Genomic DNA, 55,364 nt, shown 5'->3' with positions numbered 1-55,364 from the left:
GGGCGCCGGCCTCTCCCTCACCGCGGTCCGCGGGCCGGTGGAGCCGACCCGTAGAGTGGCCGGGTGGAAGCAGCCGACATCGCCGATGACATCACCGAGGTCCTCTTCACCGAGGCCGAGATCCATGAGCGGATCCGCGGCCTGGCCCGCGCGATCGAGCGCGACTACGCCGGAGAGAACCTCCTCATCGTCGGGGTCCTGCGCGGCGCCGTCATGGTGATGGCCGACCTCGCCCGCGAGCTCAAGCTCGACATCGTGATGGACTGGATGGCCGTCTCCTCCTACGGCAGCAGCACCAAGTCCTCCGGCGTCGTCCGCATCCTGAAGGACCTCGACACCGACATCACCGACCGAAAGGTGCTGATCGTCGAGGACATCATCGACTCCGGTCTCACGCTCTCGTGGCTGCAGGGCAACCTGCGCAGCCGCGGCGCCGAGTCGGTCGAGATCTGCGCGCTGTTCCGCAAGCCCCGCGCCGCCAAGGTCGAGGTCGACGTCGCCTACGTCGGCTTCGACATCCCCAACGACTTCGTCATCGGGTACGGACTCGACTACGCCGAGCGCTACCGCAACCTCCGCGATGTCGCGATCCTCGCTCCCCACGTCTACGAGTAGCCGCCGCGCCGACACGGCCCAGCGGAGCCTCGAGCGGCTCTTCGGCGCGCCGGTGCTCGGGTACCACAACAGCTACCCGACCTCGCTCCGAGCCGATCTCGAGTTCGACTACTGGTGGCTCGCGCACGCGATCGACGCCCAGGTCGACGCCTTCGAGCGCACCGGAGACGCCGAGCACCTCGAGCGGGCGTCGCGGCTCCACCGCGCGATCCGCCTCCGCAACGGCGGCCGGCTGGTCAACGGCTACTTCGACGACATGATGTGGCTCGGAGGCGCGCTCGCGCGGCTCGGCGAGGCGACGGACGAGCCGAGGTGGCTCGACCGCGCCGACCACCTCTGGCGCTTCGCGGTCGATCGCGGCTGGAACCTCCGGCACGGCGCGAGCCTCGCCTGGCGCCGCCGACAGCTCGACTACAAGAACGCGCCCGCCAACGGCCCGTTCGCCATCCTCGGAGCCCGGCTGGAGCGCCTCCGACCCGACGGCCGCGAGGAGCTCTCGCGCGCCGCCCTCGACTGGATGCACGTGCGCCTGCGCGACGCCGAGACCGGATTCGTCGCCGACGGCATCGGCCGCGAGGGCGGCTCGGCGCGCGACGACTGGGCGTTCAGCTACAACCACGGCGTCTACATCGGCGCGGCGCTCGCCCTGCACCGCCTGCGCCCCGACCCGCGGCTCGTGGCGCACGCCTCCCTCACCGCCGACGATCTGCTGACGCGCCTCGCTCCCGACGGCGTCTTCGTCGACCAGGGCACGGGGGACGGCGCCCTGTTCGGCGGCATCGCCTACCGCCACCTGGTCGACCTGGCCACGACCGACGGAGTCGTCCCCGCGACCGCCGAGCGCCTCCGCCGCTTCGTCACCGGCAGCGTCGAGGCCCTCTGGAGCACGAGTGAGCGCAACGGGCTGCTGCTCGCGGGTCCGCGCTGGGATGCGCCTCCCACCCTGCCGGCCACCCTCTCGGCCCAGCTCGGCGCCGTGCTCGCGACGGAGGCGGCGGCGGCCCTCGATCGCGCGCCAGACTGAGACGGTGAGAGCCGAGAGAGCACGCCCCGGGCGCAGGGTCGCCGTCGTCATCAATCCGAGCAAGTTCGACGACGTCGGTGCCGCCGAGGATCTGGTCGCCACCGTCGCCCGCCGTCTCGGTTGGGACGAGCCGCGCTGGTTCGAGACCAGCGTCGACGACTCCGGCGCCTCGGCCGCCCGCGCGGCGCTCGAGGCGGGCGCCGACGTGGTCTGCGCGATGGGGGGCGACGGCACGGTCCGCGCGGTCGCCGCCGTGCTCCGCGGCACGGGGGTGCCCTACGGACTCCTGCCCAGCGGCACCGGCAACCTGCTCGCCCGCAATCTCGGACTCCCGCTCGGGTCCCTCGCCGAGGCCGTCGAGATCGCGCTGCTCGGGCAGGACCGCGCCATCGACGTGGGCACCGCCGTGTTCGACGACGGCGAGGAGCGGGTGTTCATGGTGATGGGCGGAGTCGGGCTCGACGCCGAGATCATGGACAAGACCGACGAGGAGCTGAAGAAGAAGGTCGGCTGGGGCGCCTACGTCGCGGCGGGCGCGCCGGCGATGTTCAAGGCCGGCTTCGAGGCGACGATCACGATCGACGGCGCACCCGAGCCGCCGACCCGCTGCCTGATGGTGCTCGCCTGCAACTGCAGCTCGGTGGTCGCCAACATCGAGCTCGCCGCCGGCGCCGTGCTCGACGACGGCGATCTCGAGCTCGTTCTGCTGCGCCGCCGCTTCGGCCTGGCGCTCGACGTGGCGACCGGGAATCGCAACGGCCTCGCCTCCCTCCGGCAGTGGCCGGGCCGCGAGTTCGCGTTCGAGCTCGATCAGCCCGTGCTGGCCGAGCTCGACGGAGACCCCGTCGGGCGCACCACCGCCGGACGGTTCGGCGTCGACCCGGGCGCGCTGGTCGTCCGCCTGCCGGTGCCGACCCCCAAGAGCCCGGGGCTCACTCCGCACGACTCGCTGATCATCGACACCACCTCGATCGCGACGATCGTCCCGGACCAGGAGACCGCCTGACGATCGGCGTCGCTTGCGCGCTTTCTTTTACGGTTGTAAGTTACTTACGAACGTAAGAGACGGGGCGCTGCCTCGACTCCGGAGGAGAAGAGGGCCCCTGTGACCGATCCGCGGCTCACCCGCTCGCGCGACCTGCTGACGGCGGCGATCACCACCGCCCTCGACCGGCCCGGCGACGCGCAGCCCTCGATCACCGAGCTCTGCGCGGCCGCCGGTGTCAGCCGGCCCACCTTCTACCAGCACTTCGGAGACGTCCCCTCGCTCATCGAGGCGGCGGCCGTCGAGCGGATGCACGCGCTCTTCGCGGCGGCGACGCCCGTCTCGTCCGCCCAGGAGTGGGAGCCGGCCGTGCCGCGGGTCGTCCACGGCCTGCTCGACGGCCTCCTCGTGCACGCCGACTTCTACCGCCGGGTGCTCACCGGAGGCACGGCGCGCGCGGTGCAGGAGTCGGTCGTCGCGTTCCTCGCCCGCCGGCTGCTCACGTTCTCGCCGCTCGCCGCCCGCGAGCCCGGCGCCGGCGACCACGCCCGCGTCGAGCGCTTCGCCACCTTCCTGGCGGCGGGCACCACGTGGCTCGTCGTCGGCTGGCTGCTCGAGGGCGACTCGCGCCGCCCGGTCGCCGACGCGGCCGCCGACATCGCCGAGCTCCTCGTCACCGGAGTCGCGTCGCAGCGGCTCGCCGCTCTCCACTCCACCTCCGCGAAGTAGAAGGACCATGCCCGCCTCAGCCCTCCGTCGTGCCCTCGGGCGCGTGCAGCCCCGCCTCGTCGTCGTCTTCGCCGCGATCGCGCTCATCCCGCTGATCTACGCGGGGCTGCTGACCTCGGCGAACCTCGATCCGACGCACACCCTCGACACCGTGCCCGCGGCCGTCGTGAACGAGGACACCGGAGCCACCGCCGCCGACGGCTCGGCGCTCGCCCTCGGCGACTCGGTGACCGACGAGCTGCTCTCGAGCACCTCCTCCTCGAACTTCGCGTGGACCCGGCTCGACGCCGACGAGGCGGCGAGCGAGCTCGCCTCGGGCGCCGTCTACGCCGTGCTGACCATCCCGTCGGGCTTCTCCGCCGATGTCGCCTCGCTCGGCGGCGACGACCCGGCCGCTGCCTCCGTCGCGAAGCTCTCGATCGAGACCGACGACGGCGCCAACCTCATCGTCGGCAACATCGCCTCGACGATCGGCTCGACCGTCACCGCCACCGTCGAGAAGGAGGTCGGCGAGAGCTACCTGAAGAACGTCTACCTGGGCTTCACCGACGTCCACGACAGCCTCGCGCAGGCCGCCGACGGAGCGGCGCAGCTGGCCGACGGCTCCGCACAGGCCGCCGACGGCTCCTCCGAGCTGGTCGTGGGCCTGTCTCAGCTCGAGGACGGCACCGCTCAGCTCGCGACCGGCGCAGGGACGCTCAGCACCGGTGCCGCGTCGGCCTCCTCGGGGGCCGCGACGCTCGCCGCCGGGCTGCAGCAGCTCGCCGACGAGACCGCGCAGCTGCCCACCCAGGCGACGGCGCTGAACGACGGAGCGACCTCGGTCGCCGCGGGCGCGCAGAAGGTGGACGCCGGCGCGGCCGATCTGGCGACGGGGGCGTCGACGCTCGCGGGCTCGACTCCTGCGCTGGCGACCGGCGCGGCCGACGCCGCGACCGGGGCGCGGACGCTCCAGACCGGTGCGACCTCGGTCGCCGACGGGGCGGCTGCAGCGCTCACCGCAGGGGGATCCCTCGCTGACGGAGCGTCGACGCTCGCCGCCGGCACGCCCGCACTCGCCTCCGGTGCCGCGACCGTCGACACCGGCCTGCAGTCGCTGCTGGCCCAGTACGGCACCCTCACCGACGCCCAGCGCCTCGCTCTGATCACGCAGCTCGAGACCGGCGCGGCCGAGGTGTCGACCGGGGCGGCCGGTGTCGACCAGGGCGCTCAGGCCCTCTCCGCCGGCACGGCCGCGCTGGTCGGCGATTCGAAGACCGGTCTCACCGCGCTCTCCGCGGGCGCCGCCTCCGTCTCGACCGGCGCGGGCGACCTCGCCGCCGGCACCCAGGAGGTCGCGGCGGGAGTCGCCCAGGTCGACACCGGCGCCCAGGCGCTCTCGACCGGTGCGGGGACTCTCGCGGCCGGCGCCGCCTCCCTCGACACGGGAGCCGCGCAGCTCGCCTCCGGAGTCGGCACCCTCGCAGGGAGCGTCGGCCCGCTCACGACGGGCATCGCCGACGCCTCGACCGGGGCGGACTCCCTCGCCTCGGGAACCGCCTCCCTCGCCACCGGCGCCCGGACGCTCGCCGACGGAGCCGCCTCCGCCGCCGACGGCACCGCCACCGCCGAGACCGGCTCCGAGAGCCTGGACAGCGGCATCGACTCCCTCGCCGACGGGTCGCAGACCCTCACCGACAAGCTGACCGACGGTGCCGATGAGGTGCCGACCTACACCGCCGACCAGGCCGAGACGCTCAGCGCCGTCACAGCCGCTCCGGTCGCCCTCGACAAGCAGCGCCTGAACGAGGTGCCGCAGTACGGCTACGGCCTCGCGCCCTACTTCCTCTCCCTCGCGCTCTGGGTCGGCGCGCTCGCGTTCTACCTGATGAGCGCTCCGCTGAGCGAGCGCCTCCTCGCCGCTCGCCGTCCGGCGTGGGTGATCGCGCTGCGCAGCTACCTGCCGGGCGCGCTGATGGCCGTCGCGCAGGGCGTCCTCGCCGCGCTGGTCATCCGCTTCGGCGTCGGGATCGAGGCCGCGAACCTGCCCGGCATGATCGGGATCGCGGTGCTCACGAGCCTGACCTTCGTCGCGATCAACCAGGCCCTGATCTCGCTGCTCGACGCCCCCGGCCGGTTCGTCGCGCTGCTCCTGATGGTGCTGCAGCTCTCCTCAGCGGGCGGCACCTACCCGATCGAGACGGCGCCCGCCTTCTTCCAGGCGATCCACGGAGCGCTGCCGCTGACCTACACGGTCGAGGCGTTCCGCTCCCTGATCGCCGGCGGCAGCATCGGAGTCGCGAACGCCGTCCTCGTCCTCTCCCTGTGGCTCCTCGCCGCCCTGGGCGTCACCGTCCTGGCCGCCGCCCGCCGCCGCCGCGGCCTGACCCCCGCCCTCCGCGACCCGGAGCCCCTCCTCGAGACCGCCTGACGCTCAGGTGGTGGGGGAACCCCGGACCGGATCACCGATCCGCTGACGCCGATGGTTCTTCTGAGGTCCCCGCCCTGCTGATCGAGTAGCCCGCGCAGCGGGCGTATCGAGATCCACCTCTGTCAGGAGGCGAGGGTAGAAGCTCGGCCTGCTGACAGACGTGGGTCTCGATACGCCCCTGCGGGCTACTCGACCAGCATGGGTGGCGTCCGCGGCGGTGCGCGGTCGATCGGCCCGACCCTCCCCGCTCTGCGGATCGCAACCATCTCGGGAAGCCGACCGCGAGCTCTGATGCGGCACAGCCGCATCAGAGCCGATGAACACAGCCGGCACCGCTTTCGGCCCACGGCGAACGCGTGGCCGGCGTTCAGAGAGCGGGAGGTAGCCTGGCACTCACATTTCTCGTCAGAAAGGTGCCGGGTGTCGCACCCGCAACATTCATGAACGTCAAGCGCATCTTCCGGGGTCCCATTCTCTACGTCGTCCTCGCGATCGTGGCGGTCTGGATCGGCTCCTCGCTGATCACCATGTCCGGCTTCCGGCAGGTCAGCACGCAGGAGGGCCTCGAGCTCCTCCAGGACGGCAAGGTCGCCTCGGCGAAGATCGTCGACGGCGAGCAGCGCGTCGATCTGACCCTGAGCGAGGCCGACGGCGACAACGGCACGCAGGTGCAGTTCTACTACGTGGCCCCGCGCGGCACCGAGGTCGTCGACGCGGTCACCGCGGCAGCTCCGTCCGACGGCTACACCGACGAGGTGCCGCAGACCAACTGGTTCCTGTCGGCTCTCGGCTTCCTCCTCCCGATCCTGCTGATCGGCGCGTTCTTCTGGCTGATGCTCTCGGGCATGCAGGGCGGCGGCAACCGCGTCATGCAGTTCGGCAAGTCGAAGGCGAAGCTCGTCTCGAAGGAGTCGCCCAAGGTCACGTTCGGCGACGTCGCCGGCGCCGACGAGGCGATCGAGGAGCTGCACGAGATCAAGGAGTTCCTCAAGGAGCCCGCCAAGTTCCAGGCCGTCGGCGCGCGCATCCCGAAGGGCGTCCTGCTCTACGGCCCTCCCGGCACCGGCAAGACGCTGCTGGCCCGCGCCGTCGCCGGCGAGGCGGGCGTGCCCTTCTACTCGATCTCCGGATCCGACTTCGTCGAGATGTTCGTCGGCGTCGGCGCGAGCCGCGTCCGCGACCTGTTCCAGCAGGCCAAGGAGAACTCGCCCGCGATCATCTTCGTCGACGAGATCGACGCCGTCGGCCGCCACCGCGGCGCCGGCATGGGTGGCGGTCACGACGAGCGCGAGCAGACCCTCAACCAGCTCCTGGTCGAGATGGACGGCTTCGACGTCAAAACGAACGTCATCCTCATCGCGGCGACGAACCGCCCCGACATCCTCGACCCCGCCCTGCTGCGCCCGGGCCGCTTCGACCGCCAGATCGGCGTCGACGCCCCCGACCTCCTCGGCCGCAAGAAGATCCTCGAGGTGCACGGCCGCGGCAAGCCGCTCGCGGGAGGCGTCGACCTCGAGGTCGTCGCCCGCAAGACCCCGGGCTTCACCGGTGCCGATCTCGCCAACGTGCTCAACGAGGCCGCACTGCTGACCGCGCGCTCCAACGCGCAGCTGATCGACAACCGCGCCCTCGACGAGGCGATCGACCGCGTCATCGCCGGTCCGCAGCGCCGCACGCGCGTCATGCGCGACAAGGAGAAGCTGATCACCGCCTACCACGAGGGCGGGCACGCTCTCGCTGCGGCGGCCATGCGGCACACCGACCCCGTGACCAAGGTCACGATCCTCCCGCGCGGTCGCGCCCTCGGCTACACGATGGTGCTGCCCCTCGAGGACAAGTACTCGACCACCCGCAACGAGCTCCTCGACCAGCTCGCGTACGCCATGGGCGGCCGCGTCGCGGAGGAGATCGTCTTCCACGACCCGACCACCGGCGCCTCCAACGACATCGAGAAGGCGACCGCGATCGCCCGCAAGATGGTCACCGAGTACGGCATGTCCTCGGACATCGGCTCGGTGAAGCTCGGCTCGTCGTCCGGCGAGATGTTCCTCGGCCGCGACATGGGCCACCAGCGCGACTACTCCGAGCAGATCGCCGAGAAGGTCGACGCCGAGACCCGCCAGCTCATCGAGCAGGCGCACGACGAGGCGTGGCAGGTCATCAACGCCAACCGCGACATCCTCGACCGCCTCGCGACCGAGCTCCTCGAGAAGGAGACCCTCGACCACGACCAGCTCGCCGAGATCTTCAAGGACGTGCGCAAGATCGACGAGCGCCCGCAGTGGCTCTCGAGCGACAAGCGCCCGCTCTCCGACCTGCCGCCCATCGCAGTGCCGGTCGCGAAGGCTCCCATCGACGCGGGCGTGACCGACGGAGGCGTCACCTCCGACGCCGGCGAGATCGCCCCCCAGCGCCCGCCGCTGATCACCCCCCGCCCCGCGACGGCCTGAGTCCCGTGCCCGTCGACAAGGCGCGCATCGAGGCGGCCGTCGTCGAGCTCCTCGCGGCCATCGGGGAGGACCCGGGTCGCGAGGGGCTCGCCTCCACGCCCCGTCGCTTCGCGGAGGCGTACGAGGAGTTCTTCGGCGAGTTCGAGCTCGACCCCGCCTCGCACCTCGACGAGACCTTCGCGGTCGTCGAGGGCGGGCGGGCGGAGGAGCAGACCGTCATCGTGCGCGACCTGTCGTTCCGCTCGGTCTGCGAGCACCACCTCCTGCCGTTCGTCGGCGTCGCGCACATCGCCTACCGGGCGGGGGAGCGCGTGATCGGCCTCGGGAAGCTCCCGCGGATCGTCGAGACCGTCGCGTCGCGCCCGCAGCTGCAGGAACGGCTCACGGAGCAGGTCGCCGAGGTGATCGACTCCGGTCTGTCGCCGGAGGGCGTGCTCGTGGTCGTCGACGCCGAGCACGGCTGCGTGCGGATGCGCGGTGCCCGCCAGACGGCCAGCTCGACCGTCACCGTCGCCGCGCGCGGCTCCCTGGCCGAGCCCGCCGCCCGCGCCGAGATCATCGCGCTGATCGGCGCCGCCCGGGGGGAGTGACGTGCCCCCCTCCGCGACGGATCTCGCTCCCGGCGGCCGCGCAGCGCTCCTCGGGATCCTCAACGTCACTCCCGACTCGTTCAGCGACGGCGGTCGCTGGCTCTCGGTCGACGACGCCGTGCGGCACGGTCTCGCGATGACCGCCCCGTCGGGGACCGGCGTCGCCTCGTTCGGCGCCGATCTCGTCGACGTCGGCGGCGAGTCGACCCGACCCGGGGCGCCCCGGGTCGACGCCCGCGCCGAGCAGGCCCGCGTCCTCCCGGTGATCCGCGCCCTCGCCGCCGAGGGCGTGCGCGTCAGCGTCGACACGATGAGCGCGTCGACGGCCGCTGCGGCGCTGGACGCCGGCGCCGTCGTCGTCAACGACGTGTCCGGCGGGCTGGCCGATCCGGAGATGCTCCCGCTGGTCGCCGAGCGCGGCGCCGTCTACATCGCGATGCACTGGCGCGGCCACAGCGCCGACATGACCTCGCTCGCCACCTACTCCGACGTCGTCGCCGAGGTGCGGGGCGAGCTCGAGCGCCGGATCGACGCCGCCCGCGAGGCCGGCATCCGCGACGACCGGCTGATCCTCGACCCCGGGCTGGGCTTCGCCAAGAACGGCGAGCACGACTGGTCGCTGCTCGCACACCTCGAGGCGATCACGTCGCTCGGGTTACCGGTGCTCGTCGGGCACTCGCGCAAGCGCTTCCTCGCGCCGTTCGCGGCCCCCGGGGCGCCCGCGGTCGAGCGTGACGAGGTCACAGCGATGCTCACCCTCCTCGCCGCCGACCGCGGCGCCTGGGGGCTCCGCGTCCACGACGTCCGATCCAGCGCGCGCGCCATCGCGCTCGCCGCCCGACTCGCCCAGGAGCGCCCGTGACGATCGACCCCGCCTCCCTCGCCGTCCGCGACTCGATCACACTGACGGGCCTGCGCGTGCGGGCGCACCACGGCGTCTTCGACTTCGAGCGCGAGAACGGGCAGGACTTCGTCATCGATGCGACGGTCTGGCTCGACACCGCTCCCGCGGCGGACGGCGACGCGCTCGCCGAGACCGTGCACTACGGCGAGCTCGCGATCGCCCTCTCCGACGCCGTGACCCGCGACCCGGTCGACCTCATCGAGACGGTCGCCGAGCGCCTCGCGCAGGTCGCCCTGGGCTTCGCCGCGGCCGAGATCGTGCGGATCACGGTGCACAAGCCCGACGCCCCGATCCCGCTGCCCTTCGACGACGTCGCCGTGCAGATCACGAGGAGCCGCTCGTGAGGCCGCGACAGCAGCGGATCCGGCCGGAGCGGCACGTGGTCCTCGCGCTGGGCGGCAACCTCGGCGACCGGCTGGCCCATCTCTCCGACGCGGTGCGCGCCCTCGCGACGACGCCCGGGGTGCGGGTCCTGGCGGTGTCCAAGGTCGTCGAGTCGCCGGCGTGGAAGCTCGAGGGAGTGGACCACGACGCCCCCGCCTACTTCAACGCGGTCGTCACGGCCTCGACGACCCTCGAGCCCGACGACCTGCTCGCCGCGACCTCCGCGATCGAGCTCGCCGGCGGCCGGCTCCGCGGCGAGGGCGAGGAGCGCTGGGGCGACCGCACCCTCGACATCGACGTCATCGCGATGGGAGGCGTCACCCGCGACGACCCGCACCTCACGCTGCCCCACCCGAGGGCTTACGAGCGGGCGTTCGTGCTCGAGCCGTGGCTCGACGTCGAGCCGTCGGCGGTGCTGCCCGGCGCCGGCCCGATCGCCGACCTCCGGATCCGCGCGACCGATCGGGTCGAGGACCGGCCGGAGACGATAGCGTGGCGGAGCGGCGCCTCCTCCGGGATCGCCCCGACGAGCACCGCCCCCGGACACCCCGATCCCGAGAGCAGCACTCCGTGAAGCGCACCCGCATCAGCACCCTCCTCGGCCTCGGCCTCGCGGGCGCCGTCGCCGGCTTCCTCCTCGACCTGGCGATCGCCTCCTCCGGTCTCCCCGTCCTCATCCCGCCGCTGACGGTGCCGCTCACCCTCGTGGTCGTGGCGGCGCTCGTGCTCGGCTTCGCGATCCCCATCCACCGGGCGACGAAGGGCACGCTCCGGCGCCCCATCGACCCGTTCCGCGCGATGCGGGTCGTCGTGCTCGCCAAGGCGTCCAGCCACGTCGGCGCGCTCCTGCTCGGAGCCTCCGGCGGCATCCTCCTCTACCTGCTGAGCCGGGCCGTCATCCCTTCGCTAGGCTCCGTGTGGCAGGACGTCGCCACGATCGTGGGCTCCGTCGTCCTCCTGGTGGCCGGCCTGGTCGCCGAGCACCTGTGCACCATCCCACCGAGTGACGACGACGATCCCGTCGTCGGCGAGGTGAACCACGCCTGACGCCGACTCCTGTCGGGCGCGGGCAGGGAGGACGTCATCGTGACCGACGAGCCGGAGTCGCGACCCGCGGCCGGAGAGCGTCGCAGCCGACGCGAGGCGGTCGCTCTCGAGGGTCGACGGCTCGACGTCCCGGGGGAGTGGCGCCGCGTCTCGCCGAAGTACGTGGCCGTCGAGATCGTGTCGGCCGTGGTCTCGAGCGTCGTCCTCCTGGCGGTCCCCGTGGTGCTCTGGCTGATCGGGGTCGAGTGGGCGCCGCCGCTGCTGGTCGCGGCCGCCGCGCTCGCGGTGACCCTCCTGATCGTCGCGCCCCGCCGCGCCCGCGCCTACGGCTACCTCCTCCGCGACGACGACCTGCTGTTCCGTCGCGGCATCATGTTCCAGCGCTTCGTCTCGGTGCCCTACGGCCGCATGCAGCTCATCGACGTCAACCGCGGGCCGCTCGCGCGAGCGCTGGGCCTCGCCGACCTGCGCTTCGTCACGGCCGCCGCGGCGACGGGCGTCAGCATCCCCGGTCTCGTCGCCGGCGAGGCGGAGGAGCTGCGCGACCGACTCGTCGCGCTCGCCGAGTCGCGCCGGGCCGGCCTGTGAGCGACGCCCCCGCCGCCGCCGTCCGCGGCATCGAGACCGATCTCGCCGACGGGGAGTGGCACCGTCTGCACCCCGCCACGCCCGTGCTCAAGGGCGGGATCGGCCTGCTGGTCGTCCTCGGCATCGTCATCACCAACCTCCGCGAGCGCCTGGTCGAGCTCTTCCTCCCCGGCCCCGGCGGCTACGCGAGCGGCGACCCGGTCGACGAGCTGCTGCGCCGCGGACTCATCGGCTGGGCGCTGCTCGCCGTGGCCGTGGGGCTCGCGATCGCGGTCTTCGCGTTCTGGCTCTCGTGGCGGATGCACACCTTCCGCATCACCGACGAGGTGGTCGAGGTGCGCTCCGGCGTCCTCTTCCGCACGAACCGCCGGGCGCGGCTCGACCGCATCCAGGGCATCGCCGTGCAGCGTCCGCTCTTCGCCCGGCTCTTCGGAGCGGCGAAGCTCGAGGTGAGCGTCGCCGGTCAGGACGCGAACGTCCAGCTCTCGTACCTCGGGTCGAGGCTGGTGGACGCGCTCCGCCGCGACATCCTGCGACTGGCCTCGGGGGTCCGCGAGCGCGAGGCGGTGGCGGCCGGCGCCGCGCCCGCCGGCGGGTTCCTGTCGCGCCGGCTCGAGGAGTTCGTCGACGTCGATGACGAGGGGACGCCTCCGGAGTCGGTGGTGTCGATCCCGCCGGGACGTCTGCTGGGCTCGCTGGTCTTCAGCGGCTTCACGGTGTTCCTCGCGGTCTCGGTGGTCGCCGTGGTCCTCGTCGCCGTCTACGGATCGCCCTACATCCTGTTCGCGATCCTGCCGGGCCTCATCGGCTCGGGCAGCTACTACATCCGCCAGTTCGTCCGCTCGCTGCGCTACTCGATCGCGGGCACGCCCGACGGCGTCCGCGTCGGCTACGGCGTGCTCTCGACCAGCAGCGACACGCTGCCGCCGGGCCGGATCCACGCCGTCGAGATCACGCAGCCGCTGCTCTGGCGCCCGTTCGGCTGGTGGCAGGTCAAGATCGACCGCGCCGGCCACGCCGCCTCCCGCGGGGCCAACGGCGAGCCGAACACGACGATCCTGCCCGTGGGCGATCTCGTCGCGGTCGAGCGCGTGCTGGGCCTCCTGCTCCCCGGTCCGGCCGAGGGGGCGGAGGCGACCCCGGTCGGCGATGCGCTGCGCCTCCGCGACGCCCCCGGGTACACGCGGGCGCCCCGCGCCGCGGCCTGGCTCCGGCCGCTCTCGTTCCGGCGGACCGGCTACCGGCTCACCGAGGACGTCGTCGTGATCCGCAGCGGTGCGGTGTGGCGGCGGGTCGCCGTGGTCCCGCTCGCGCGGATGCAGAGCGTCGGAGTGCAGCAGGGACCGATCCAGCGCCTGCTCGGCCTCGCCTCGGCGCGGGTGCACACGGTCACCGGCCCGGTGACGCCGATGGTGCCGGTGATGAGCGTCGCCGACGGGCGCCGGTTCTTCGACGAGCTGGCGCGCGCCGGAGTCGCCGCCGCCGGGCGCGACGACAGCCACCTGTGGGGGAGGCGCCCCGCCCCGGCGCGCGCCGCCGCCCCCGTCTCCTGGCCGGCCCCGCTCGATCGCGCCGCCTGGCCCGCACCGGAGGGACCACCGCATGCCTGACAGCCGTCGAGACGGGCGCCTCGGAGTGGGCGTCATCGGAGCCGGCCGCGTCGGCCCCGTGCTCGGTGCGGCGCTCGCCAACGCGGGCCACGCCGTCATCGGCATCGCGACGACCAGCGAGAGCGGCCGCGAGCGCGCCGACGCGCTGCTCCCCGGTGTGCCGGTGCTCGCCGTGCCCGACCTGGTCGAGCGCAGCGAGCTCGTCGTCCTCGCCGTCCCCGGAGGCGAGATCGCGGCTCTGGTCGCGGGTCTCGCGGCGACCGGCGCTTGGCAGCCCGGGCAGCTCGTGCTGCACACGGCTCCCGAGCACGGCTACGGGGTGCTGGCGCCGGCGCTCGCCTCCGGAGTCATCCCGCTCGCGGTGCACCCGGCGATGGCGTTCAGCGGGACGAGCCTGGATCTCGCGCGCCTCTCCGAGACCTACTTCGCCGTGACGGCCCCCGGGCCGGTGCTCCCGATCGCCCAGGCGCTGGTCGTCGAGATGGGCGGCGAGCCCGTGACGGTCGCGGAGGCGGACCGCGCGGCCTACGCGGAGGCCGTCTCGACCGCGACCACCTTCTCGACCGCGATCGTCGATCAGGCCGCCGGCCTGCTCGCCGGCATCGGCATCGACAAGCCGGGCTTCTTCCTCTCGAGCCTCGTGCGCTCCTCGGTCGACGACGCCCTGCGCCGGGCGGCGGGCTGACCGCGTCCCTCCTGCCCGGAGAACCCGTACCCGTCGAGACCGCCGGTAGGACGTGGCTGCTTCGACGTGAGCTGGTTCCCTCGGCTCTCAGGAGGGTGCGGCTCGCGTCCGACGGGCGACGGCGGCCAGCAGGACGACCGCGGCGAGAGCGACGGCGGCGGCGAAGCCCCAGGCGAGCGGTGCATAGCCCGCGGACGCGACCACCGAGCCGGCGACGACGCTCGCGACTCCACCGCCCAGGTTGATGAGCAGATCGGTCGCGCCCTGCGTGAGGGTCCGTTCTCGTGGACCTATGGCTTCGGTCACGAGAGTCGAGCCGGCCACCATCCCCAGCGACCAGGCGATGCCGAGCAGAGTGAGCCCGAGGGCGAAGACCACTGCACCGCGGGAGGCGCCGACCGCCAGCACGCCGGCGGCGACGACGGCCACTCCCAGCCCGGCCGCGCCGCTGCGCAGAGCGCCCGCGCGACGCACGAGGAGGCCGAACAGCGGGCTGAGCGCATACATCGCGGCGAGGTGCGCGCTCATCAGCAGCCCGACGACGCCGGTCGGCTCGTCCTCGTGGTGCAGGTGCACCGGTGCCATGGTCATCAGCGCGATCATCGTCGCGTGCACCGCTGCGGTGACGGCGAGTCCGGCCACCGCTCGCGGGTGGGCCAGGAAGACGGCGATCACGTCCGCGGTCCGAGCGGACTCGCGGCGCTGCGGCGTCGTCGCGACCTCGGTCCGGCGGAGCCCGACGACCACGCAGGCCGCGGCAGAGCCGTAGAGGACTGCGGGGAGCAGGAACGCCGGAGCGCTCGCGAGACCGGTCGCGCCGGCGAGGTTCGGTCCGACGATCGATCCCACGGTCGATGCCCAGAGGACGAGAGCGATCGCCACTGCAGTGTCCCTCGGCGCCAGATCGGCGGCGGCGAAGCGCGCTGCGAGACCGGCGACGGTCCCGCCTCCGATCAGTGCGGCGGCAGCGAGGAACAGCACCCAGAGGTCGGCTGCGACCGCGGCTGCACCGATGACCGAGCCGAGCGCGGCCGTCCCGTAGGCGACGGCCAGAGCAGCCCGCCTCCCGAACCGCAGAGTGAGCCGCGCGATCGGAACCGTGAGCGCGCTCGCTCCGACGACCGTCGACGTCTGCACGAGTCCTGCGATCTGCTCGGACCCGGAGAGGGTGAGAGCCGTGACGCTCGCGATCGTCAGCACCAGCCCGGCGGCGGTCGACGCGGCGACCTGCGCGAGCGCGAGAGGAAGGAGTCCGGGCCAGAGCAGTGCGTCTCGTTTTCGCCGAGGCAGGCGCGGATCGGTGGTCATCTGTCGGGGGATCGGTAGAAGAACGGTGCCTCGTCGCCCACCAGGTGGAGCGCGACGCGGCGTTCGAAGTCCTGATAGGTGCGGGACTCGTGTTCGGTCAGGATCTCCTCGTTCGGTGTCGATATCGCGACTCCGCGCCAGGGGCGGATCCGGGTGGCGGTGTTCTCGATCCGCGGCGAGTACGGACCGGTCTCCGGGTGGACCGTCCCCCTGACGGCGAGGAGGGGATGCAGCCCCCAGCGCATCGCGTTCTCGAAGCAGGCCTCGACATCGGAACGGTCGAGGGTGGTGGAGGCGGGGGAGCGCCAGCGGCGGGCTGCTGCGAGCAGCTCGACGAGGTCGGACCTCCATCCGGGTTCGGTGAAGGACACGTGCTCGCAGAGCGGGCGGGTGTCGTTCAAGGGGCTCCGCATCAGAAGTGAGATCTTCTCGTCCACGAACGCTACCTCGCCGGCAGCTGCAGGCGAGGCCGTTGCGCGGACCTGTGGACAAGGGCGACTGCATCGACGGTGGGGTGTGGTCGCTGCTTCCGGCGACGAGCGGCGGACGAGGCTCAGGCAGAGCCAGCGCCAGGGAGAGGGGACGCGGCTCCGCCGGTAGGGTTCTCGGGTGATCAGCACCATCGAACGCATCGACGCCCTCCGCGAGCGGCTGCAGGAGGTGCGTCGCGCTGGTCGGAGCATCGCCCTCGTCCCCACGATGGGCGCCCTGCACGACGGTCACCTCGCGCTCGTCGAGCGGGCCCGCGAGATCGCCGACGTCGTGGTCGTCTCGGTCTTCGTCAATCCGCTGCAGTTCGGCCCCTCCGAGGACCTCGACCGCTACCCCCGGGATCTCGAGGCCGACCTGGCTCTCCTCGAGCGGAAGGGGGTCGAGTACGTCTTCGCCCCGACCGTCGCCGAGATGTACCCCGACGGCTCCACCTCGACCCGCGTCGTCGCGGGCAGGGTCGGCTCGCTCTACGAGGGCCGCTCGCGCCCCGGCCACTTCGACGGCATGCTCACCGTCGTCGCGAAGCTCCTGCACATCGTGCAGCCCGACGCCGCCCTCTTCGGGCAGAAGGACGCCCAGCAGCTCTTCCTCGTGCGCCGGATGGTGCGCGATCTCGATCTCCCCGTCGCGATCGAGGCCGTCGAGACGGTCCGCGAGGAGGACGGCCTCGCGCTCTCGAGCCGCAACCGCTACCTCGACGCCCGCGAGCGCCGCGCCGCGCGCACGGTGCCGCTGGTGCTCGAGGCGGCCGCGTCCGCCTCCGACCGGGGCGTCGACTCCGTCATCGCCGCCGCTCAGTCGGCCGCGATGGGCGAGCCGCTGGTTAAACTGGACTACCTCGTCGTCGCTGACCCGACGACGCTCCTCCCGGTCGACGACGACTACCGCGGCCCGGCCCTCGTGCTCGTCGCCGCGGTCGTCGGCTCCACCCGCCTCCTCGACAACGGCCCGATCCTGCTCGCCTGATCGCGCCCGACCGCCTCCGATCGAAAGCACCGTTCCGCCATGGCCGACACCCCCGACGCCCCCGCCGAGCTCTCCCCCGAGGAGGCCTCGGAGCAGAAGGCCGTGCGCCTGGCCAAGCGCGAGCGCCTGCTCGAGCGCGCCGGCGACGATCTCGGAGGCGGCGCCTATCCGGTCTCCGTCGGCGTCACCGACACGATCGCCGCGGTCCGCGCGCGCCACGCTGGTCTCGAGCCCGACACGAAGACGAGCGACCGCGTCGGCCTCGCCGGTCGCGTCGTCTTCCAGCGCAACACGGGCAAGCTCTGCTTCGCGACCCTGCAGTCCGGCGACGGCGCCCGCATCCAGGCGATGGTCTCGCTCGGCGACGTCGGCGACGAGTCGCTCGCGGCCTGGAAGGAGCTCGTCGACCTCGGCGACCATCTCTTCGTCGAGGGCGAGGTCATCTCGAGCAAGCGCGGCGAGCTGAGCGTCTGGGTCTCGGAGTGGATCATCGCCGCGAAGGCGATCCTGCCGCTCCCGAACCTGCACAACGAGCTCGGCGACGAGACGCGGATGCGCCAGCGCTACCTCGACCTGATCGTGCGCCCGCAGGCCCGCGACACGGTGGTCACCCGCGCGAAGGTGAACGCCTCGCTCCGCAGCACCTTCGCCGGTCACGACTTCCTCGAGGTCGAGACCCCGATGCTGCAGGTGATGCACGGCGGCGCCTCCGCCCGCCCCTTCGCCACGCACTCGAACGCGTTCGACACCGAGCTGTTCCTCCGCATCGCGCCCGAGCTCTACCTCAAGCGCGCGGTCGTCGGAGGCATCGAGCGGGTCTTCGAGATCAACCGCAACTTCCGCAACGAGGGCGCCGACTCGACGCACTCGCCCGAGTTCGCGATGCTCGAGGCCTACCAGGCCTACGGCGACTACACCTCGATCGCCGACCTCACCCAGGAGCTGATCCAGAACGCGGCGCTCGCCGTCGCCGGATCGCACGTGGTCACCTGGGCCGACGGCACCGAGTACGACCTCGGCGGCGAATGGGAGCGGATCTCGATGTACGAGAGCCTCTCGCTCGCGGCCGGCATCGAGATCACTCCGTCGACCGCGCTCGTCGAGCTCGAGACCCTCGCCGAGCGCGAGGGCGTCGAGGTGCACGTGCCCACCCACGGCAAGTACGTCGAGGAGCTCTGGGAGCACTTCGTGAAGGGCGGCCTCACCCGGCCCACCTTCGTGATGGACTTCCCGGTCGACACCTCGCCGCTGGTCCGCGCGCACCGCAGCATCCCCGGCGTCGTCGAGAAGTGGGACCTCTACGTCCGCGGGTTCGAGCTCGCGACCGGCTACTCCGAGCTGGTCGACCCGGTCGTGCAGCGCGAGCGCTTCGTCGAGCAGGCCCGGCAGGCGGCCGCGGGCGACGACGAGGCGATGCGTCTCGACGAGGACTTCCTCCGCGCCCTCGAGCACGGCATGCCGCCCACCGGCGGGATGGGGATGGGCATCGACCGCCTCCTGATGGCGATCACCGGCCTCGGGATCCGCGAGACGATCCTGTTCCCCCTGGTCAAGTAGGCGCTGCCCGACGTGGTCCGCGCATCCAGCATCGTCGCGACGGCGCTCGCCGGCGTCCTCACCCTCGCGCAGTTCGGGGTGGGCGCGGCCGTCGCCGCCTCCGTCCTGGTCGACTCCGCCGATCTCGGCACGGCGCTCGCCGACCAGCGGGCGGCCGAGGCGTTCACTCCCGACGAGACGATCAGCGGATTCGCGGACCGCACCGCGATGTCGACCCGCGGCCGCGCGCTCTACTACGCCTCCAGCCCCTCCGTCGAGCCGACCACCGGGTTCAACACGCTCTGCGGCTACGGCGCCTCCGACGAGATCGTGCTCGGCTGCTACACGGGCAGCGACATCTACATCTCGGACGTCGAGAACGCCGACCTCGACGGGATCCGCGACGTCACGGCCGCCCACGAGATGCTGCACGCCGCGTGGGTGCGCCTCGACGCCGACGAGCAGGCCGAGCTCGGCGCCGAGCTCGAGGCGGCCTACGCCGCGCTGCCCGCCGACGGACCGATCGCCGAGCGGCTCGAGCTCTACCGCACCGGCGGCCTCGGCGAGCGCGTCAACGAGCTGCACTCCATCCTGGGCACGGAGGTGGCGGATCTGCCGCCGGCGCTCGAGGCGCACTACGCCGCCTACTTCACCGACCGCTCCGTCGTCGTCGGGCTGAACGCGCGCTACGAGGCCGTCTTCACCGATCTCGAGAACCGCATCGCCGATCTGGTCGCCCGGATCGACGCGATGTACGCCGACCTGACCGCGCGGGTCGACGCGAACAACGCCGACTACGACGCGCTGAACGCCGAGATCGACGACTTCAACGCGCGCGCCGACAGCGGCGACTTCCCCTCGACGGCGGCGTTCGAGCAGGAGCGGGCCGATCTGCTCGAGCGCGGCGACGCGATCGACGCGACGCGCGACACCATCGACGCCGACATCGCGGTCTACGACGGGCTGCGCGCGGAGCTCGAGGGCCTGAACGCCGACGCCTCGGCGCTCAACCAGTCGATCGAGAGCCGATAGGCGCTCCCCACCGCGTTCCCCGGCCACTGCCGAGCCCCTCCCGGCGCCGCCCGGTAGGATCGCCCCATGGACTGGGAGATCTGGAATCAGGGGCTGTGGGCACTCGTGCCGACGGTCAGCGTCGGGCTCCTCTTCTGGTTCATCATGCGGGCCGTGATCCGCTCCGACCGCAACGAGCGCCGCGCCTACGACCGCATCGAGGCCGAGGAGCGCGCCCGCCGCGGTCTTCCGCCCCGCGACGCCTGAGCTTTTCAGAACAAGACTTCTCAGAACCAGGCTTCTCAGGACCAGTCACGTCAGAGACCGCGTCTCCAGTGACGGTTCCTCGAGAGACAGGTTCTCCGGAGACCAGCCGCCCCGGCCGGTCCGACTCGATGCACACCGACAGACCGACCGGCGAGGAGATGCGGTGACGGGTCCCGACTGGTCGCTGGTGCTCGCCGTGGGGGCGATCGTCGTCGAACTGATCGTGCGCGTCATCGCCGTGATCGTCGTCCCGCGCAACCGCCGCCCGACGACCGGACTCGCCTGGCTGATGGCGATCTTCCTCATCCCCTACGTCGGCATCCTCCTGTTCCTGTTCATCGGCAGCTACAAGCTGCCGCGCCGGCGGCGGCGCAAGCAGGAGGAGATCAACCGCTTCATCCTCGAGTCGACCGACGGCATCGATCGGGTCGCGCGCAACCACCCGTGGCCCCAGTGGCTCGAGTCGGTGGTCACGCTCAACCGCAACCTGGGGGCGATGCCGCTGGTCGGAGGCAATGACGCGAGCCTCCAGGGCGGCTACGAGGAGACCATCCGGGCGATGGCCGACGAGATCGACCGCGCCCGGCGCTACGTGCACTGCGAGTTCTACATCCTCGCGGCCGACTCGACCACGGCGCCGTTCTTCGCCGCGCTCGACCGGGCCGTGGCCCGCGGAGTGACGGTGCGGATCCTCCTCGACCACATCGCGTCCATCCGCGTGCCGGGGTACTTCAGCGGCACCCGCCGACGCCTCCGCGCACTCGAGAAGGCCGGCGCGAAGTGGTCGTACATGCTGCCCGTGCGCCCCTGGCGGCTGCAGTACCAGCGGCCCGATCTCCGCAACCACCGCAAGCTCCTGATCGTCGACGGCAACACGGCCTTCATGGGGTCGCAGAACGTCGTCGACTCGAGCTACAACAAGCGCGGCAACATCCGGCGGGGGCTGCACTGGCACGATCTGATGGTGCGCCTCGAGGGGCCGGTCGTGCAGGGCATCAACGCCATCTTCATCACCGACTGGTACAGCGAGACCGACGAGCTGCTGCTGCGCGAGTCGGAGCCGATGGAGGCGCTGCAGAGGCGCGACACCATCGACTGCCAGGTCGTGCCGAGCGGGCCCGGGTTCGACGGCGAGAACAACCTCCGGCTCTTCCTCACGCTGCTGTACTCGGCGCAGAAGTCGATCATCATCACGAGCCCGTACTTCGTCCCCGACGAGGCGATGCTCTACGCGATCACGACGGCCACCCGCCGCGGGGTGCACGTCGAGCTGTTCGTCTCCGAGATCGGCGACCAGGCCGTGGTCTACCACGCGCAGCGCTCCTACTACGAGACGCTCCTGACCTCGGGCGTGCGGATCTGGATGTACCGCAAGCCCACGATCCTGCACGCGAAGCACTTCACCATCGACGACGACGTCGCCGTCATCGGCTCGAGCAACATGGACATGCGCTCGTTCACCCTCAATCTCGAGGTGTCGCTCATGGTCCGCGGATCGGAGTTCGTCGAGGACCTGCGCGAGGTCCAGCAGAGCTACCGCGAGCACTCCCGCGAGCTGACGCTGCGCGAGTGGCGGCAGCAGCCGCTGCGCTCGACCGTCCTCGACAACCTGGCGCGCCTCACCTCCGCCCTGCAGTGACACCCCCGGACGGGGCCGAGACGAGGATGTCTCACGTCTCCTAGACTCCCGGAGGACGAACGCTCCGCGATCGTCCTCACGAACGGAGTCGCCACCGTGGTCCCTCGCCCGTCCCTGCTCAATCCGCTGAGCGTTCCCCTGAGCCCGGGCGTCCGCTCCGTCCGCCTGCGCGGCAGCGACGGAGTAGCGGCGCTGCGCCGCACCCTCGAGATCGCCGTCGACCTCCCGGCGGGCTTCCGGATGGACCTCGCCCTCGCCTCGGTCGAGAACCTCCGAGTCGTGCACGTCGTCTCCACGGCATTCGCAGCCTGCTGGCCCGGGCCGTCCGCCTCCGACGGCGCGTCGGCGTTCGTGCTGCCGATGGAGGGGACGCTCATCCTCGAGTCCGCCGAGGGCGTCGTCACCGTCACCGACGGCGGGATCGCGCTCTCGGCCGACTCCCCGGCGATCATCCGCGCGGGCCGCGTGGTGCGCTTCCTCGTGCTCTGCCTCGACGCACCCGCCTCCGAGCGCTCCCGCCGCGTCGAGCCCGCGCGCACCCTCCCCGAGTCGGCGCTGACGGCCTCCGCTCGCACCGTGCTGCGCGCCTTCCTCGCCGACCTCGACATCGGGCACCCGGTGCAGTCCGAGTACCTGCAGGGCACGGTGCTGCGGCTCGCGCGCATCCTCGGGGCCGAGCGCGAGGAGGAGGACACCGAGCGGCTCGGCCTGCACGACATGGTCGACGCGGCGATCCAGGTCATCCGCACCGACTACAGCGATCCGCTGCTCGACCCGGGCACCGTCGCACGGCGCTGCCGGGTCAGCCTCCGCACCCTCCAGCGCGCCGTCGCCGACGAGCGCGGCACCACGCTGCGCGAGCTGATCTCGACGGTCCGCACCGAGAACGCGCTCCGTCTGGTCGGCACGGCCGAGGCGGCGGGGCTGCCGCTGAGCGACATCGCGCGGCGCTCCGGGTTCTCGTCCCCCGAGCGCCTCCGCCGGGCGATCACGACCGAGACGGGACTCTCGCCCAGCGAGTACCGTCGGCGGCTCCGGCTCGAGGATCGGGTGGCCGGCTGAGCGGAGCGTCCGGCGTCGCACGCAAGGGGCTGGCTCGGTCGGGGATCGCGGCGTAGCGTCGGAGACTCCCCAGCACCGGTGCACGCGGCTCCGCTTCGGCGCGTCGCCCGGTCCGGGGTCCGAGAAGGGACACGGACATGACGGCATCCGGAACGACGCGCATCCTCATCCTGGGCGGCGGCTACGTCGGCCTCTACACCGCCTGGGGGCTCGAGAAGCGGCGCGGACTCGCTCCGATCGACGTCACCCTGGTCGAGCCCAACCCCTACATGACCTATCAGCCGCTGCTGCCCGAGGTGGCGGGCGGCCACGTCCAGCCGCGGCACGTCACCGTGCCCCTGGTCTCGGCGCTGAAGCACACCCGCGTCATCCGCGGAGCGATCACCGGAGTCAGCCTCGCCGACCGCGTCGCGACGGTCGCCGCCCTCGACGGCTCGACCCGCACGCTCGCCTTCGACCAGGTCGTCTTCGCCCTCGGCGCCGTCACCCGCACCTTCCCCACGCCCGGTCTCGCCGAGCACGGCATCGGCTTCAAGACGGTCGAGGAGGCGGCGCACCTGCGCGACCGCGTGCTCGAGAACGTCGCGCGCGCGGCCCTGACCACCGACTCCGCCGAGCGCCGCCGGCTGCTCACCTTCGTCTTCGTCGGCGGCGGCTACACGGGCGTCGAGGCGCTGAGCGAGCTGCTCGACCTCAGCCGCCGCGCCCTGGCCGCACAGCCGTCGCTCTCGATGGGCGACGTCACCTGGCACCTCGTCGAGGCCCTCGACCGCGTCGCGCCCGAGGTCGGCCCCGAGCTGTCCGGATGGACCCTCGACCACCTGCGCTCGCGCGGTGTGCACGTGCACCTGAAGACCACGATGCCCTCCTGCGAGGACGGCGTGGTCGAGCTCTCGACCGGCGAGCGGATCCCCGCGGCCACGATCGTGTGGACGGCCGGAGTGAAGCCGAACCCGATCCTCGACGCCACCGACGTCCCCCGCGGACCCCGGGGGCACGTCTCGGCCGACGCACGCCTCCGGGTGGTCACGGACGACGGCGAGCCGGTCGCCGGCGCGTGGGCGGCGGGGGACGGAGCGCAGGTTCCCGACCTGACCGCCGAGAAGCAGCCCGCCTACTACCCGCCGAACGCGCAGAACGCCGTGCGGCAGGCCAAGCTGCTCGCGCAGAACATCGTGGGCGACCTCACCGGCGGCGTCGTCGAGGAGTACCGCCACGTCTCGGTCGGCACGGTCGCCGAGTACGGGCTCGGCAAGGGCGCGGGGATCATCAAGGGCGTGAAGCTGCGGGGTCCGCTCGCCTGGCTCGCCCACCGCGCCTACCACGGCGCCGCGATGCCGAGCCTGGACCGCAAGTGGCGGATCATCTCGGGCTGGCTCGTCGACGCGGTCGCTCCGCGCGACCTCTCGCCGATGACGGCGCTGCAGGATCCGCGACGTGCCTTCCGGGAGAGTGCGGAGGCGACGGACGAGGCGGCGGCCCGGAAGGCGGCGGCCGACAAGGCGACGGCCGACGAGGTGACGAAGGAGTCCTGACGCGGATCGGGCTCAGGCCGGGCGCGGCTTGAGTCGGACCGTCGGCAGCGTCGGCGCGGGCAGCGCGCGGCCGTCGTAGCCGGTGACAGTGCCGAACGGGCCGTCGGAGTCGCCTCCTGCGATGACGTCGGCCTGCCAGCGCTCCCGGGCAGCTGCCACATCGTCGTGGCTGCGCCCGACGAAGTTCCACCACATCACGAGCTGCTCGGCGAAGGGCTCACCGCCGAGGAGCACGACGCGTCCGCCCGCCTCGCCGGCCGACAGCGTGAGGGACGAGCGGCCGGGCGCGAGGTAGGCGAGGTCGGAGCGCTCGACGTCGACGCCCTCCACCCCGATCGGTCCGGAGTCGACGAGGACGCCGTACTCCCACTCCGTCTCCACGGGCAGCTCGATCCGCGCGCCGGGCTCGAGGTCGATCTGCGCGGCGACGAGGGGCGTGAACACGCTCGCGGGCACCGAGGCGCCGAGCATCCCGCCGACGAAGACCCGCACGACCGCGCCCGGCAGCTCGACGCGCACCCCGTGATGGTGCTCGAAGAACGGATCGACGACCCGCGCCTCCTCGGGCAGCGCGACCCAGAGCTGCACCCCGTGCAGCACGGGCGCGGATCCGGTCGAGACCTCGGAGTGCGAGATGCCGCGGCCCGCCGTCATCAGGTTGAGCTCGCCCGGCCGCACCAGCTGGTGGCTGCCGACGCTGTCGCGGTGGTCGATCTCGCCCTCGAAGAGCCAGCTGACGGTCTGCAGCCCGGTGTGGGGATGCGGCGGGACGTCCATGCCGGCTTCGTCGCCGAGAGTCACCGGCCCGTAGTGGTCGGCGAAGCACCACGCGCCGATCGTCGAGCGCGAGCGCTGGGGGAGCGTGCGGCGCACCTCGATCGCGCGCGGTCCGCCGAGCGGCACCAGGCGCGCCTCCAGGATCTCGACGGGCGAGCCGTCGGTGGCACGACCGGTGGGCTCGGCGGCGACCGGGTGCTCGTCCGGGTGCCGCTCCAGGTTGCTCATCCGGGAAGTGTATGCCTGTGCATGGAGTGGCGGCAGGGTCAGGGGACGCTGCAAGCGGGCTCGACGTCGTCGTCCGCGCCGGTGGGGGCGACGACCGCGGGCGCCTCGACCGGCGCCGATGCCCCGGGGACCTCGATGCGGACGGCGTCCGAGCCGTCGTCGCCTCCGGCGATCGCCTCGGCGACGGTGCGGTGCACCAGCTCGACGTCGGGCTGCTCAGGGAGGGTGAGCGGCTCGCCGAGCTCGACACGGACGAACGGCTGGGTGCGGCTCGACACCGCGAGACGCGCCAGCGCGGGCAGCGCATCCGCGGGGAGGCTCGTCAACACGTTCTCGGTGCCCGAGCGCGCGATCGCGGTGAACCGGGCCAGGACGCTCAGGGGATCGACCTGGCGGAACAGCGCCGCCTGGAGGCAGCCCTGCCGCTCGGCGCGGTCCTGGTCGGAGGTGTTGACGCGCGACCGGGCGAACCAGAGCGCCTCGGAGCCGTCCAGGTGCTGCAGCCCCGTGGCGATCGGCGGCCCGTACTCGACCGGCTTCCCGCTGCCGTCGTCGGGGACGCCGGCCTGCAGGACGGGGCGGGTCACGATCACCGAGACGCCGCCGAGCGCGTCGACGAGATCGGCGAAGCCGGTCATCCGGATCGACACCGTCGCCGAGACGGGCAGGCCGGTGTAGCCCTCGACCGCGTCGCGCATCGCGTCGGCGCCCGGGTCCTCGCTCCCGGGGTAGAGCTCGGGATGCGTCGCGCCGTACTGGTACGTGTGGTTGATGCCGCAGCCGGCGAGGCAGCGAGTGCCGTCGGGCAGGGCCGCAGCGAGCGCCGAGCCCTCTGGGTAGAGGAAGTTCGCGGCGGTGCGCGGGATGCCGAACAGCACGCTCCGGCCGGTGACGGCGTCGACGCTGACCAGGGTGAGGGAGTCGGGCAACAGCACCTGATCGCGCAGCGGATCGTCGTCGAGCCCCATCAGCAGGATGTTGTACCGGCCGTCGACGGGCACCGGGCCGCGGCCCGAGGCGAAGACGGAGGAGAGCAGCGAGTACTGCGCTGCGGTGGTCGACACCCACCAGGCCGTCGCTCCGAGCGGGAGCGCGACGGCGACCGCGGTGGCGAGCGCGAGGACCGTGCGGCTCGTGCGGCTCGTGCGGCTCGTGCGGCGGAGGAGCAGGCGGGCGACGGCGATCGGACCCGAGATCCAGAAGAGGCCGAGGGCGGCGCCAGCGACGCCGGCGATCAGCACGGCGCGCGCGTCCGTCGCGAGGGCGACCAGCCGCGATGGGTCGGAGGAGACGGCCGCAACGAGCAGCGCGACCGCGAGGACGGCGAGGGCGGCGACCGCGAATCGGATCGCGGCGGAGCGGTGGTGCCGGAGCAGGCCGTGCCCGAGCCCGGGAACGAGCGCCGAGCTCGTCACCGCGATGACCGCGCGGATCGCCGGGACTGCGCCGGCCGTGGAGACGGGCGGGCCGCCGTGCGTCTGCACGTCGGACCCGCCCGTCTCCGCCGTCACGCGTCAGGCGGTCGCGCGGCGGCGACGCGCCACGACGAGTCCGCCGGCACCGGCGGCGACGAGCAGCGTCGCGACGAGGGCGGCAGCGCCCGTCTCGACACCGGTCTCGGCGAGGTGCGCGCCGGTCTTCGTGCCGGTCTTGGTGCCCGTGTTCACGACGGGGGCGACGGCGACGGGCGTCGGGGCGGGCGTGACCTCGGGAGCCGCGGCGGCCCCTCCGTCGAGGGTCGCGCTCGTGAGGATGCGTCCGTAGGAGTCCATCAGCGCGACCGTGTGCGGGTCGGTGGTGTACTCGGCGCCGATCGTCGTCGTGACAGATCCGCCCACGATCGGCGCGGAGCCGATGGTGGTCGGCTCGGAGTAGATCACCGTGGACGTGGTCTGGCCGTCGAGGTCGCCCCCGGTCGCCCAGTACAGGTCGGAGAACGTGAGGTCGAAGGCCTCGCCGACGTAGTAGCTCGAGGGCGAGAGGGACGCGACGGTCAACGGCACGATCGAGGTCTCGAGGGCGTCGAGGGTCGGCGCGCTGACGGTCGGCACCGTACCGTCGACGGCCGAAGTACCGGCCGCCGGGTCGACGTCGAACTCGATGGCTCCGCCGCGGTAGATGGCGGCGGTGACCTGCGGGTCCGGGAGCTCGAGCCCGGTGTGCGGTGCGCTCGGGCTGAAGAAGTAGAGGTTCACCGGACCCGCGAAGTTCTGGACGGTGGCGTCGCCCTCGGCGTCGAGCGAGGCCTTCTCGAGATGCCAGACACCGCCGTTGTCCTTCTCGGACTTGGGCAGCTGCGACTGGACGAAGACGTCGTAGCCCGCGTAGTCGGGGCCGGCATCGACCGTCAGCGTGCCGCCGTTGTGGGCGATCGCCTCGGCCAGGTCGTCCGATTCGGCGGCGGTGGCCGGCGTCGCCGCGAGCAGGGCGAGTCCGAGAGTGGCCGCGGTGGCGGCGATGGCGCCGCGCGTGCGAGGGCGTGCGAGAAGTGTCATGTGGTGCTGTCCCCCCAAGGGATCATGGCTCTCACCTGCGAGAGCGCTCAGCCAGAGTGGCGGAAGCGGGCTCCTCGAGCAACACCCTCGAGAGGGATGTCGGCAGGTGGAGGGAAGCGGTACCGCACCGCCCTGCTGTCCTGTGTCAGGCGGTCACGCGGCGACGCGCCACGACGAGTCCGCCGGCACCGGCGGCGACGAGCAGGGTCGCGATGAGGGCGGTGGAGCCCGTCTCGACGCCGGTCTCGGCGAGGTGCGCGCCGGTGGAGGTGCCCGTCCTGGTGCCCGTGTTCACGACCGGAGCCGCGGCGACCGGAGTCGTGGCGGGCGCGGCCTCGGGAGCCGCCGTTGCGCCTCCGTCGAGGGTCGCGCTCGTGAGGATGCGTCCGTACGAGTCCATCAGCGCGACCGTGTGCGGGTCGGTCGTGTACTCGGCGCCGATGGTCGTGGTGACCGCTCCGCCGGCGATGGCCGCCGTGCCGATCGTCGTCGGGTCGGAGTAGATCACCGTGGACGTGGTCTGGCCGTCGAGGTCGCCCGGTCCCGCCCAGTAGAGGTCCGAGAACGTGAGGTCGAAGGCCTCGCCGACGGAGTAGCTGGAGGGCGCGACGGACGCGTTGGTCAACGGCGTGATGTAGACCTCGAAGTTCTCGAGAGCCGGCGGCGTCACGCTCGGGACTGCTCCGTCCACCACGGCCGTCCCGGCGGCGACGTCGACGTCGTACTCGATCGACTCGCCACGGTAGACGGCGGCGGTCGCATCCGGCTCCGGCAGCTCGAGTCCCACGCTCGGGGAGCTCGGGCTGAAGAAGTAGAGGTTCACGGGGCCGGCGAAGTTGTACACGAGCGCGTCGCCCTCCGCGTCGAGCGACGCCTTCTTGATGACCCATTCGCCCGAGTCGCCCCTCGCTCCGTAAGGGAGCTGCGCCTGAACGAAGACGTCGTAGCCCGCGTACTCGGGGCCTGCGTCGATCGAGATGCCGCCGCCGTTGAAGAAGATGGCGTCGTCCCAGTCGGAGGGGTTGTCAGCGTCATCGGCGGTGGCCGGCGTCGCCGCGAGCAGGGCGAGTCCGAGAGCGGCCGCGGTGGCGGCGATGGCGCCGCGCGTACGCGGGCGTGCGAGAAGCGTCATGTGGTGCTGTCCCCCCGAGGGATCGCGGCTCTCACCTGTGAGAGCACTCAGTCACGATCCCGTACACGGGGACGACTCCGCAACAGCCGCACGGGGATGTCGTCCGACGGTCCCGGACAGGGGCCACGAAGGGGGCGCCCGACGCGGGCCTCGAACAGAGGGCTCCGAACACCCTCACGCCCAGGGCGAACAGGGGGTCCGACCGGGAGGACCGCTGGTTACAGTCGATCTATCGGAGCCCACCCCTGCGGGTTCTGTAGGGAGTGACAGCATGTTCGAGAGATTCACCGATCGCGCACGGCGCGTCGTCGTCCTGGCCCAGGAAGAGGCCAAGATGCTCAATCACAACTACATCGGCACGGAGCACATCCTGCTCGGGCTGATCCACGAGGGCGAAGGAGTCGCCGCCAAGGCGCTCGAGTCCCTCGGCATCTCGCTCGACGCGGTGCGCGAGCAGGTCCAGGACATCATCGGCCAGGGGCAGCAGCAGCCCACCGGCCACATCCCCTTCACGCCGCGTGCGAAGAAGGTCCTCGAGCTGTCGCTCCGCGAGGCGCTGCAGCTCGGCCACAACTACATCGGGACCGAGCACATCCTGCTCGGCCTCATCCGCGAGGGCGAGGGCGTCGCCGCTCAGGTCCTCGTCAAGCTCGGAGCCGATCTCAACCGCGTGCGCCAGCAGGTCATCCAGCTGCTCTCGGGGTACCAGGGCAAGGAGCAGGTCGCCGTGGGCGGTGAGCAGCAGCAGCCCCAGGGCGGCTCGCAGATCCTCGACCAGTTCGGCCGCAACCTCACCCAGGCCGCGCGCGACAACAAGCTCGACCCGGTCATCGGGCGCGAGAAGGAGATCGAGCGGGTCATGCAGATCCTCTCCCGCCGCTCCAAGAACAACCCCGTGCTGATCGGCGAGCCCGGCGTCGGCAAGACCGCCGTCGTCGAGGGCCTCGCGCAGGCGATCGTCCGCGGCGACGTCCCCGAGACGCTCAAGGACAAGCAGCTCTACACGCTCGACCTCGGCTCGCTCATCGCCGGCTCGCGCTACCGCGGAGACTTCGAGGAGCGCCTCAAGAAGGTGACGAAGGAGATCCGCACCCGCGGCGACATCATCACCTTCATCGACGAGATCCACACCCTCGTCGGCGCAGGGGCCGCTGAGGGCGCGATCGACGCCGCCTCGATCCTCAAGCCGCTGCTCGCCCGCGGCGAGCTGCAGACGATCGGCGCGACCACGCTCGACGAGTACCGCAAGCACTTCGAGAAGGACGCCGCGCTCGAGCGCCGATTCCAGCCGATCCAGGTCGCGGAGCCGTCGCTGCCCCACACGATCAACATCCTCAAGGGGCTGCGCGACCGCTACGAGGCGCACCACAAGGTGTCCATCACCGACGGTGCGATCGTCTCGGCGGCCAACCTGGCCGACCGCTACATCAGCGACCGCTTCCTCCCCGACAAGGCGATCGACCTGATCGACGAGGCCGGCGCGCGCCTGCGCCTCTCGATCCTCTCGGCACCGCCCGAGCTGCGCGACTTCGACGACCGCATCGCCGTCGTCCGCGCCGCCAAGGAGGCCGCGATCGAGGACCAGGACTTCGAGAAGGCCGCGTCGCTCCGCGACGAGGAGAAGCAGCTGCTCGGTGAGCGCCTGCGCCTCGAGAAGAAGTGGAAGTCGGGCGACGTCAAGGCGACCGGTGTCGTCGACGAGGGCCTGATCGCCGAGGTCCTCGCACAGGCGACCGGCATACCGGTGTTCAAGCTGACCGAGGAGGAGTCGTCGCGACTCGTCTTCATGGAGAAGGCGCTGCACCAGCGCGTCATCGGTCAGGAGGAGGCCATCGCGGCCCTCTCGCGCACCATCCGCCGCACCCGCGCGGGTCTCAAGGACCCCAAGCGCCCCTCCGGGTCGTTCATCTTCGCCGGCCCCACGGGCGTCGGCAAGACCGAGCTGGCCAAGGCGCTCGCCGAGTTCCTCTTCGACGACGAGAACGCGATGATCTCGCTCGACATGTCGGAGTACGGCGAGAAGCACACGGTCTCGCGGCTGTTCGGTGCCCCTCCCGGCTTCGTCGGCTTCGAGGAGGGTGGACAGCTCACCGAGAAGGTGCGTCGCAAGCCGTTCAGCGTGGTCCTCTTCGACGAGATCGAGAAGGCCCACCCCGACATCTTCAACTCGCTCCTCCAGATCCTCGAGGAGGGTCGTCTCACCGACGGCCAGGGGCGCGTCGTCGACTTCAAGAACACCGTCATCATCATGACCACCAACCTCGGTGCTCGTGACATCGCCGGTGGTCCCGTCGGGTTCCAGATCGAGGGCGACAACGCCACCGGCTACGACCGCATGAAGGGCAAGGTCAACGAGGAGCTGAAGAAGCACTTCAAGCCCGAGTTCCTCAACCGCGTGGACGACGTCATCGTCTTCCCGCAGCTGTCGAAGCCGGAGCTGCTCCAGATCGTCGACCTGTTCATCAAGCGCCTGGGCGACCGTCTGCTCGACCGCGACATGACCGTCGAGCTGACGCAGTCGGCGAAGGAGCGCCTCATCGAGGTCGGGTTCGACCCGGCCCTCGGAGCGCGCCCCCTCCGCCGCGCGATCCAGCGCGAGATCGAGGACCAGCTGTCCGAGCGGATCCTGCACGGCGAGCTGGGTGCGGGCGACCACATCCACGTCGACTTCGTCGCGAACGGCTTCGTCTTCACGACGACTCCGCGGCTGATCTCGATCAGCGCCGGTGCGACGACCGGGGCGGCGACCGCCGGCTCGGCGACTCCCGACCTGATGGCGTAGCACCGACTGTTCACAGCGGCTGAAGGCCCGTTCCTCCTCGGAGGGGCGGGCCTTCGTCGTGCCGCGACCGGTCGCGCGCCCGCGGCTCTAGGCTTGTCGGATGGCTGATTGGAAGTACCCGGTGCGCCGGGCCCGCACGAGCGACGTCCCCTTCATCCAGGAGCTGAGCGAGCCGCTGGTGAACGAGCGCGTCCTGCTCGGCAAGGACCGCGTGGTGCTCTACGGCGCGGTGCAGGAGTTCCGGATCGCCGAGGACGGCGAGGGCAGCCGGATCGGCTGCGGCGCCCTGCACGTGATGTGGGACGACCTCGCGGAGGTGCGGACGCTGGCCGTCGCGCAGGACTGGCTCGGCAAGGGGGTCGGGCACCACATCCTCGAGCGGCTCGAGAACGACGCCCGCGAGCTCGGGCTGTCGCGGCTGTTCTGCCTCACCTTCGAGGTCGACTTCTTCTCGCGTCACGGCTTCTCGCCGATCGGCGAGAAGGTCGTCGATCCCGAGGTGTACGCCGAGCTCCTGCGCTCTCCCGACGAGGGCGTGGCCGAGTTCCTCGACCTCGCGCGGGTCAAGCCGAACACGCTCGGCAACACCCGCATGCTGAAGACGCTCTGACCGCACGGGCGTCGTAGCCTGGGCGGGTGACTCCGCCGCCCCGCCGACTGCCCTCCCGGGTCTACCGGCGACGCAGGGCGGGAGTGCTGCTCGCGCTGGTCGTGATCGTCGCCGGGATCGCCGTGGTGCTCTCGCTGCAGCCGTGGGCGGGTGCGCGCTCGACGGACGCGAGCGGGAGCCCGGCGGCCTCGTCCCTGCCGACCCTGTACCCGTCGACGGACCCGGGTGGCACGCCGGTCGCGGCTCCCGAGTGCACCGCGGCCTCGGTCGCGGTGACCGCGGTGACGGATGCGACGAACTACGCGGCGGGCGTGGATCCGCAGCTCTCGCTCTCGCTGGCGAACATCTCGAGCGCCGACTGCGTGATCAACGCGGGCACGAGTCAGCAGGTCTTCACCATCACGAGCGGCGCGGACCAGATCTGGACGTCGACCGACTGCCAGACCGGAGCGGCCGACCTCGAGGTGCTGCTCCAGGCCGGGCAGTCGGTGATGGGCAGCTCGCTCACCTGGGACCGCACGCGCTCCTCGCCCGACACCTGCTCCGGCGGTCGCGAGGCCGTGGCGGCCGGGGGAGCGGCGTACAACCTGTCGGTGTCGGTGGCGGGGATCGCCTCGGGATCGACGACGCAGTTCCTGCTGCAATAGGAGACCGGGTAGCCCATTCGGGGGACGAGTCGACCTTCCGCCGCGCGTAGCATCGCTGGCATGACGAGGACGCCCGGGATCCCGACCGCGACGATCGGGAGGCGGTGGGCGCGCCTGCGATCGGTGCTCGCGGCGGGTCTGCTGGCCGGGGCGCTGCTCGGTGCGGCGCTCGCGGCCGGGGCCGCGACTCCCGCAGCCGCCGTCGGCGCCCCGGCCTCTGCGGTCGCTGTCGGACTGCGCGCCGGCGTCGACGACTTCCGCTTCTCGGACTACTCGGCGGTGTTCCGCCTCGGCCGGGACGAGGCCGGGCGCTCCACACTGACGACCACCGAGACGTTCGTGGCCGAGTTCCCCGACGCGGACCAGAACCGCGGCATGCAGCGCGCGATCCCGCTCGAGTACGAGGGGCACCCGACCGACGTTCGGATGATCTCGGTCACCGACGGCGACGGCGCTCCGCGGCCGTTCGAGACCGAGAGCGACGACGGCATCCTCCTGGTCACGAGTGCGGAGGACGACTTCGTCCGCGGCAGCCGGACCTACGTCTTCACCTACACGCAGCGCGACGTCACGCTGCCCGCCTCCGGGACGGACAGCGGGCAGGACGAGTTCTACTGGGACACGAACGGGACGGCCTGGCGGCAGCCGTTCGACCGCTTCGACATCCGTGTCGAGCTCGACGAGGGTCTCGCGGACGCGGCGACGGGCACCGCGAGGTGCTACCGGGGTGTGGCGGGCTCGACCGACGGCTGCACGATCGACGGCGGCGACGGCGTGCTGACCGCCTCGGGGAGCGACCTGTCGCCGGGTGAGAACGTGACCGTGGCGCTCGGATTCGCTCCCGGCACCTTCACTCCGCGCGACGACTCCTACCTCGCCTCCGGGTGGGCCTGGCTGCAGCTGGCCGGTGTGCTGCTGTCTCTCGGGGCGCTCGTCCTCGCCGCCGTCCGGCGGGCGACGGTGCTGAAGGACGCGGCGGGGCGTCCGACGGTGATCGCCGAGTACGAGCCCCCGGCTGCGGGGATCTTCCTCTCGGCCGCCCTGCGCGGCAAGACGGCGAAGGCGCCGGCGGCCGCGTTCATCGATGCGGCGGTGCGCGGTCTGGTGCGGATCGAGGAGGCGGAGGGGTCCAAGCGCCGGCCTGCCTTCGTGTTGCGCGTCGAGGATCCGGCGACGATCCGTCCTCGCCGGCAGCCGGTCCCGGTCGCCGAGGACGACCAGCGCTTCCTCGACATCGCGTTCGGAGAGTCGCCGCGGCCGGGCGTGGTGCGCGACCTGTCCGAGAAGGACAAGGCCTTCGGCAAGGAGGTCTCGGCCTTTCTGACGACCGTGCCCGCTCGGGCGACGGAGGCGGGGCTGCGCCGGCCGCGCACGGTCGGCGGTTCGGTGCTCGTGATCCTCGCCGCGCTGTTCGGCTTCATGGCCGCGGTGGTCGGCGGGGCGATCCTGCTCGATGGGTCGTTCGGCGGGGCGCTCCCGCTGATCCTGCTGCTGCTGTCGCTGGTCGCGGGTGTCGTGTCGACCGTGCTCGTGTCGAAGGTGCCGCTGACGGCGGCCGGGGCGGAGCTGCGGGATCATCTCGCGGGCCTCGAGCTGTACATCCGGCTGGCGGAGCAGGACCGGCTGGCGATGCTGCAGTCGCCCACGGGTGCGGAGCGTCGCCAGGTGGGGACGATCGATGTCGTCGAGGTGACGGAGCGCCTCCTGCCGTGGGCCGTGCTGCTCGGGCTCGAGTCGCGGTGGGCGGAGGCCCTGGCCCTCGTGTACGAGCGGGCGGGCGCGGATCCGGTCTGGTACTCGGGGACGAGCGGGTTCCAGGCGGCGGCCTTCGCGGGCAGCGTCTCGTCGTTCTCGTCGTCGGCGTCGAGCTTCGTCGGGTCCTCCTCGAGCTCGTCGAGCGGCGGTGCCGGGGGCGGCGGCAGCTCGGGCGGCGGCGGTGGCGGAGGCGGCGGGGGCGGCGTCTAGACCGTCACCGATCGGGGTCAGCGGTCTGCGGCGGGCGGGCCGGGGCCGTCAGCCGCGCGCGCCGGCCGGGATCCGCTCGGGCACGGGCACGAGGGCGTGGGTGATCGCGCTCGACAGGGTGAACGCGCCCGAGTCGAGGTGCGAGGAGTGGCCGAGGCGGGTGGCCTCGTTCGCGCGCTGCTTGGCTCCGGAGGCGGGGCGGATGTCACCGGAGAGGCTGATCTCGCCGAAGGCGGCGATGCCGGGGCGCAGCGGGGTGTAGGCGTGCGCCGAGGCGATCGCGACGGCGATGGCGAGGTCGGCCGCCGGCTCCATCAGCTTCACGCCGCCGACGGTCGAGACGTAGACGTCGCAGCGGCGGAGGGGGATGCCGGCTTGGCGTTCGAGCACGGCGAGGATCATCGCGACCCGGGAGGCGTCGACACCGTTCGTCACCCGGCGGGGGTGGTCGCCGTCGTTGGCGATGACGAGCGCCTGGATCTCGACGGGCAGGGCGCGGCGGCCCTCCATCGCGACGGTCACGCAGATGCCCGGGGTGGGGAAGCGGGTGCGGCTGAGGAAGAGGCCGCTCGGGTCGGGGATCTCGGCGATGCCCTCGGCCGTCATCTCGAAGCAGCCGACCTCGTCGGTCGGGCCGAAGCGGTTCTTGAGCGAGCGGACGAAGCGGAGTGCCGTCTGGCGGTCGCCCTCGAAGTGGCAGACGACGTCGACCAGGTGCTCGAGGAGGCGGGGGCCGGCGATCGAGCCGTCCTTCGTGACGTGGCCGACGAGCACCAGGGGGAGGGCCCGCGCCTTGCAGACCCGGATGAGCGTGGCCGCGACCTCGCGGACCTGGCTGGGGCCACCGGGCAGCCCGTCGACGGTGTCGCTCGCGACGGTCTGCACCGAGTCGACGATCAGGAGGTCGGGCAGCACCTCGTCGATCTGGCCGAGGACGGTCGCGAGATCGGTCTCGGCGGCGAGGTAGAGGCTGTCGTGCATCGCCCCGGTGCGCTCGGCGCGCATCCGCACCTGCGCGGCCGACTCCTCCGCACTGACGTAGAGGACGCGCTGGCCCTCGGCGGCGGCGCGAGAGGCGACCTCGAGGAGGAGCGTGGACTTGCCGACCCCGGGCTCGCCGGAGAGCAGCACGACGGCACCGGCGACGATGCCGCCCCCGAGCACGCGGTCGAGCTCGCCGACCCCGGTGGGACGGTGGTGGGCGCCCGACGTGGTCGGGATCTGCGTGATCGGCCGCGCCGCTCGGGCGGCGGTCGGGGCGACGGCGGAGACGGCGCGGACGATCCCCGTGCGCTCGGTGCTCTCGACGACGGTGCCCCACTGCTGGCACTCGCCGCAGCGGCCCGCCCACTTCGCGGCGGTCCAACCGCACTCGGAGCAGCGGAAGGCGGCGGTGCGCGTCTTCGAGGAGGCCATGAGGTCCTTTCGGGAGCGGAGTGCGGGACGGAGTGCGGGGACGGCGAGCGCGGGGCGGGCCGATGGAGTGAGGCTAGGTGCCGCCTCCGACATCGGCCGCGATTCGAACGTGTCTTCGAGAGTACCGTCGACCGCCGACACTCGGATGCGCCGCGCCCGGTGCCGGGGAGAACGCCCCCGCGTCGTGGCCTGTGGAGTTCGAGCGCGCTCCGAGCGGCGATCCGGCAGTGTCGGCGGTCTGCGGAAGACTGACCCCATGGCGTCGACAGTGCATCTCCTCAAGTCCGGCCGCTCCCTCGGGGTCAGCTGGTCCGGCTCCGAGAGCGCCGAGCACGTGGTGGTGCTCGCCCACCCGGCGCCGGGCGCGGCCGACTTCGACCCCGACCCCGAGGCGACCGCGCGGCACGACGTGCGCCTGCTCTCCTTCGACCGGCCGGGCTACGGGGCCTCGTCGCTGCTCACCGATCTCGATCCCGCGGGCGCGGGGGTCGGCGCGAGCCCCGAGCAGGCCGCCGCCGACATCGCCGAGTACCTCGCGACCATCGGGGTCGCCTCCGTCGCTGCGGCGGGCTGGTCGGCGGGGGGTCGCGTCGCCCTCGCCCTCTCGGCCAACTACCCGGGCCTGGTCGAGCGGGTCGCCGTCATCGCGACTCCCGCTCCCGACGACGCGGTGCCGTGGGTCGGCGACGACAACCGCGCGATGCTCGAGGCGTGGCGCGACCTGCCGCTCGCCGAGGCCGTCCGCCGGCTCACCGCGACGCTCGACGGCGCGTTCGGCCACGCGCCCGACCCGGCGGCGATGCTCGGGATGCTCGGCGCCGGCGAGGCGGACGCGTTCGCCCTCGAGCTCCCCGGCGTCCGCGACCGGCTGCTGCGCATGCTCGAGCGCGCGGCCGCCCAGGGCAACCTCGGCTCGGCCGCCGACATCGTCGGCTACACGCTCCAGGAGTGGGGCTTCGCCGTCGAGGGTGTGCCCTCGCCCGCGCTCCTCCTCTACGGCGCCGAGGATGCGACCGTCGGCCGCGTGCACGGCGAGTGGTACGCCGCCCGCCTCCCCGATTCGCGCCTCGAGGTCGTCCCCGACCGCGGACACCTGCTCGCCGTCTCCGAATGGGGCCGCGTGCTCGACTTCCTGCTCCCCGGCGTGGCCTGACGCGCCGATTGGCGCGGCTCCCGGCCGTCGCGTACACTCTTCCCCGGTACCGTGTCCGAGCGGCCGAAGGAGCATGTCTCGAAAACATGTGTGGGCTTGCGTCCACCGTGGGTTCAAATCCCACCGGTACCGCCACGAGAAGGCCCCCGCACCTCAGTCAGCTGAGGCAGCGGGGGCCTTTCGCTTGCCTCCGGTGACGGAGCGCAGCCCCTGCTGAGGGAACCCCGGACCGTCGAGAGGACCCGCTGCTCGGGGCTCCCTCGACGGTCCGGGGTTCCCTCATTGTGAGGAGCGCCGGGAGGCGGCAGCGTGCGCGAGCAGGGTCGCGGCGACTCCGACGGCCACGCCGATCGCGGTCTCGAGGGCGCGGTCGCGCAGGAGGACGAGCTCATCGGTGCTGTGCGCCAGCTCGACCATGAGGATGGCGAGCGGGGTCACGAAGGCGAGGGTGAGGCCGTAGTTGCGGCCGACGACGAGCTCGGCGGTCATCTGGAGGAGCACCACCACGATGATCGTCGCAAGCGGGGAGAGGGGCAGGGCGAGGAGGGCGGCGGCGATCGCGACTCCGACGATCGTCCCCAGCATCCGGTGGCCGGCGCGGACGAGGCGGGCGGTCGCGTCGACTCCCGAGACCGCGGCGACGGCGGAGACCATGGCCCAGTAGGGGTGGCCGAGGCCCGTCGCCGTCGGGATCGCTCCGGCGACGAGCACGATCGCGCCGAAGCGGATCATCGCCGCGCGGGTCGACGGGCGCGCCGCGGCGGCGCGGAACGAGGTGCGCCACGGGGTCGGCGCCAGGCGGCGGGCGCCGGGCGACGCGATGCCGCTGACTCCGATGACGAGCGCGAACGCGGCCGACCCCGCGGCCAGGGCGAACGCCTCCGCGATCCGCGACGGGTCGACGGGGACCGACGCGCAGGCGGTCACGGCGAACACCGGGAAGAGCGGACCGGGCGGGTGCCAGTGCAGGGCGTCGCTGAGGTAGGCGGCGGCGGCCGCGACGACCGTGACCACGGGGATGATCAGCCACTCCCGCTGCGGGGAGAGGGCCACGGCCGTGCCGATCGTGACCACCGCCACGAGGTAGGCCGCCGCCGAGAGCTGCATCGCGAGCCGCGGGCGGTGGGTGTGCTGACGACCGTAGAGGGCGGTGAACGAGCCGAAGGTCGCGTAGAGCGCGAGGTCGGTGCGGCCGATCGCCCAGAGCGCGAGGAGCGGCACGGCGATCGAGACACCGGCGCGGATCGCGACGCGGTGGGCGCCGGCGTGCGGGCCGAAGGCGATCAGCTCGCGGGGGTGGGGCAGGGCGGTGGAGACGGGCATCAGGTCCTCGGGTGGCACGGGATCCGAGCGGCGGCGATCGGCGGGATGCTTCACGGGTGAAGCAGTTATACTTTACTCGTGAATGATCAGAAGCGCGACGCCGTCGACGAGATCCGGGCGGGGTGGGCGCTGCTGCGCCCCGAGCTCGACACGGAGGCGGTGGACGTGGTCGGGCGGCTGATCCGCGCGTCGGCGCTGATCGTGCGGGCGACCGAGGAGCGGCTGGCGGGCTTCGCGCTGACGCGCGGCGAGTTCGACGTGCTGACGACATTGCGGCGGGCGGGGGAGTCGCAGTCGCCGACGGTGCTGCGCACGATCGGGCTCGCCAGTGCCCCCGCGATCACCAAGCGGGTGCAGGCGCTCGAGAAGCGGGGGCTGGTGGCGAGGTCGGCGAACCCCGCCGACGGGCGCGGCGCCCTCATCGCGCTGACTCCGGACGGCGCCGCCCTGATCGATCTCGCGTTCCCCGAGGTGCTGGCGGTCGAGCGCGCCCTGCTCGCCGGAGTCGAGCCGGGCGCTCGGGAGGAGGCGGCGCGCTCCCTCCGCGCCGTGCTCGCGAGCGTGGAGACGGCCTCGACGCCGTGATCGCCGCGGCTACCGTGGACGCATGCGCCTGACCTCGAGCTTCACCGTGGCCACGCGCCCGCCGCTGCTGCAGCTGGTGAAGACGGCGGCGGCCACGGTCGTGACGTGGATCGTCGCGGGCTTGATCTTCCCCGACACGCTCCCCGTCTTCGGTGCGATCGCGGCCCTCCTCGTGGTCGCCCCGAGCGTGAACCAGTCGTTCTCGAAGGCCCTCGAGCGCAGCGTCGGCGTGATCGTGGGCGTCGTCGTCGGCTCGCTGATCGGCACGCTCTTCGGCGCGGACAGCACCATCGTGCTGCTGGCGATCGTGGCCGCGATCGCGGTCGGCTGGGCCATCCGGCTGACTCCCGCCTCGGCGGTGCAGATCCCGATCAGCGCGATGCTCGTGCTCTCGGTCGGCTCCGTGACGCCGAACTACGCGTTCGACCGCATCATCGAGACGCTGATCGGCGCGGTGATCGGAGTCGTCATCAACGGCGTGATCGTGCCGCCGGTCACCCTCGCGCCGGCCGAGCGGGCGGTCGGCGACCTGACGACCCAGCTCGCGGCCGCCCTCGACGACCTGGCCGACGCTCTCGAGCGGCCGGTCGCGCGAGCGCGCCTCGACGAGCTGCTGATCAACGCCCGGCTCCTGCAGACCATGCAGCGCAAGGCGGAGGAGGCGATCGCGACCGGCGAGGAGTCGCTCCGGTTGAACCCGCGCCGCTCGGCGCACCGCGACCGGCTCGTCGCGCTCGACTCGGTCACGCCGCGCCTCGCCCGCATCGTCACGCGGGTGCGCGGGATGACCCGGACGGTGCACGACCTCTACGACCCCGACCTGGTTCGCGAGGCGACCATCGCGGACATCGCGACGCAGCTGCACCGCGCGGCGCACGACCTGCGGCTGCTCGTGCAGTCGTCGGTGGCGGTGCCCGAGCCGGAGGCGATCACCGACGAGCTGCCGGCGCTGACGGCCCCGCTCGTCATCGCGACACCGCATCCGGAGCACTGGATCCTGATGGGGGCGCTCGCCGAGGACCTGCGGCGCATCCGAGAGGAGATCGTCGGCGAGGAGTCCTGAGGCTCAGTCGAACGCGGGGGTCGTCTCGGACGGGCCGGCGGACTCGCTCGACGGCCGAGCTGCGTCGTCGTCGTCGTCGCGGAGCGCCGCGGGGTCTGTCGCCTCGGCGTGCTGCGTCTTGCCCTCGGCAATGAGCGAGTCGTCGTCGAGGAGGATGCCGGCGAGCTCGGTCACCCGCCCGCGGACGGCTCCGAGCGGGTCGGGGACCGCGGCGTCCTCCTGGGAGCGGTCGACCTCGTCGTCGGGGAAGCGCCGGAGCTCGGTCTCGCCGCGATCGGGCTGCGGCGCGCGTGCGTGCTCGACGCAGAGCCGCGCCACCTCCTCGGCGTGGGCGTGCATCACCGAGTGGGAGGCGTCGGGGATCTCCCACGCGCGGGCGTGCGGGATCGACTGGGCGAGCTCCTCGACCCACTCGCGCGGCACCAGCCGATCGAACTCGCCGCGGATGAGGAGCGTCGACGCGCGGATCCGGGGCACCGTCTCCTCGATGGGGTAGTGCATCATCTCGGGCAGCACTCGCGAGAACCAGCGCGGGCCGCAGAGGAGGTAGGCGGCGGCGGCGAGGACCGCCACCTTCGGCGGCTCGCGGACGCTCGACTGGGCGAAGCGGAGCCCGGCGACCGGGACGCGCCGCTCGTGCCGGTTCATCACGGGGCCCAGCAGCACGATCGTCGTGAGCTCCGGGCGCCGTGCGGCGAGCTCGGCGACGACCTGGGTGCCCATCGAGTGCCCGAGGACGACCGGGTCGTCGAGCCCCAGCTCGTCGATGACGGCCCCCACGAGCTCGGCGTAGTCGCTGATGCCCATCCGCTCGGCGTGCGGCGGGTGCGGCACGCCGCCGAAGCCGGGCAGGTCGAGGGCGTGCACCGGGCCGAACTCGTTGAGCGCGGGGGCGAGCCGCTCGAAGTAGGTGGCGGCGACTCCGATGCCCGGCACGAGCACGAAGGTGCGCTCGCCGGAGCGGCCGACCGTGCTCACGCGCGCCCAGACGCGGCCGTGATGGACCCTCTGCACCGAGACGTCGGTGAGCCTGATGCGCCGCCGTGGATCGCGTCGCCGGGACCGGGTGGTCGCGAAGACGTCGCGGGCCCCGTTGCGCAGGCTCGCGGCGAGCGTGCGGAGGGGGCGGCCTGGTCGGGGCACGGGCGCCTCCTCGGGTCCGGGTGGGGTATCGGTCGGAGCGAGCCTAGGCGGTGGCCGGGCGGCTCAGATCAGCATCTCCTCGGATCTGTGGAGGACGAGCCGGGCCGGGCCGAGGTGGAGGACGCCGTTCGCGAGGGGCGAGCAGCGGACGCCGCCGCGCCTCCGCATCGCCCTGTGCGCCCCCGGCGCGAGCGACACGTTCATCCACGCGCAGGGGTTCGCCGGTCGACCGCCCTGGAACTCGATCCGCTCGCCGCCCTGCTCGAGCGCGAACGTGCGGCCCGCGAGCGCGTCGATGTCGGCGCCGCGGACGACGATGTTGCGGCGGACGTCGGCCGGATCGAAGGGGGCGGCGCCGAGCTCGGCGGCGACGTGCTCGAGCGACTCGATCGCGAAGAGGGTCACGGCGGCGGTCCGGTGCGCGCGCTGCGCGAAGTAGCGGTCGCCGACGATGCCGAGGCCGGCGCGGATCTCGATCCGGTCGGGCTGCTCGTTGCCCTCGGAGGGGATGGGGCCGTCGGCGGGGCGGCCCTCGAAGCGGTGCAGGGGCGAGACGACGAAGCGCACGAGCTCGATCGCGGCGGCCTCCATGTCTGCCACGCTACGACACAACGGGCCGGACCCGGCTCGAGTGGCGCTGGCTCCGCCGGGCGCCGGCCGAGCATGCCCTGGGAGTGGGGCGTGTCTGAGCAGGCCCTCAGATACCGTCAGGGGAGGTGGCCCCCGCCTCCTGTCGCTCCGTGCCCCGTCCCCTCGTCCCCCCGCGAGTCGCGACGACGGCCCGACCCTCTCCCGCCGCTCGGTCGCGCCTCCGCGACCGCCGCATCCGCCTCCCCGCACCACTCGCCTCCCGCCCCGAAGGACCCACCCCGATGAAGACCTCCCCGTGCGGACCACGTGCCGCCACGCGCGACGAGGTGCTCGTCGCGGTCGTCGACGCCTGCCTCCTCGGCGACGCCACCCTCCAGTCGCACATCGACGAGCTGTGGTCGGCGCTGCCCGACGCCGAGCGGATGCGGCAGCTGCAGGCGCGCCTGCGCACAGAGGTCGAGGCCGCGCGCAGCCTCCTCGAGGCCGCGGCGGCTCCGGAGTGGTGGCGCGACGCGAGTGCGGAGCGCGTCGCATCGGCGTGCGCGGCCGCCCGGATCTGGAGCGAGGGCGACCCGGTCTGCGCCGATCTCGAGCGCCGGGTCTCCTCGCACCTCCGACGCGTCTGGGGCATCGACCTCGCGTCCGTCGGATGACGCTCCACCGTCGCTGCGGGGTGCCCCGGCGAGACAGGTTCTGACAGAACCCTTCACGGACCTGTCGGCGGCTCCTACGGTTCGAGGTATGGACCATCGAGCAGAGGCACGCGAGTTCCTGGCGTCGCGCCGCGGGCGACTCACGCCGGAGCAGGCCGGCATCGAGCCGAGCGGCGGCCGCCGCCGGGTCGCCGGGCTCCGCCGCGACGAGGTGGCCCGGCTGGCCGGCGTGAGCGTCGACTACTACACCCGCCTGGAGCGCGGGAACCTCTCGGGTGTGTCCGACTCGGTGCTCGACGCGATCGCCCGGGCCCTGCACCTGGATCGCGCCGAGCACGATCACCTCTGCGATCTCGCGCGGACGGCGAACGAGGCGGGCGTCCGCTCCCGGTCGCGGACCCCCGTCGTGGCGACGGTCAGGCCCGAGGTGCAGTACCTGCTCGAGGCGATCACGGGCGCCCCGGCGTTCGTCTCGAACACGCGGATGGACCTGGTCGCCGCGAACGCGCTCGGCTTCGCGCTCTATTCCGAGATGTACCGGAGCACCGCGCGGCCCGCGAACCACTCCCGCTTCATCTTCTTCGACCCGCGCGCGCACGCCTTCTACCCCGACTGGGAGCGGGCGGCCGACGTGAACGTCGCGATCCTGCGCCGCGACGCGGGCCGGAACCCGCACGACGCGCAGCTCGCCGCCCTCATCGGCGAGCTGTCGATGCGCAGCGACGACTTCCGGACCCGGTGGGCCGAGCACAACGTCCGCCGCCACTACACCGGCCTCAAGCAGTTCCAGCACCCGGTGGTCGGCCTGCTCGAGCTGACCTTCCAGGTGAGCGAGCTGCAGGACGACCCCGGCCACTCGATGACCGTGTACCCGGCGGTCCCCGGCAGCGCCTCCGACGACAAGCTCCGGCTCCTCGCCACGTGGGCCGCCACCGAGGACGTCGCGCGCCTCACCGCCGGCTCCGCGAGCTGACCCGTCCTCACTTCTCCCCACCGCCGATGACGGCACGGCGCCTCGATCGCGGGGTGCCGCCCCGAGCCCTCGAAGGACCCCATGACCTCCACTGCGCCCGTGATCCTCCCCGACGCCGACGAGCGAGCAGATCCCCGGACCATGCCCTGGCTCGCGCTCGCCCTCCTCGCCACGATGGGGTTCCTCCTCGTCGCCGCCGAGACGATGCCCGCGGGGCTGCTCCCGGTGATCGCCGAGGGGATGGGGACCAGCGAGGGGACCGTCGGTCAGTTCATCAGCGTCTGGGCGCTCGGCACGGTGATCGTCACGATCCCGGCGATCAGCCTCACGCGCGGGTTCCGCCGGAAGCCGCTGATCCTGGTGGTCATCGCCTGCCTGATCGTCGCCAACACCGTCACCGCGCTGTCGAGCGACGTCGTGGTGTCGCTCGTGTCGCGCTTCTTCGCCGGAGCCTTCACCGGGATCATCTGGGGGATGCTCGCCGCGTACGGGCGGCGGATCAGTCCGCCCCGGCGAGCGGGCCTCGCGCTGTCGATCGTCTCGGTCGGCGCTCCCGTCGGCTTCGCGCTCGGCACGCCGCTGGGCGCCTGGCTCGGGACGACGTTCGACTGGCGCTGGTCGTTCGGCGGGCTGAGCCTGATCGCGCTGGTGACGTTCGCGCTGATCGCACTCTTCGTCCCGGACGCGCCCGGCCAGCCGAGGACCGCCGCGGGGAGCCTGCCGCTGGCCCGCGTCTTCGCGATGCCCGGCGTGGCGATCGTGTGCCTGACGATCTTCGTCTGGATGCTCGCGCACAACACCATCTACACCTACATCGCGCCGTTCCTCCGCGAGGGCGGCTCGGGCCTCGGCCCCGATCTCGTGCTCCTCGTCTACGGCGTCTCCTCCATCGTCGGAGTCGCGATCACCGCGGCCGTCATCGACCGCTTCCCCCGGGCGCTGCTGCACCTGAGCGTCGCGGTGTTCGTCCTCGCGGGGCTGATCCTGCTCGTGGGGCGCGGTGCTCCGGCCGTCGTGCTGGTGGCGAGCGTGCTCTGGGGCGTCTCGTTCGGCGGCGCCTCCGCGCAGCTGCAGTCGGCACTCAGCCGCTCGGGCCGCGAGAACTCCGACGTCGCGAACTCGTTCCTCCCGGTGGCGTTCAACCTCGCGATCTTCGGCGCGGGGGTGCTCGGGGCGGTCCTGCTCGAGGGCTTCGACGCGCTGGTCCTCGCGGTGCTGATGGCGGGGCTCGGCGTGATCGCGCTCCTGATCACGCTCTACGGGCGCCGCTCGGCCTTCACGGTGGATCACCTCGATGCGCGCTGACGCGGTGCTCGTCCGCGGCGCGCGCCTGCTCCTCGCGCCCCTCGGCGTCCTCGTGCTGACGGTGTCGGGATGCAGCGCGCCGGGCGACGGTGCTGCCGAGCCCGTGACCAGCGCCTCCACAGCTCTGGCCGCACCGGAACCGTCCGACTCGGCGCCGACCGCCGCCGCTCCCTCCGCCGGCCCGACCGCGCTCATCCTCCGGTTCGGTGACCTCGAGATCGAGGCGACGCTCGACGACTCCGTCGCCGCCCGGTCGCTGCTCGCGCAGCTGCCGGTCACCCTCGACTTCCGCGACTACGGCGGGCAGGAGAAGATCGCGACGCTCCCCGCGCCGCTCGATCTCGGCACTGCGCCCGATCGAGCCGCCGCCCCCGCCGGCACTCTCGGCTACTACGCCCCCGACCAGGGGCTCGTCCTCTACTACGACAGCGTCGGCGCCTACCCCGGCATCGTCCCCCTCGGTTCGTTCGACGCGGTCGAGGCCCTGCAGGACGCGAGCGACGGACCCGTGGAAGTCCGGGTCCGCGACTGACCGCCGCGCCGAACCCTCGGAGGACATCGCCGATGAACGACTTCCCGGACAGCCGTCCGCAGAACGCCGCTACGACCGCCCTCGTCTCGCGAGACGTGGCGCGCACGGCGATCGCCGAGGCCTGCCGAAGCGGTGACGCGACCCTGCGCGCCCACATCGACGAGCTCCGGTCGGTCGTGTCCGATCCGGAGGCGATGCGCAGCGTGCTCGCCCGCTACCGCGGCGAGGTCGAGGCCGCCCGCGCCCTCCTCGAGAGGGCGGTCGAGCCCGGGTGGTGGACCGCGGTGACGGTGGAGGAGCTCAGCGCGGCCTGCACGGCAGCGCGGATCTGGAGCACCGGAGACCCGGTCTGCACGGACCTCGAGCGCCACCTCCACTCCCACCTCCTGCGGGTGTTCGGAGTCGACGTGGCCTCTCTCGTGCGCGGCTGAGCGGCATTCAGCAGCTGCACGCCTCTCGCCGTGCGGGCGCACCTCAGTGCGCGAGCGCGCCCCTGCGGGTGATCGTCCAGACGAGCAGGGCGAGGGCGATCACGGCCAGGGCGGCGAGCATCACCGCGACCCAGCCGCCCAGCTGCCAGAACGCCCCGGCGAGCGCGGACCCGACGGCGCCGCCGACGAAGTTGCCCCCGATGAAGGCGGTGTTGAGGCGGCTGCGGGCGGAGGGGTCGATCGACACCATCCGGGTCTGGGCGAGGATCTGGACGGACTGGAGGCCGAGTCCGAAGACGATCGCTCCGATGATCAGGACGACGATCGACGTCGACCCGAGGGCCGAGACGGCGAGACCGGCGAAGGTGATGGCGAGCCCGATGCCCAGCGCGGGGACGAAGAGCCCGCGGTCGAAGAGCCTGCCGACGCGCTGCGCGGCGAGGGCGCCCACGACTCCCACCAGGCTGACCGCGCCGATCAGCGACACGGAGTAGCCGAAGGCGGGAGACGACAGCAGGAACGTCATGCCCGTCCAGAACATCGTGAACACGCACATCGCCGAGGCGCCGATGAGCATCGTCACCTGCACGGCCCGGGTCCCGGTGATCGTGCGGAGGACCGAGAGCAGCAGGCGGCCGTACGGGACGCTCGGTCGCGCCTCGAGACGGGGGAGGCGGGGCGCGAGGACGGCCGCCACGACGAGCATGATGACGGCGGCCATGACGAACACCGCGCGCCAGCCGAAGTGCTCGGCGACGACACCGCTGAGTGCTCGGGCGACGAGCAGGCCGATCATGATTCCGGCGGCGACGGTGCCGAGCACGCGGCCGCGCTCGTCGTCGCGGGCGAGGTCACCGGCGAGCGGGATGAGGACCTGCCCGGCGACCGCGCTGAATCCGATCAGGCCGAGGGATCCGAGGAGCACCGGATAGGTGGGGGCGGCCGCGGTGGCGAGCAGGAGCGCGGCGGTGAGGACCATCAGGCCGGGGATGAACCGCCTGCGGTTCACGGTGTCGCCGAGGGGCAGCAGGAGGAACACGCCGAGGGCGTAGCCGACCTGGGTGACCGTGACGATCAGACCCGTGGAGGCGGTGGAGACGGAGAAGTCCTCGCCGAGGATGCCCAGCAGGGGCTGCGCCCAGTAGAGGTTGCCGACGGCGGCGCTGGCGGCGACGGCGAACAGCAGGGTGAGCCCGCGGCTCATCCCCGGCGCTGCGGTATCGCGGGGGGAGGTGCTCATGGACTTCGTTCCTCTCGTCCGGGGGTCTGCGTCATGTCGAGCCGAGGCCGCCGCCGAAATCCAACGCTGACGTTGGTCTTCAAGCTAGTACTGTGGGAGGCAAAATACAACGCCAACGTTGGAGAATGAGAGCGGGACTCGGATGGCATGGGACGTCGAGGGCACCAAGCGCAGGATCCTGGCGGCGGCGGCGCGGGAGTTCACAGAACGGGGACCCGACGCGACGACGATGGAGCGGATCGCCAGGATCGCCGGCGTCAACAAGGAGCGGGTCTACAACTACTTCGGCAGCAAGCCGGAGCTGTTCGCGGCCGTGCTCCGCGAGAAGCTCGCCGTCGTCGCGGAGACCATCCCGATCGAGTCGTCCACTCCCGAGGGGATCGGCGAGTACGCCGGCCGCCTCTTCGACTACAACCGCGCGCACCCCGAGCTCGTCCGCCTGGTGCTGTGGGAGGCGCTGTCCTTCCCCTCCGAGGTGCCGGAGGAGCAGCAGCGCCGCTCCTACTACGCGCAGAAGACCGCCGCGCTGGCCGAGGCGCAGAGCGCGGGATCCCTCACCCCGGGGCTCCCGCCGGAGCATCTGAACTTCCTGCTCCTCGCTCTGGCCGGCTACTGGTACGCGGTGCCGCAGGTCGCGCGCATGATGACCGAGTCGGGCGGCGGGGCCGAGATCGATCGACGGCGGGCAGGAGTCGTCGAGGCCGCCCGGCGTCTCGTGACGCCGGAGGGAGCCGCTCCGCCCCGATCGCCCGAGGCGCCCTGATCAGCGGTCGAGGAACGCGAGGTGCTGCGGGGAGTAGCGCTCGCCGCTGACGCCCACCCGGCGGGCGAGGCCGTCGAGGTCGGAGAGCTCGTCGGGCGAGAGGGTCACACCGGTCGATCCGGCGTTCTCCTCGATGCGCGAGGTGCGGCGGGTCCCCGGGATCGGCACGATCCAGGGGTGCTGCAGGAGGAGCCACGCGAGGGCGATCTGGCCGGGCGACACGTCCTTCGCGCTCGCGAGCCGGCTGACGTGGTCGACGAGCGCCTGGTTCGCGGCGAGGTTCTCGGCCTCGAACCGCGGCACCCGCCTCCGGATGTCGTCCTGGGAGAAGGACGTCGCCGTCGTGACGCCGCCGGTGAGGAAGCCCTTGCCGAGCGGGCTGAAGGGCACGAAGCCGATGCCGAGCTCGCCGAGCACGGGCAGCACCTCGGCCTCGGGGTCGCGGGTCCACAGCGAGTACTCGCTCTGCACCGCGGTGACCGGGTGCACGGCGTGCGCGCGGCGGATCGTCGCGGCCGACGCCTCCGACAGCCCGAAATGGCGGACCTTGCCCTCGGCGACGAGCTCGCCGACGGTGCCCGCGACGTCCTCGATCGGCACGGCGGGATCGACCCGGTGCTGGTAGAAGAGATCGAGCACGTCGGTGCGCAGCCGGCGGAGCGACGCCTCGGCGACCCGGCGGATCTGCTCGGGCCGGCTGTCGAGCCCGACGCTCGCGCCGTCGACGATGTCCCAGCCGAACTTCGTCGCGATCACGACCTCGTCGCGGACCGGCTCGAGGGCCTCGCCGACGAGCTCCTCGTTGGAGTACGGGCCGTAGACCTCGGCGGTGTCGAAGAAGGTGACGCCGAGATCCACGGCCGAGCGGAGGACGCCGATCATGTCGTCGCGGCTGCCGGGGTTGGGTCCGTAGCTCTGCGACATCCCCATCGCGCCGAGTCCGACGGCCGAGACGGTCAGGCCCTGTCCGAGTACGCGGTCGTGCATGGTGGTCTCCTTCGTCGATCCGATCGGTTCAGGGCCGACCCTACGGAGGTCTCCCGTCCTCGGGGATGCCCTGCTGGAACACCCTTCGACAGAGGCTCCCTCGGCGCGGCGGCCGGGTCTTCGATGGGAGGAGCACACGAGCGAGAGGAGTCCTCGGATGACCGACGAGAAGCACAGCGGATGGACCGGCGGGCAGAAGTCCGTCGGGGACATCGCGCCGACCTTGGCCCGCTACACCGACGAGCTCCTGTTCGACGAGGTGTGGGAGCGCCCGGAGCTGTCGAAGCGCGACCGGAGCCTGGCCACGGTCTCGGCCCTGGTGGCGCTCGGAGCGACCGAGCAGCTGAGCTTCCACCTCGCCTTCGCGCGCGACAACGGCGTGACGGAGGAGGAGCTCGTCGAGGCGATCACCCATCTCGCGTTCTACACGGGCTGGCCGCGCGCGATGGCGGCCACCGCCGTCGCCAAGACGGTCTTCGCCGAGAAGGCCTGACCCCTGCCCACCGATCAGCGGGAGACTCCCGCGACGACACGAAGGAGAGCAACCGATGAGGATCGAGCCCAAGCCCGACACCGTCAAGAACCCCGCGGCGCAGTTCACGGGCGACGTCTACCTCGACATGATCGCGACGCCGCAGTCCGACGCGCAGCAGGCCGTCATCGCGAAGGTGCGCTTCCTGCCCGGCGCTCGCACCGCGTGGCACTCGCACGCGAACGGCCAGGCGCTGCACGTGACCGAGGGCGTCGCCTGGATGGGCACGCGTGAGGGCACCGTGGAGGAGGTCCTCCCCGGCCGGACCGTCTACATCCCGGCGGGCGAGGAGCACTGGCACGGCGCGACGCCGTCCTCGTACATGGAGCACCTCGCCATCACCGAGCACGCGGACGACCCGGCCACGACGACGACGTGGCTCGAGCACGTCGCCGACGCCGACTACCGCCGGCCGTGAGCGCCCGCGGCCCCGGAACCTCACGGCTCCGGGGCCGTTCCCGCTACGGCGTGAGCATCACCTTGAGCGCCTCGCGAGCATCCATCGCGGCGTAGCCGGCGGGCGCCTCGTCGATGCCGACGGTGCGGTCGAACACCCGGCCCGGGTCGATCGTGCCGTCGAGCACGAGCGGGATGCTCTGCTCGAGGTAGGCGCGGACGGGCGCGGGGCCTCCGGTGAGCGTGATGTTCCTGCCGAAGAGCGAGCCGAAGCCGACGGGTGCGTCCTCGTACTGGGGGACGCCCACGCGCGAGATGACGCCGCCCGGGCGGACGACTCCGTACGACTGCTCGTAGGCGGGCATGTGGCCCACGGCCTCGAGGACGACGTGGCTGCCCTCGCCGCCGGTCAGGTCGAGGACCTTCTGGACGCCCTCGTCGCCGCGCTCCGCGACGACGTCCGTCGCGCCGAACTCGATGCCGAGGTCGGTGCGGGAGGCGTGACGGCCCATCAGGATGATGCGCTCGGCGCCCAGCTGCTTCGCGGCGAGCACGGCCGAGAGCCCGACCGCGCCGTCGCCGATCACGGTGACCGTCTTGCCGGCCTCGACGCGTCCCAGGTGCGCGGCGTGGAACCCGGTGAGGTACACGTCCGAGAGGGTGAGCAGCGAGGCGAAGAGCTCGGTGTCGTTCTCGGTCACGCCGGGGACGACGACGAGGCTGCCGTCGGCCAGCGGGATGCGGGCGAGCTGCGCCTGGAGGCCGCCGGTCTCGACGGAGCCGTAGAAGCCGCCGTGCTTGCAGGCTGTCTGGAAGCCGTCGCGGCAGAACGAGCAGGTGTTGTCGCTGAACGAGAACGGGGCGATGACGAAGTCGCCCTTCTTCAGTGTGGTGACGGCCGAGCCGGCCTCCTCGACGACGCCGATGAGCTCGTGGCCCATCGGGGTGCCCCGGTCGGAGGCGGGCAGGGAGTGGTAGGGGTGCAGGTCGGACCCGCAGATGCAGGCGCGGGTGACGCGCACGATCGCGTCCGTCGGCTGCTGGATGATCGGGTCGGGCACGGTCTCGACGCGGACGTCGCCCGCACCGTACAGGAATACGGCCTTCATGGTGGAGCCTCTCTCTCGGTGGGCGTGAACCACTTCACCGAGTCCCGCGCGCGCGGGACTCGGTGAGCGGATCCCACTCCACCGTGTCCCGCGTGCGCGCGGGAGTCCCTGCCGGAACCTGTACTGCCAGGACACCCCTCGGGCGGCGGATGCGTCGTAGCGTGGCGAGCATGGTCAACTCCGAAGAGGTCAAGGACTTCCTGACGTCGCGCCGCGCGCGGATCACTCCCGAGATCGCCGGCCTGTCGGGCGGGTCGAACCGGCGCGTCAGCGGTCTGCGCCGGGTCGAGGTGGCGATGCTCGCCGGGGTGAGCGTCGAGTACTACTCCAAGCTCGAGCGCGGCAACCTGACCGGCGCCTCCGACACCGTCCTGGCGGCGATCGCCGACGCCCTGCGCCTGGACGACGCCGAGCGGTCGCACCTGTTCGACCTCGCGGCGACGGCGAACGCCTCGCCGGTGCGGGCGAAGCGCCGCAGCTCGCCGCAGACCCTGCGCCCGAGCCTGCGCTGGGTGCTCGACGCGGTCACCGGAGGGCCGGCCTTCGTGCGCAACGGGCGTCTCGACGTCCTCGCCGAGAACGCCCTCTTCCGCGGGCTCTACTGGGACGCGTACCAGCTCGACGAGCGGCCGGTGAATCTCGCCCGGCTGACGTTCCTGCACCGCGACCTCGCCGAGCAGTACTACCCGAGCTGGGAGACGTCCGCCGACATCAACGTGGCCATCCTCCGCACGGAGGCGGGGCGGAACCCGCACGACCGCGACCTGCAGGACCTGGTCGGCGAGCTGTCGACGCGGAGCACCGAGTTCCGGACCCGCTGGGGCGCGCACAACGTGCGCAACCACGTCCAGGGCCGCAAGCACTTCCGGCACCCGGTCGTCGGCGACCTCGACATGGCCTACGAGGCGATGGAGCCCCTCGGCGAGGGACTCAACCTGCTCATCTATGCGGCCGAGCCGGGGTCGCCGACGGAGGAGTCGCTGCGGCTGCTCGCGAGCTGGGTCGCCACCCAGGAGCAGGGCGGGCAGCGGGTGGCCCTCGACGCGCAGGGGAGCAGGGCGGAGGAGCGCTGAGGCGCGAGCGGTCGTGGGTGAACGAGGAACGGCCCGCCGAAGCGGGCCGTTCAGCACTCTCGCGAGTGGCACTGTCTCAACCAGTACTCGGTGGCTCCGAGGCCGGTGAGGGCCTGGATTCCGAGTGCGCCCGGAGGGATTCGAACCCCCAACCTTCTGATCCGTAGTCAGATGCTCTATCCGTTGAGCTACGGGCGCAGTCCATCGCGCGGCCCCGAGGGGCGCACGCAACGAGGTACGACTATACATGTCGTGCGGCCCCTCCGCCAATCAGCGGGCGGCTCCCCGTGCCCGATCAGCGCAGCGCCAGCCGCGTCTGCGTGTGCGTCGCCCCGCCCTCGTTCTTGAGCCGGCGCAGCAGACGGTCGAGAGCGGCGGTGTCGCGCACGCGGATGTGCAGGAGGTAGTCGTACGCGCCGGTCACGTGCACGGCGTCCCGCGTCTCGGGGAGGCGGCTCGCCCACTCGAGGAACTCCTCCGAGGAGCGCGCGGGATCCAGGCGCACGTCGACGAACGCCTCCAGACCACTCGCGGGCTCGGCGACCTCGGTGTCGAGGACGACCCGGTAGCCGAGGATCACGCCCGCGGCCTCGAGTCTCCGCACGCGCGCTGCCGTCGCGTTCGTGCTCAGCCCGACCCGGCGGCCGATCTCGCTGAACGAGGCCCGCGCGTTCTCGCGGAGCGCGCCGATGATCTCGTCGTCTCTGGTATCCATGCGACGAATCGTCCCAGCCGGCGGTGCGATCGTGCAGTCCGGCGCGCGTCCGTCCGTCAGCGTTCCCTCATGGACCTCTCCTCCGCTCTCCTCGCCGGCGCGCTCGCCGGCCTCGCGCTCGCCGCCCCTCTCGGCGCGATCGGTGTCCTCCTCGTGCAGGAGGGGGCGACGCGGGGGCTTCGCCGAGGCTTCGCTGCCGCCGCCGCCGTCGCCTCGGTCGACGTCGCGTACTGCTCGGTCGCGGTGGTCGCGGGGTCGGTGGCCGGCCCGCTCGTCGCCTCCTGGGCGCCGTGGCCGCAGCTCGTGGGCGGAGTGACACTCCTCGCGCTCGGCGTGCGCGGCGTCCTCGCGGGTCGCCGGCCGGCGAGCGGAGCGCGGGTCGACGCCTCGCCGCGTCGGTTCGCCCTCTTCGCGGCGCTGACCGCGATCAACCCCGCGACGCTGGTCTACTTCGCCGCACTGCTCCCCGGTCTCGAGCAGATCGCCCCGACGGCCGGGGCGAGGGTCGCCTTCGTCGCGGGGGTCGGAGCCGCGTCGCTCGGCTGGCAGGCGCTGCTGGTCGCACTCGGCGCCGGCGTCGGGCGGGCGGCGCCCGCGTTCCGGAGGTGGTCGACGGTGATCGGGGGTGGCCTGGTCGCGGTTCTCGGTGCCGTGCTGATGATCCGCGCCCTCTGAGGGCGGAGCCTCGTCAGACGCGGTCGTGGAGCGTCACGTGGTACCCGTCGGGGTCGGCGAAGGTGAACGTCCGGCCGAACGGGCCGTCGATCGGGGACGCGACGATCGGGTGGCCGTCGGCGACGAGTGCGTCGTGGATGCTCTGCACGTCGGTCGCGTGCAGCCAGATCGCGGCCCCGATGCCGGGCTGGACGACTCCGCTGAGATCGGTGCCCGGCGCGATGTCGCGCAGTGCGAAGGCGATCGGCGTCGTCTCGAAGACGACGGCGTGCGGCGGGCCGGCGGGCGAGCGGACGAGGCCGAGGTACTGCTCGTAGAACGCCTGCGACGCGGCGAGGTCGCGGGTCTGGAGGGAGAGGAAGTCGGGTCCGGTGACGGGCATGGGGTGCTCCTTCGGTTGATGTCAGTTGACTGACATGGCTCACGCTATGTCAGACTTCTGACATGAGTCAAGACGGGATCGACCTCACGACCTCCCTCGGCTACCTGCTCAAGGAGGCGTCGAGCGCCCTCCGCGCGGCGATGGAGGGGGTGCTGCGCCCGCTCGGGATGACGGTGACGCACTACTCCTGCCTCGAGCTGCTGGCCCAGCGCCCCGGGCTCTCGAACTCCGAGCTCGCGCGCGGAGCGTTCGTGACGCGGCAGTCCATGAACGTCCTGCTGCAGACCCTGGAGCGGGAGGGGGACGTGGTCCGCCCCGTCGAGGCGCGCGTGGGCAAGGCGCTCCCGACGCAGCTGACCCCGCAGGGGCGGCGGCGGCTCGTGGCGGCGACCGTCGCGGTCCGCGGTGTCGAGGTGCGGATGCTCGCCGGCATGACCGTGGAGGAGCAGGCCGGCGCAGCCCGGCTGCTCCGCGGCATGATCCACTCGCTCCGCGCCGCTGACGAGCGCTGAGCATCGCCCGAAGGCGCTCGCGGCGATCGATACGCTGGACGGCGGAGCCGCCGTGGTCGCGGCGCTCCGTCCGACCCGGAGGAGTCCGCTGAATGGCCCAGCGCACGAGCTTGATCGACGACCTGACCGGCGCGCCCATCGTCGACGGTCGCGGCGGCACCGTCAGCTTCTCGATCGACGACGACGCCTACGAGATCGACCTGACGGCCGCGAACATCGGCCGGCTGCACCTCGCGCTCGCCCGCTACGTCGACTCCGCCCGCCTGCTCTCGCCCGGGGGCGCGGCGCCGCGGATCACGACGGTCGCCGCGAGCGCCGGCCGCAAGAGCCCCGAGATGCGCGCCGCGATCCGGCACTGGGCGAAGCGCCACGGCTACGACGTCCCGCCCTCGGGCCGCATCCCGGCCGAGGTCGAGAGCGCGTACGACGCCGCGCACTGACGCGGGAACTCGGGTCTCAGAGGCGCGCGAGCTTCGTTCGCGCCATCAGGAACACGCCGTAGAGGATGACTCCGAGCCCGACGACGACCAGGGCGGCGGTCCCGTACGGCGGGACCGCGAGGAATCGCAGCGCACCGTCGAGCCCTGTCGCCCGGTCGGCGTCGCCGGTCGCCGCCGCCACGAGGAAGATGCCCCCGGCGAGACCGACGGCGATGCCCTTCGCGACGTAGCCGGTGGCGCCGAGCGCCGAGACGAGGCGGCCGGGTCGCCCTGCCGGCAGCCGGATCAGCTTGCGGAACCCGCGGCGGATGCCGATCGCGATGAAGCCGATGCCGCTGCCGAGCACGATCGCCCCGGTCAGTGCCAGGATCACGAGCCCGGTCGTGGTCGCGACCAGTTGCTGGTTGATCGTCCGGATCGTCGCCGAGGAGCTCGTCGATCCGCCGAGCGCGAAGATCAGCACGGTCCCGGCGAGCGCGAGCGAGGCGAGTCCCTTGCCCGCCTCGACCACCCGGCGACCCCAGCGCGCCGCGCGTCTCGGACTGTCGGATGCGCCGCCGAGGGTCAGCTGCCAGAGTCCGAGGGCCAGCACGGCGCTGAACGCGGCCCAGACGGCGACCCTGCCGAGCGGCGCGCTCGTGAGGCGTGCGATCGCTCCGGATGGATCCGCCTCGAGGGGCGACGTGTCGCCGAACGCCAGACGGATCGCGATCACGCCGATAGAGAGGTGCAGCAGTCCGTTCACCGCGAAGCCGAGCCTCGCGAGCCGTCGGAACCGGCGGACGGGGGCTGCCGGGAGCCGGCGCGGCGTACGGTCCGTCAGCACGCTCCACTGTCTCACGGGGCGGCGGGACCGAACCTCAGCCCCGCCGCCCCGAGAACAGGGCGTGCAGCAGCGG

57 protein-coding genes and 2 tRNA genes (1 of these 59 only partly in view) are annotated in these 55,364 nt (G+C 72.5%); 41 read left to right on the top strand and 18 right to left on the bottom strand.

Going from position 1 to position 55,364, the window contains the following annotated elements:
- Positions 1 to 63 precede the first annotated feature (63 nt).
- The 14 genes from hpt to GRS92_RS07555 all read left to right on the top strand — a co-directional run bounded on the left by hpt (position 64) and on the right by GRS92_RS07555 (position 14,021).
- Positions 64 to 615 (top strand): hypoxanthine phosphoribosyltransferase, encoded by a 552-nt coding sequence (gene hpt, locus GRS92_RS07620; RefSeq protein WP_056041011.1) that lies wholly within the window; start codon positions 64 to 66, stop codon positions 613 to 615.
- Positions 581 to 1,639: a glycoside hydrolase family 76 protein gene (locus tag GRS92_RS07615; RefSeq protein WP_159854804.1), complete on the top strand. Its 1,059-nt coding sequence runs from the start codon at positions 581 to 583 to the stop codon at positions 1,637 to 1,639. The genes hpt and GRS92_RS07615 overlap by 35 nt, the downstream gene beginning before the upstream one ends.
- A gap of 4 nt (positions 1,640 to 1,643) precedes the next feature.
- Entirely contained in the window at positions 1,644 to 2,645 is a 1,002-nt protein-coding gene (locus tag GRS92_RS07610; RefSeq protein ID WP_159854802.1) for a diacylglycerol/lipid kinase family protein, read from the top strand.
- 99 nt (positions 2,646 to 2,744) lie between these two features.
- Positions 2,745 to 3,353, top strand: a complete 609-nt coding sequence (locus tag GRS92_RS07605; RefSeq protein ID WP_159854800.1) for a TetR/AcrR family transcriptional regulator — start codon at positions 2,745 to 2,747, stop codon at positions 3,351 to 3,353.
- A 7-nt stretch (positions 3,354 to 3,360) separates the two neighbouring features.
- Positions 3,361 to 5,763, top strand: coding sequence for a YhgE/Pip domain-containing protein (locus GRS92_RS07600; RefSeq protein ID WP_159854798.1), 2,403 nt, complete (start codon positions 3,361 to 3,363; stop codon positions 5,761 to 5,763).
- 440 nt (positions 5,764 to 6,203) lie between these two features.
- Positions 6,204 to 8,213 carry an ATP-dependent zinc metalloprotease FtsH gene (gene ftsH, locus GRS92_RS07595; protein ID WP_159854796.1) on the top strand — a complete coding sequence of 670 codons (2,010 nt, stop codon included), beginning with the start codon at positions 6,204 to 6,206 and terminating at the stop codon, positions 8,211 to 8,213.
- Between the two features lie 5 nt (positions 8,214 to 8,218).
- On the top strand, positions 8,219 to 8,803 hold the full coding sequence (gene folE, locus GRS92_RS07590) for a GTP cyclohydrolase I (RefSeq protein ID WP_159854794.1): 585 nt from the start codon (positions 8,219 to 8,221) through the stop codon (positions 8,801 to 8,803).
- 1 nt (position 8,804) lies between these two features.
- On the top strand, positions 8,805 to 9,665 hold the full coding sequence (gene folP / locus GRS92_RS07585; protein WP_159854792.1) for a dihydropteroate synthase: 861 nt from the start codon (positions 8,805 to 8,807) through the stop codon (positions 9,663 to 9,665).
- On the top strand, positions 9,662 to 10,051 hold the full coding sequence (gene folB, locus GRS92_RS07580) for a dihydroneopterin aldolase (RefSeq protein WP_235021864.1): 390 nt from the start codon (positions 9,662 to 9,664) through the stop codon (positions 10,049 to 10,051). The genes folP and folB overlap by 4 nt, the downstream gene beginning before the upstream one ends.
- Positions 10,048 to 10,665, top strand: coding sequence for a 2-amino-4-hydroxy-6-hydroxymethyldihydropteridine diphosphokinase (gene folK / locus GRS92_RS07575; protein ID WP_159854790.1), 618 nt, complete (start codon positions 10,048 to 10,050; stop codon positions 10,663 to 10,665). Before folB ends, folK begins: the two co-directional genes overlap by 4 nt.
- Positions 10,662 to 11,138, top strand: a complete 477-nt coding sequence (locus GRS92_RS07570) for a DUF3180 domain-containing protein (RefSeq protein ID WP_159854788.1) — start codon at positions 10,662 to 10,664, stop codon at positions 11,136 to 11,138. Before folK ends, GRS92_RS07570 begins: the two co-directional genes overlap by 4 nt.
- A 39-nt stretch (positions 11,139 to 11,177) precedes the next feature.
- Entirely contained in the window at positions 11,178 to 11,726 is a 549-nt protein-coding gene (locus GRS92_RS07565) for a PH domain-containing protein (protein WP_159854786.1), read from the top strand.
- The gene (locus GRS92_RS07560) at positions 11,723 to 13,336 is read left to right on the top strand and encodes a PH domain-containing protein (protein WP_159854784.1); all 1,614 of its coding nucleotides are present in this window, start codon (positions 11,723 to 11,725) and stop codon (positions 13,334 to 13,336) included. The genes GRS92_RS07565 and GRS92_RS07560 overlap by 4 nt, the downstream gene beginning before the upstream one ends.
- Positions 13,329 to 14,021, top strand: a complete 693-nt coding sequence (locus GRS92_RS07555) for a Rossmann-like and DUF2520 domain-containing protein (RefSeq protein ID WP_159854782.1) — start codon at positions 13,329 to 13,331, stop codon at positions 14,019 to 14,021. Before GRS92_RS07560 ends, GRS92_RS07555 begins: the two co-directional genes overlap by 8 nt.
- A gap of 87 nt (positions 14,022 to 14,108) precedes the next feature.
- On the opposite strand, the gene GRS92_RS07550 is transcribed toward GRS92_RS07555, so the two are convergent.
- The gene (locus tag GRS92_RS07550; protein ID WP_159854780.1) at positions 14,109 to 15,329 is read right to left on the bottom strand and encodes an MFS transporter; all 1,221 of its coding nucleotides are present in this window, start codon (positions 15,327 to 15,329) and stop codon (positions 14,109 to 14,111) included.
- The gene (locus GRS92_RS07545; RefSeq protein WP_159854778.1) at positions 15,326 to 15,952 is read right to left on the bottom strand and encodes a hypothetical protein; all 627 of its coding nucleotides are present in this window, start codon (positions 15,950 to 15,952) and stop codon (positions 15,326 to 15,328) included. Before GRS92_RS07545 ends, GRS92_RS07550 begins: the two co-directional genes overlap by 4 nt.
- Between GRS92_RS07545 and panC the strand changes: the two genes are divergently transcribed.
- From panC to GRS92_RS07510, 7 genes are all read left to right on the top strand, one after another.
- Complete coding sequence (gene panC, locus GRS92_RS07540) at positions 15,939 to 16,787, top strand: pantoate--beta-alanine ligase (protein ID WP_159854776.1); 849 nt, start codon at positions 15,939 to 15,941, stop codon at positions 16,785 to 16,787. The genes GRS92_RS07545 and panC overlap by 14 nt on opposite strands.
- Positions 16,788 to 16,826: 39 nt before the next feature.
- Positions 16,827 to 18,344 (top strand): lysine--tRNA ligase, encoded by a 1,518-nt coding sequence (gene lysS / locus GRS92_RS07535; protein ID WP_159854774.1) that lies wholly within the window; start codon positions 16,827 to 16,829, stop codon positions 18,342 to 18,344.
- A 12-nt stretch (positions 18,345 to 18,356) separates the two neighbouring features.
- Positions 18,357 to 19,355, top strand: coding sequence for a hypothetical protein (locus GRS92_RS07530; protein WP_159854772.1), 999 nt, complete (start codon positions 18,357 to 18,359; stop codon positions 19,353 to 19,355).
- Between the two features lie 66 nt (positions 19,356 to 19,421).
- Entirely contained in the window at positions 19,422 to 19,601 is a 180-nt protein-coding gene (locus tag GRS92_RS07525) for a hypothetical protein (protein ID WP_159854770.1), read from the top strand.
- A gap of 163 nt (positions 19,602 to 19,764) precedes the next feature.
- Positions 19,765 to 21,240 carry a cardiolipin synthase gene (gene cls / locus GRS92_RS07520; RefSeq protein ID WP_159854768.1) on the top strand — a complete coding sequence of 492 codons (1,476 nt, stop codon included), beginning with the start codon at positions 19,765 to 19,767 and terminating at the stop codon, positions 21,238 to 21,240.
- A 96-nt stretch (positions 21,241 to 21,336) separates the two neighbouring features.
- On the top strand, positions 21,337 to 22,302 hold the full coding sequence (locus GRS92_RS07515; RefSeq protein ID WP_159854766.1) for an AraC family transcriptional regulator: 966 nt from the start codon (positions 21,337 to 21,339) through the stop codon (positions 22,300 to 22,302).
- A 137-nt stretch (positions 22,303 to 22,439) separates the two neighbouring features.
- Positions 22,440 to 23,837 carry an NAD(P)/FAD-dependent oxidoreductase gene (locus GRS92_RS07510; protein ID WP_159854764.1) on the top strand — a complete coding sequence of 466 codons (1,398 nt, stop codon included), beginning with the start codon at positions 22,440 to 22,442 and terminating at the stop codon, positions 23,835 to 23,837.
- 12 nt (positions 23,838 to 23,849) lie between these two features.
- Here GRS92_RS07510 and GRS92_RS07505 read toward each other — a convergent pair whose 3' ends face one another.
- The 4 genes from GRS92_RS07505 to GRS92_RS07490 all read right to left on the bottom strand — a co-directional run bounded on the left by GRS92_RS07505 (position 23,850) and on the right by GRS92_RS07490 (position 28,469).
- On the bottom strand, positions 23,850 to 24,842 hold the full coding sequence (locus GRS92_RS07505) for a pirin family protein (protein WP_159854762.1): 993 nt from the start codon (positions 24,840 to 24,842) through the stop codon (positions 23,850 to 23,852).
- 38 nt (positions 24,843 to 24,880) lie between these two features.
- Positions 24,881 to 26,353, bottom strand: coding sequence for an LCP family protein (locus GRS92_RS07500; RefSeq protein ID WP_159854760.1), 1,473 nt, complete (start codon positions 26,351 to 26,353; stop codon positions 24,881 to 24,883).
- A 3-nt stretch (positions 26,354 to 26,356) separates the two neighbouring features.
- On the bottom strand, positions 26,357 to 27,337 hold the full coding sequence (locus GRS92_RS07495; protein WP_159854758.1) for an LPXTG cell wall anchor domain-containing protein: 981 nt from the start codon (positions 27,335 to 27,337) through the stop codon (positions 26,357 to 26,359).
- 145 nt (positions 27,338 to 27,482) lie between these two features.
- Positions 27,483 to 28,469, bottom strand: a complete 987-nt coding sequence (locus tag GRS92_RS07490) for a hypothetical protein (protein ID WP_159854756.1) — start codon at positions 28,467 to 28,469, stop codon at positions 27,483 to 27,485.
- A gap of 271 nt (positions 28,470 to 28,740) precedes the next feature.
- Here GRS92_RS07490 and GRS92_RS07485 point away from each other — a divergent pair, with 271 nt between their 5' ends.
- The 4 genes from GRS92_RS07485 to GRS92_RS07470 all read left to right on the top strand — a co-directional run bounded on the left by GRS92_RS07485 (position 28,741) and on the right by GRS92_RS07470 (position 34,473).
- Complete coding sequence (locus tag GRS92_RS07485) at positions 28,741 to 31,251, top strand: ATP-dependent Clp protease ATP-binding subunit (RefSeq protein ID WP_159854754.1); 2,511 nt, start codon at positions 28,741 to 28,743, stop codon at positions 31,249 to 31,251.
- Positions 31,252 to 31,351: 100 nt separating this feature from the next.
- A complete protein-coding gene (locus GRS92_RS07480) occupies positions 31,352 to 31,861 on the top strand; it encodes an amino-acid N-acetyltransferase (RefSeq protein ID WP_159854752.1) in 510 nt (169 codons plus the stop codon).
- A gap of 26 nt (positions 31,862 to 31,887) precedes the next feature.
- Complete coding sequence (locus GRS92_RS07475; RefSeq protein WP_159854750.1) at positions 31,888 to 32,508, top strand: hypothetical protein; 621 nt, start codon at positions 31,888 to 31,890, stop codon at positions 32,506 to 32,508.
- A gap of 60 nt (positions 32,509 to 32,568) precedes the next feature.
- The gene (locus GRS92_RS07470; protein WP_159854748.1) at positions 32,569 to 34,473 is read left to right on the top strand and encodes a DUF2207 family protein; all 1,905 of its coding nucleotides are present in this window, start codon (positions 32,569 to 32,571) and stop codon (positions 34,471 to 34,473) included.
- Between the two features lie 48 nt (positions 34,474 to 34,521).
- Here the strand turns inward: GRS92_RS07470 and radA are convergent, their stop codons facing one another.
- On the bottom strand, positions 34,522 to 35,889 hold the full coding sequence (gene radA, locus GRS92_RS07465; RefSeq protein ID WP_159854746.1) for a DNA repair protein RadA: 1,368 nt from the start codon (positions 35,887 to 35,889) through the stop codon (positions 34,522 to 34,524).
- A 256-nt stretch (positions 35,890 to 36,145) separates the two neighbouring features.
- On the opposite strand from radA, the gene GRS92_RS07460 reads away from it, so the two are divergent.
- Positions 36,146 to 37,042 carry an alpha/beta fold hydrolase gene (locus GRS92_RS07460; RefSeq protein WP_159854744.1) on the top strand — a complete coding sequence of 299 codons (897 nt, stop codon included), beginning with the start codon at positions 36,146 to 36,148 and terminating at the stop codon, positions 37,040 to 37,042.
- A 45-nt stretch (positions 37,043 to 37,087) separates the two neighbouring features.
- Positions 37,088 to 37,177, top strand: a tRNA-Ser gene (locus tag GRS92_RS07455).
- A gap of 144 nt (positions 37,178 to 37,321) precedes the next feature.
- Here the strand turns inward: GRS92_RS07455 and GRS92_RS07450 are convergent.
- The gene (locus GRS92_RS07450) at positions 37,322 to 38,365 is read right to left on the bottom strand and encodes an FUSC family protein (RefSeq protein ID WP_159854742.1); all 1,044 of its coding nucleotides are present in this window, start codon (positions 38,363 to 38,365) and stop codon (positions 37,322 to 37,324) included.
- Positions 38,366 to 38,443: 78 nt separating this feature from the next.
- On the opposite strand from GRS92_RS07450, the gene GRS92_RS07445 reads away from it, so the two are divergent.
- Together GRS92_RS07445 and GRS92_RS07440 are read left to right on the top strand one after the other, a co-directional pair.
- A complete protein-coding gene (locus GRS92_RS07445; protein WP_159854741.1) occupies positions 38,444 to 38,950 on the top strand; it encodes a MarR family winged helix-turn-helix transcriptional regulator in 507 nt (168 codons plus the stop codon).
- Positions 38,951 to 38,972: 22 nt separating this feature from the next.
- On the top strand, positions 38,973 to 40,013 hold the full coding sequence (locus GRS92_RS07440) for an FUSC family protein (RefSeq protein WP_159854739.1): 1,041 nt from the start codon (positions 38,973 to 38,975) through the stop codon (positions 40,011 to 40,013).
- A gap of 3 nt (positions 40,014 to 40,016) precedes the next feature.
- Here GRS92_RS07440 and GRS92_RS07435 read toward each other — a convergent pair whose 3' ends face one another.
- Entirely contained in the window at positions 40,017 to 41,156 is a 1,140-nt protein-coding gene (locus GRS92_RS07435; RefSeq protein WP_235021863.1) for an alpha/beta fold hydrolase, read from the bottom strand.
- A 63-nt stretch (positions 41,157 to 41,219) separates the two neighbouring features.
- Positions 41,220 to 41,747 (bottom strand): MOSC domain-containing protein, encoded by a 528-nt coding sequence (locus tag GRS92_RS07430; RefSeq protein WP_159854888.1) that lies wholly within the window; start codon positions 41,745 to 41,747, stop codon positions 41,220 to 41,222.
- Between the two features lie 281 nt (positions 41,748 to 42,028).
- On the opposite strand from GRS92_RS07430, the gene GRS92_RS07425 reads away from it, so the two are divergent.
- From GRS92_RS07425 to GRS92_RS07405, 5 genes are all read left to right on the top strand, one after another.
- Positions 42,029 to 42,400, top strand: coding sequence for a hypothetical protein (locus GRS92_RS07425; RefSeq protein WP_159854737.1), 372 nt, complete (start codon positions 42,029 to 42,031; stop codon positions 42,398 to 42,400).
- Between the two features lie 88 nt (positions 42,401 to 42,488).
- Complete coding sequence (locus GRS92_RS07420) at positions 42,489 to 43,373, top strand: helix-turn-helix transcriptional regulator (protein WP_159854735.1); 885 nt, start codon at positions 42,489 to 42,491, stop codon at positions 43,371 to 43,373.
- An 81-nt stretch (positions 43,374 to 43,454) separates the two neighbouring features.
- Positions 43,455 to 44,678 (top strand): MFS transporter, encoded by a 1,224-nt coding sequence (locus GRS92_RS07415; protein WP_159854733.1) that lies wholly within the window; start codon positions 43,455 to 43,457, stop codon positions 44,676 to 44,678.
- Positions 44,668 to 45,210, top strand: coding sequence for a cyclophilin-like fold protein (locus tag GRS92_RS07410; RefSeq protein WP_159854731.1), 543 nt, complete (start codon positions 44,668 to 44,670; stop codon positions 45,208 to 45,210). Before GRS92_RS07415 ends, GRS92_RS07410 begins: the two co-directional genes overlap by 11 nt.
- 32 nt (positions 45,211 to 45,242) lie before the next feature.
- Positions 45,243 to 45,641, top strand: a complete 399-nt coding sequence (locus GRS92_RS07405) for a hypothetical protein (RefSeq protein WP_159854729.1) — start codon at positions 45,243 to 45,245, stop codon at positions 45,639 to 45,641.
- 43 nt (positions 45,642 to 45,684) lie between these two features.
- Here the strand turns inward: GRS92_RS07405 and GRS92_RS07400 are convergent, their stop codons facing one another.
- Positions 45,685 to 46,881 carry an MFS transporter gene (locus GRS92_RS07400; RefSeq protein ID WP_204162041.1) on the bottom strand — a complete coding sequence of 399 codons (1,197 nt, stop codon included), beginning with the start codon at positions 46,879 to 46,881 and terminating at the stop codon, positions 45,685 to 45,687.
- Between the two features lie 142 nt (positions 46,882 to 47,023).
- Between GRS92_RS07400 and GRS92_RS07395 the strand changes: the two genes are divergently transcribed.
- Positions 47,024 to 47,644, top strand: coding sequence for a TetR/AcrR family transcriptional regulator (locus GRS92_RS07395; RefSeq protein ID WP_159854727.1), 621 nt, complete (start codon positions 47,024 to 47,026; stop codon positions 47,642 to 47,644).
- On the opposite strand, the gene GRS92_RS07390 is transcribed toward GRS92_RS07395, so the two are convergent.
- Positions 47,645 to 48,631 (bottom strand): aldo/keto reductase, encoded by a 987-nt coding sequence (locus tag GRS92_RS07390; protein WP_159854725.1) that lies wholly within the window; start codon positions 48,629 to 48,631, stop codon positions 47,645 to 47,647.
- 157 nt (positions 48,632 to 48,788) lie between these two features.
- On the opposite strand from GRS92_RS07390, the gene GRS92_RS07385 reads away from it, so the two are divergent.
- Positions 48,789 to 49,124 carry a carboxymuconolactone decarboxylase family protein gene (locus tag GRS92_RS07385; protein WP_159854723.1) on the top strand — a complete coding sequence of 112 codons (336 nt, stop codon included), beginning with the start codon at positions 48,789 to 48,791 and terminating at the stop codon, positions 49,122 to 49,124.
- A 55-nt stretch (positions 49,125 to 49,179) separates the two neighbouring features.
- Positions 49,180 to 49,581 carry a (R)-mandelonitrile lyase gene (locus tag GRS92_RS07380; protein WP_159854721.1) on the top strand — a complete coding sequence of 134 codons (402 nt, stop codon included), beginning with the start codon at positions 49,180 to 49,182 and terminating at the stop codon, positions 49,579 to 49,581.
- A gap of 43 nt (positions 49,582 to 49,624) precedes the next feature.
- On the opposite strand, the gene GRS92_RS07375 is transcribed toward GRS92_RS07380, so the two are convergent.
- Positions 49,625 to 50,668: a zinc-binding dehydrogenase gene (locus GRS92_RS07375; protein ID WP_204162363.1), complete on the bottom strand. Its 1,044-nt coding sequence runs from the start codon at positions 50,666 to 50,668 to the stop codon at positions 49,625 to 49,627.
- A gap of 170 nt (positions 50,669 to 50,838) precedes the next feature.
- Here GRS92_RS07375 and GRS92_RS07370 point away from each other — a divergent pair, with 170 nt between their 5' ends.
- Complete coding sequence (locus GRS92_RS07370) at positions 50,839 to 51,741, top strand: helix-turn-helix domain-containing protein (RefSeq protein ID WP_159854719.1); 903 nt, start codon at positions 50,839 to 50,841, stop codon at positions 51,739 to 51,741.
- 125 nt (positions 51,742 to 51,866) lie between these two features.
- Here the strand turns inward: GRS92_RS07370 and GRS92_RS07365 are convergent.
- Together GRS92_RS07365 and GRS92_RS07360 are read right to left on the bottom strand one after the other, a co-directional pair.
- Positions 51,867 to 51,939 (bottom strand) — tRNA-Arg (locus tag GRS92_RS07365).
- 97 nt (positions 51,940 to 52,036) lie between these two features.
- A complete protein-coding gene (locus GRS92_RS07360) occupies positions 52,037 to 52,456 on the bottom strand; it encodes an Lrp/AsnC family transcriptional regulator (protein WP_159854717.1) in 420 nt (139 codons plus the stop codon).
- Positions 52,457 to 52,525: 69 nt separating this feature from the next.
- Between GRS92_RS07360 and GRS92_RS07355 the strand changes: the two genes are divergently transcribed.
- The gene (locus GRS92_RS07355) at positions 52,526 to 53,131 is read left to right on the top strand and encodes a LysE family transporter (RefSeq protein WP_159854715.1); all 606 of its coding nucleotides are present in this window, start codon (positions 52,526 to 52,528) and stop codon (positions 53,129 to 53,131) included.
- A 13-nt stretch (positions 53,132 to 53,144) separates the two neighbouring features.
- Here GRS92_RS07355 and GRS92_RS07350 read toward each other — a convergent pair whose 3' ends face one another.
- Entirely contained in the window at positions 53,145 to 53,513 is a 369-nt protein-coding gene (locus GRS92_RS07350) for a VOC family protein (protein ID WP_159854713.1), read from the bottom strand.
- 62 nt (positions 53,514 to 53,575) lie between these two features.
- Between GRS92_RS07350 and GRS92_RS07345 the strand changes: the two genes are divergently transcribed.
- Together GRS92_RS07345 and GRS92_RS07340 are read left to right on the top strand one after the other, a co-directional pair.
- Positions 53,576 to 54,025 carry a MarR family winged helix-turn-helix transcriptional regulator gene (locus GRS92_RS07345; protein WP_159854711.1) on the top strand — a complete coding sequence of 150 codons (450 nt, stop codon included), beginning with the start codon at positions 53,576 to 53,578 and terminating at the stop codon, positions 54,023 to 54,025.
- 92 nt (positions 54,026 to 54,117) lie between these two features.
- Positions 54,118 to 54,465: a histone-like nucleoid-structuring protein Lsr2 gene (locus GRS92_RS07340; RefSeq protein ID WP_159854709.1), complete on the top strand. Its 348-nt coding sequence runs from the start codon at positions 54,118 to 54,120 to the stop codon at positions 54,463 to 54,465.
- A gap of 16 nt (positions 54,466 to 54,481) precedes the next feature.
- On the opposite strand, the gene GRS92_RS07335 is transcribed toward GRS92_RS07340, so the two are convergent.
- Positions 54,482 to 55,291 carry a DUF1206 domain-containing protein gene (locus GRS92_RS07335; protein WP_159854707.1) on the bottom strand — a complete coding sequence of 270 codons (810 nt, stop codon included), beginning with the start codon at positions 55,289 to 55,291 and terminating at the stop codon, positions 54,482 to 54,484.
- A 34-nt stretch (positions 55,292 to 55,325) separates the two neighbouring features.
- Positions 55,326 to 55,364, bottom strand: partial view of an ABC1 kinase family protein gene (locus GRS92_RS07330; RefSeq protein WP_159854705.1) — the final stretch only. 1,668 nt of this gene lie beyond the right edge of the window; 39 of the gene's 1,707 nt are visible here — the last part of the coding sequence; its start codon lies beyond the right edge, outside the window — the gene reads right to left on this strand; the stop codon is at positions 55,326 to 55,328.

The organism is Rathayibacter sp. VKM Ac-2754 (assembly GCF_009807095.1).
Lineage (GTDB): Bacteria > Actinomycetota > Actinomycetes > Actinomycetales > Microbacteriaceae > Rathayibacter.
This window is presented reverse-complemented; position numbering and strand designations above follow the sequence as displayed.

Bases quoted from the DNA above. Each gene is read 5' to 3' on its own strand.
- GRS92_RS07615 (WP_159854804.1), top strand. From the start codon at position 581: ATGTCGCGATCCTCGCTCCCCACGTCTACGAGTAGCCGCCGCGCCGAC.
- GRS92_RS07600 (WP_159854798.1), top strand. From the start codon at position 3,361: ATGCCCGCCTCAGCCCTCCGTCGTGCCCTCGGGCGCGTGCAGCCCCGC.
- ftsH (WP_159854796.1), top strand. From the start codon at position 6,204: ATGAACGTCAAGCGCATCTTCCGGGGTCCCATTCTCTACGTCGTCCTC.
- GRS92_RS07555 (WP_159854782.1), top strand. From the start codon at position 13,329: ATGCCTGACAGCCGTCGAGACGGGCGCCTCGGAGTGGGCGTCATCGGA.
- GRS92_RS07550 (WP_159854780.1), bottom strand. From the start codon at position 15,329: ATGACCACCGATCCGCGCCTGCCTCGGCGAAAACGAGACGCACTGCTC.
- GRS92_RS07545 (WP_159854778.1), bottom strand. From the start codon at position 15,952: ATGGTGCTGATCACCCGAGAACCCTACCGGCGGAGCCGCGTCCCCTCT.
- lysS (WP_159854774.1), top strand. From the start codon at position 16,827: ATGGCCGACACCCCCGACGCCCCCGCCGAGCTCTCCCCCGAGGAGGCC.
- GRS92_RS07525 (WP_159854770.1), top strand. From the start codon at position 19,422: ATGGACTGGGAGATCTGGAATCAGGGGCTGTGGGCACTCGTGCCGACG.
- GRS92_RS07510 (WP_159854764.1), top strand. From the start codon at position 22,440: ATGACGGCATCCGGAACGACGCGCATCCTCATCCTGGGCGGCGGCTAC.
- GRS92_RS07505 (WP_159854762.1), bottom strand. From the start codon at position 24,842: ATGAGCAACCTGGAGCGGCACCCGGACGAGCACCCGGTCGCCGCCGAG.
- GRS92_RS07495 (WP_159854758.1), bottom strand. From the start codon at position 27,337: ATGACACTTCTCGCACGCCCTCGCACGCGCGGCGCCATCGCCGCCACC.
- GRS92_RS07490 (WP_159854756.1), bottom strand. From the start codon at position 28,469: ATGACGCTTCTCGCACGCCCGCGTACGCGCGGCGCCATCGCCGCCACC.
- GRS92_RS07485 (WP_159854754.1), top strand. From the start codon at position 28,741: ATGTTCGAGAGATTCACCGATCGCGCACGGCGCGTCGTCGTCCTGGCC.
- GRS92_RS07480 (WP_159854752.1), top strand. From the start codon at position 31,352: ATGGCTGATTGGAAGTACCCGGTGCGCCGGGCCCGCACGAGCGACGTC.
- GRS92_RS07470 (WP_159854748.1), top strand. From the start codon at position 32,569: ATGACGAGGACGCCCGGGATCCCGACCGCGACGATCGGGAGGCGGTGG.
- radA (WP_159854746.1), bottom strand. From the start codon at position 35,889: ATGGCCTCCTCGAAGACGCGCACCGCCGCCTTCCGCTGCTCCGAGTGC.
- GRS92_RS07460 (WP_159854744.1), top strand. From the start codon at position 36,146: ATGGCGTCGACAGTGCATCTCCTCAAGTCCGGCCGCTCCCTCGGGGTC.
- GRS92_RS07450 (WP_159854742.1), bottom strand. From the start codon at position 38,365: ATGCCCGTCTCCACCGCCCTGCCCCACCCCCGCGAGCTGATCGCCTTC.
- GRS92_RS07440 (WP_159854739.1), top strand. From the start codon at position 38,973: ATGCGCCTGACCTCGAGCTTCACCGTGGCCACGCGCCCGCCGCTGCTG.
- GRS92_RS07430 (WP_159854888.1), bottom strand. From the start codon at position 41,747: ATGGAGGCCGCCGCGATCGAGCTCGTGCGCTTCGTCGTCTCGCCCCTG.
- GRS92_RS07425 (WP_159854737.1), top strand. From the start codon at position 42,029: ATGAAGACCTCCCCGTGCGGACCACGTGCCGCCACGCGCGACGAGGTG.
- GRS92_RS07420 (WP_159854735.1), top strand. From the start codon at position 42,489: ATGGACCATCGAGCAGAGGCACGCGAGTTCCTGGCGTCGCGCCGCGGG.
- GRS92_RS07415 (WP_159854733.1), top strand. From the start codon at position 43,455: ATGACCTCCACTGCGCCCGTGATCCTCCCCGACGCCGACGAGCGAGCA.
- GRS92_RS07410 (WP_159854731.1), top strand. From the start codon at position 44,668: ATGCGCGCTGACGCGGTGCTCGTCCGCGGCGCGCGCCTGCTCCTCGCG.
- GRS92_RS07405 (WP_159854729.1), top strand. From the start codon at position 45,243: ATGAACGACTTCCCGGACAGCCGTCCGCAGAACGCCGCTACGACCGCC.
- GRS92_RS07400 (WP_204162041.1), bottom strand. From the start codon at position 46,881: ATGAGCACCTCCCCCCGCGATACCGCAGCGCCGGGGATGAGCCGCGGG.
- GRS92_RS07395 (WP_159854727.1), top strand. From the start codon at position 47,024: ATGGCATGGGACGTCGAGGGCACCAAGCGCAGGATCCTGGCGGCGGCG.
- GRS92_RS07390 (WP_159854725.1), bottom strand. From the start codon at position 48,631: ATGCACGACCGCGTACTCGGACAGGGCCTGACCGTCTCGGCCGTCGGA.
- GRS92_RS07385 (WP_159854723.1), top strand. From the start codon at position 48,789: ATGACCGACGAGAAGCACAGCGGATGGACCGGCGGGCAGAAGTCCGTC.
- GRS92_RS07380 (WP_159854721.1), top strand. From the start codon at position 49,180: ATGAGGATCGAGCCCAAGCCCGACACCGTCAAGAACCCCGCGGCGCAG.
- GRS92_RS07375 (WP_204162363.1), bottom strand. From the start codon at position 50,668: ATGAAGGCCGTATTCCTGTACGGTGCGGGCGACGTCCGCGTCGAGACC.
- GRS92_RS07370 (WP_159854719.1), top strand. From the start codon at position 50,839: ATGGTCAACTCCGAAGAGGTCAAGGACTTCCTGACGTCGCGCCGCGCG.
- GRS92_RS07360 (WP_159854717.1), bottom strand. From the start codon at position 52,456: ATGGATACCAGAGACGACGAGATCATCGGCGCGCTCCGCGAGAACGCG.
- GRS92_RS07355 (WP_159854715.1), top strand. From the start codon at position 52,526: ATGGACCTCTCCTCCGCTCTCCTCGCCGGCGCGCTCGCCGGCCTCGCG.
- GRS92_RS07350 (WP_159854713.1), bottom strand. From the start codon at position 53,513: ATGCCCGTCACCGGACCCGACTTCCTCTCCCTCCAGACCCGCGACCTC.
- GRS92_RS07345 (WP_159854711.1), top strand. From the start codon at position 53,576: ATGAGTCAAGACGGGATCGACCTCACGACCTCCCTCGGCTACCTGCTC.
- GRS92_RS07340 (WP_159854709.1), top strand. From the start codon at position 54,118: ATGGCCCAGCGCACGAGCTTGATCGACGACCTGACCGGCGCGCCCATC.